Source organism: Kitasatospora sp. NPDC005751, from assembly GCF_040630835.1.
GTDB lineage: Bacteria > Actinomycetota > Actinomycetes > Streptomycetales > Streptomycetaceae > Kitasatospora.
Window position 1 is genome coordinate 569,393 of the sequence record NZ_JBEXYC010000001.1, and the last position, 44,664, is coordinate 614,056.

Consider the following 44,664-nt stretch of genomic DNA (forward strand, 5'->3'; position numbering starts at 1 on the left):
TAGACTGTCACCCATGGACACCCAGCCGACCGGGGCCGCCACGCCGCAGCCCGACGAGATCACCCGTGAGGTCGTCGACCTGATGGCCAATCTGGTCGCGCTCTTCCACCGCGAGTACGAGGAGGCCGCCGCCGCCCGCTCGCTCACCGGCGCCCAGGCCAAGGTCCTCGCCCTGCTGCGGCGCGGACCGATGCCGATGCGCCACATCGCCCAGACGCTCAGCTGCGAGCCCTCCAACATCACCGGCATCGTCGACCGCCTGGAGTCGCGCGGCTTCGTGACCAGGGAGGCCGACCGGCAGGACCGCCGGGTCAAGCTCGTCGCCGCCACCGAGACCGGCTCCGCCGCGTCCGAGGAGCTGCGCGAGTCGCTGAACTTCGCCCGCGAACCGCTGGCCGCGCTCGGCCCGGACGAGCGGACGGCGCTGCGCGACCTGCTCCGCCGGATGCTGGCGGGAGCCTCCGGCCCCGGCGCGTGAGAAGCGGCCGGGTGAGAAGCATCACAGGCCCCGGGGCCGATCCGGCCGAATTGGCCGCCCGTCGGCTGTAACCGAACCCTCCCCCGAAACGTCTAACGTTCGAGATTCGCACGGGCCTGCCCATGGGCCGGTGCGTGCGGGGACGACATCAGGAGACGGGGGGCCCGGGGGATGAGCAGCAGCTCGCGCCGGCGGCGCATCGTGAAGACCGCCGTGGGCCTCGCCGCCGTTCTCGTGCTGTCGGTGGCGGGGGCCGGGGCGTGGTTCTACCACCGGCTGGACAGCAACATCACCACCTTCGACGCGGGCGGCGTCGCGACCGAGCGGCCGCCGGCCCCCGTCCCGGTCACCCCGGGCGCGTCCGTCCCGGTCAACGTCCTGGTGCTCGGCTCGGACACCCGCACTGACGGCAACGCCGACCTCGGCGGCGGCGAGGAGGGCGTCGGCCACTCGGACACCGCGATCCTGCTGCACGTCTACGCGGACCACAAGCACGCCGTCGGCGTCTCGATCCCCCGCGACGCGCTGGTGACCATCCCGGCCTGCAAGCTGCCCAGCGGCCGGTGGACCGAGCCCCGGACCAACCAGATGTTCAACTCGGCGTTCACCATAGGCGAGTTCCCCCAGGGGAACCCCGCCTGCACGCAGAACACCGTCGAGGCGCTCACCGGCCTGCGGGTGGACCACACCATCGTGGTCGACTTCAAGGGCGTCGCCGCGATGACCGAGGCGATCAACGGCGTGGACGTCTGCGTCCCGAACGACGTGAACTCGCACAACATCAAGCTCAGGAAGGGGCTGCAGAAGCTCTCCGGGCAGCCCGCGGTCGACTACCTGCGGGCGCGGTACGGCATCGGCGACAACTCCGACATCGGGCGGATGAAGCGCCAGCAGGCCTTCCTCTCCGCGATGATCAGCAAGATCCAGGGGCTCGGCTTCTCGCTGCCGACCCTGCTCCCGCTGGCCGACGCCGCCACCCGCTCGCTCACCGTGGACGAGGGGCTGGGCACCGCGATGAAGCTGGTGGACTTCGCCCAGTCGCTGCAGGGCATCAAGCTCTCCGACATCACCTTCGTCACCACCCCCTGGCGCTTCTCCGGCGAACGGGTCGCGCTGGTCCACCCCGACGTGGACACCCTCTGGAAGCTGCTGCGCGAGGACCGCACCCTGGACGGGCAGAGCACCGGCCAGGCGGCCGACCCGGCCGCCGCCCCGCCCTCCCCCTCCCCGGACGCCTCGCCCACCGCGCTCTCGCCCGAGCAGTCGGCCGTACCGATCACCGTGGTCAACGGGGTCGGCGCCCCGGGGCTGGCCGGGAAGGGCGCCGAGGCGGTCCGCGCCAAGGGCTTCCAGAACATCACCCTGGACGCCACCGGCGGCAGCCGGCTGCGCACCGAGATCGCGTACGACCCGGCCTTCAAGACCGCCGCCGACCAGTTGGCGCTGGTCTTCCCGCAGGCCCGGTCCGTCGAGGAGCCGGGCGCCGGGGGCATCGTCATCACGCTCGGCCGCGACTACCACCCCACCGCGGCCACCGGGCCCGTCCCCGGCACCCCCGGTGTCGCGGGTGCCCCCGGTGCCCCGGCCGGGCCGGCGGCCGACCGGACGGCCGCACCGGGCGCCGCCGCCACCGGCACCCCGACCGGCGTCCCCACCGGCATCGCCGAGAACGCCCGCGGGGCCGACACCGACCCCTGCGCCAACCTGACCTTCGGCTAGGGAGCGGCGGCGTCGGGGTCCGCGCGGCGCGGGCGGAGGAGATCCGTGCGAGGGCGACACCTCCCGCCGGAAGGCCGGGGACGCGTGGTCGCACCAGCGGGCGTCCCGGGCCCGTCAGGTCGGCGAGGGCCGGCCCTGCTGCGGGTCGGGCAGGCCGGTGACCACCGCGGTCAGCCGGGTGCCGGCCGGGAAGGCACCGGCGGCGGCCAGCTCCGTCAGGGCGGCGAGCAGTTTGGCGACGTAGCGGTGCTCCAGCGCGATCCCGTGGCGCCGCTCGAAGTCCTCGGCGAAGGCGGCGAGCGCGGCCGGCACCTTGCCGTAGCCGCCGCCGTGGTGGTCGTGGTCGATCCGCCAGTTGTCGAACTCGCGGCCGTACGCGGCCCGGTGCAGCCGGGCGACCTCGCCCTCCAGGTAGCCGGCGCCGCCGCGCAGCACCGCCACGCCGAGCGCCCGCGCGCCGGGCGGCAGTCCGGCCGCGATCCCGGCGAGGGTGCCGCCGGTGCCGACCGGGCAGCAGACCACGTCCCGTGCGCCGAGGTCGGGCAGCTCCGCCGGGACGGCCGCCGCGCCGATCGCCGCCAAGGCGTTGGAGCCGCCCTCCGGCAGGACCAGGCACGGGCCCCAGCGCCGCCGCAGAGCGGCCTCGACCCCGGTGTCGGCCGCCCACCGGCCGGCCGCCTCCCGGTAGACCGACCGCGGCAGGAACTCCAGCCGCATGCCCGCCGCCTCGGCCGCCCGCAGCGACCAGTTGCGCGGGGCGCCCGCCAGTTCCTCGCCCCGCACCAGCCCGACGCTCTCCAGCCCGAGTGCGCCGGCCGCCACCGCCACCGCCCGCAGATGGGTCGAGTAGGCGCCGCCGAAGGTCAGCAGCCGGGTGTGCCCCTGCTCCACGGCGGCCGCCAGGTTGGGTGCGAGCTTGCGCCACTTGTTGCCCGGCACCGTGGGGTGCAGCAGGTCGTCGCGCTTGAGCCGGAGCTCCACCCCGGCCCGCGCCAACGCCTCGTCGGTGCAGTCCGTCAGCGGGGTCGGCAGCAGTGCGGGTTCGAGCATCGGGCCAGGATACGGAGCCGACGGCGACGCCCCCGCGGCCGCGGGCCGGACGGGACAGCGGTCCGGCCGGGGCGCGGGGGGCGCCCGCCCGGGTCTCCCCGGTGCGCTGAGCACACGCACCATGGCTCACACTAGTGCTGGCACGGATATTCATACTTACTGCTCAATATTCTCAACATTTCATCATGTCCATGGGGGATAGATGTCGATCGCGACGCCCGTCAGATCTGTGGAGGATCCGGTGACGACGGGACAGGGTTCCGCCGGGGGTGGACGGTTCCGCGTTCCGCGGGACCGCCGCCGCCCGGACTCCCGGCAGCTCTGGTTCGCCGCCGCCCTCCTCGGGCTCCCGCCGGTCCTCCACCTGGCCTCGGCCGACCTCGTGACCTTCGGTCTGCTCTGGTACGCCGCCGCCACGCTGATCCGCTCCCGGGCCTCCGCCTTCGACCGGCTGATGATCTCCGGCGCCGTGCTGATCGGCTGGACCTGCGCGCTCGGCCTGCTGGCCGGCTACTGGCCCTGGGGCCTGCACCCGGTGGCACTGGCGGAGGCCACCGCCGTCCTGCTGGCCGCGCTCCGGCTGGTCCGCCCTCCGGAAGCGCCCACCGGCCCGCAGCCGCTGCGCGCCCGGCTGCGCCGCGTCGTCCCGGTCCGCGACCGCCCGGTGCTCCTCGGCGCCGCGGCGGCCGCCGTGTTCCTCTTCTACCCACTGCTGCGGCGGGACGCCGTCGGCCGCCTCGGTACCGTCCTGGAGGCCGAGGACCTCGGCCGCCACGCGGCCCTCTACGACACCATCCTGCGCCTGGGCGGTCTCGCCTCCCTGCAGCAGGACGCGGCGTTCGACACCGTGACGCTGGGCCTCGGCACCTACCCGCAGGGCAGCCACCTGACGCTGGCGGTGGTGACCAGCTTCCTGCACGGGGGCACCGAGCGGGGGGCGCCGCTCGCCCAGGCGTCGCTGTTCGTCACACTCTTCACCCTGGTCACGGCCGCGCTGGCGGCAGCCGTCCTGTGGGCGGTGCGCCGCGCCGCCGGGCCCGCGCTGCGCGGCTGGCGGGGGCTGGCGCTCGCCGTCCCGGCCACCGCCTACCTGATCGTCGCCGAGCTGCCCCGTCTGCACAGCCGCGGCTTCCTGAGCGAGCTCTTCGCCCTCGGTCTGCTCGCGCTCCTGGTCGGCCTGGCGATCCGCCCGCTCGACCGCACCCGCGAGCAGGTCGCCGTGCTGGCCGCGCTGACGGTCGGCGTCTCCTTCGGCCACTACCTCCTGCTCCCGGCGGCCGCCGCCACGGTGCTCGCCTGGGCCGTGGTGAACCGGCGCGGCTGGCTCCGGCACTGGGCGACCGTGCTGCCGGTCGCCCTGCTCGGCGGCGCGCTCGCGCTGTTCCCGCCGTACGTCAACCACCAGTCGGCCGGCTCCGCGGACGTCCTGACGCTGCCCGGCGGCATCGGCCCGGTCAGCCGGCACCTCCTGCTGCCGCTCGTGGTGGCCGCGTTCGCCGCCCTGCTGACGCGCGGCGCGCGCGCCAACCGGCCGCGCCGGGTGGCCCTGCTCTCGCTCACCGCGGTCTCGCTGCTCTGCTTCGGAGTGATGGAGTACCAGCTGGCCACCGTCGGCGTGACGTCCTACTTCTACGAGAAGATGCTCCACCAGCTGCTGGTGGTCGGGCTGATCTGCTTCGCCGCCGCGCTGCTGCCGATGCTCGGCCGCCGGGCGCTGGCCGGGCAGCACCCCGGTACGACGGGCGGGACGGGCGCCGCCCGGCTCCGCTCGGGCGCGGCCGTGGTGGCCGTGGCGGGCTGCCTGACCTTCACCGTCGTCAGCAACGCCCAGCCGGACGGCGGGCGGACCGGCTGGGCGGGCAGCGCCGGCCGGGACCTGCTGCGCGGCGAGGCGGCCCGCCCCGGCGTGGCCGAGCGGGTCGCCGTGATCGAGGCGAGCGGCGCCGGGGACGGCCGGGTGGCGGTCTCCCTCGCCGGAAGCCGCGCCTGGGGCGAGACGGTGGAGGACTGGGGATCGGCCGAGGACAACCTCTGGCTCGGCGTGCTCAACCGTGACCAGGGCCGCTCCTGGCGGGCCTGGGAGTGGGCGCTGCACCGCCGCAGCGCCCAGGACGTGCTGGACTTCGCGGCCACCTCCCCGGAGCCGCTGAGGTTCTTCGTCGACGACTCCTCCCAGCTGCTCGCCGACCTCCGGGTCCTGACCGCCGGGGGCAAGCACCCGGAGCTGGCCGTCTCCGTGCTCCGCAAGGACAACGACGGCGACCTGGTCGTGGAGCCGGCCCGGCTCGGCTGACGGCGGAGGGGCCGCCACGGCCGACAGCGGAACGCCCCCGGCCGCCCATGGGCCGCCGGGGGCGTCAACGTGGCTTCGAAGCGGCCCTATTCGGGTGATTCCCGGCCTGTCGGTACAGTCGCCGCCGTCGCCGGTCACTAGAGTTCGTGCAGATGACCACACCTGGTCAAGCCCGGTCGTCCGGGCGAAAGGTGGGGCGGGTGGGACTCGAACCCACGACCAAGGGATTATGAGTCCCCTGCTCTAACCGGCTGAGCTACCGCCCCGGTTCGCCGCGCGCGCCGGTGACCCGGTCACGGCAGCAGCAGACGGCCCCGGAAGGCCGTCCCGGGCAGCATAGCCGGTCGATCACCCGTGGTGCGCGCCGGGGGCGCACATGGGTGCGCCCGGCCACTCACGCCTCCCCGGCCGGAGCAGCCCCGCTGGCGGGCCCGTGGCGGCCCCGGGAGCCTGGGCGGATGACGGTACGTGAGCTGGCGGCGGCCGGCGCCGCGCTGGCGGTCCTGGCGGCGGCGGGCTGCACCACGGCGGCGGGCCCCGGCGGCGCCATTCCGACGGTGAGCTCCCACCCGGCCACGGCCCCCGCGGACAGCCACGGCTGGAGCAGCGAGCGGCTGCGCGGCGCGCTCGCCCGGCACACCGGCGTCACCCGCACCGCCAAGCCCACCGTGCTCAACGGCCTGGTCGGCGCCGTTTTCACGCGCAACGCGGACGGCGACCACTTCTGCACCGCCAGCGTGGTCGACAGCGCCGGGCTGAACCTGATCGTCACCGCCGCGCACTGCGTCTGGGACCCGAAGCTCGGTCAGCGCGGCGACCTGGTCTTCGTCCCCGGCTACCGGGACGGCGAGACCCCGAGCGGCGTCTGGCCCCTGCTGGCCGTCACCGTCGACCAGGCCTGGAAGGACGGCGCCGACCCGGACGTGGACGTCGCCTTCGCCGTGGTCCAGCCGCAGGGCGGCCGGCAGGTGCAGCAGGTGCTCGGCGCCAACCGGCTGGGCATCGACCGCGGCCACCGGCTGCCGGTGAAGGTGACCGGCTACCCCGGCACCAGCGACGTCCCGATCACCTGTAGCAACACCACCTCCGAACAGAGCCCCTCCCAGCTGCGGATCGACTGCCCGGACTGGACCGGCGGCACCAGCGGCAGCCCCTGGGTGACGGATTTCGACCCGGACACCCGGACCGGGACCGTGGTCGGCGTGATCGGCGGCTACCAGGAGGGCGGCGACAGCCCCGACACCTCGTACAGCTGCTACTTCGGCGACCGCGTGCGGGCCCTCTACGACCGGGCCACGGGCTGACCGGGCCGGGCTGGCGTCGCCGCGCCCGGCCTGGTAGATCTTCCTCACGAACGGCGGACCGCAGGACCGGCAGGGCCCGCCCCGAGGACGAGACGGAGCCCCGATGGACTCCCGCCCGGTACGGCCCGCGCGCGCGGCCCAGGCGGCCGCCCTGGCGGCCCTGCTGCTGGCCGGCGCCGCCTGCGGCGGGAGCGACCGGGCGCCGACCGCCGAGGTGGCGCCGCGGAGCCCGGTGGGTGACCGGATCGGCACCCTCTCGGTGCGGACCCCGCAGGGCCCGCGGGCCTGTACGGCGAGCGTGGTGCAGAGCCCCGGGCGCAATCTGCTGGTGACCGCCGCGCACTGCGTGCAGAGCCGCCGGATCGGCCTGCTGGACGGCCTGGTGTTCACCCCCGGCTATCGCAACGGGTACTCGCCGTACGGGAGTTGGCCGGTCGAGTCGATCACGGTGGATCCGCGTTGGGCCTCCGACGACGACCCCGAGTACGACGTGGCCTTCGTCACCCTGCGGGCGGCGGGCGGGCGGGACGTCGAGGACGCGGTCGGCGGCAACCCGCTCGGCACCGGCCAGGGCTTCGGCCTCGCCGTCTCGGTGACCGGTTATCCCAATGGAAGCGATGAACCGATCACCTGTTCGGCACATACCCGCTCACAGAGTCCGACCCAGGAGCGCTTCGACTGCGGCGGCTACACCGACGGCACCAGCGGGAGCCCCTGGGTCACCACGACCGGCGCGGTGGTCGGCGTGATCGGCGGCTACCAGGAGGGCGGCGAGACGCCCGGCACCTCGTACAGCGTCACCTTCGACGAGCGGGTCGCCGAGCTGTACCGGCAAGCCACCGCCTGACCCCGACTGCCCCGATCCGGCCCGATCCGGCCCGGTCGGGTCAGGTCGGGTCGCGGAAACACGAAGGCCCCCCGGTGACCGGGGGGCCTTCGCTCTGAGCACTCACCGGGCGGGCCCGGTGAAGCTCCCGCATTTGGACTCGAACCAAAAACCTGCCGGTTAACAGCCGGCTGCTCTGCCAATTGAGCTATGCGGGATCGCGGTGGACCACAGTCGCACCACGGCCAGGACGGCCGACCCGAAGGCCCGCCACCTGAGCTCCCCCAATTGGACTCGAACCAATAACCTGCCGATTAACAGTCGGCTGCTCTGCCAATTGAGCTATGGGGGATCGAGCTTCCGCTTCGGCCCCCGGTTCCCCGGGCTCCTCGGCGCTCGCTGCGGGACATACATTAGCGCACTCGGGGGGGTGGTCCGCCAATCGCTTTCCCCGGCCGCCCCGGCGGACCCCCTGCCCGGCGTGCCCCGCGCGCGCCCGGCGCGGCACCCGGGGATGCTGAGGAGCGCGGACGGTTCGCCGCCCCGCTGAACGGGTAGAGCATTGCGGCAATGGCCGCCAGGAGAGGGTGGAATCCGATCATGTGGAAGCTGTCGTTGACCGTGGGACTCGCGGCGGGCTACATCCTGGGCTCGCGGGCCGGGCGCCAGCGGTACGAACAGATCGCCAAGGCCACCCGGCAGGTGGCCCGCAACCCCAAGGTGCAGGGCGCGGCCGACAAGGCCAAGCAGCAGGCCGGCGCGGTGGCCGGGAAGGCGGCGGGTGCCGTCGCCGACAAGGTCGGCGACAAGCTGCCGAACGCCGTCACCGACCGGGTGTCGTACTTCAACCGCACCCGGGTCGAGGACGACAGCTGGGGTACCTTCCGCCCGTGACCGGGCGGTGACGGGCGGGGCGGCCGGGACGGCTCCGGAGCGGTACCGAACGAGCAACACTTACCGGGCCTGGCAGCGTCCGGACGTGCGCTGAGGCATGATCTCGACATGGCCATCGTCGCGGGGATAGACAGCTCGACCGGTCGCACCCGGATCGTCGCGTGCGACAGCGAGACCGGCGCGGTGCTGCGGTCCGGCAAGGCGCCGCACCCCGTGCCGCAGGCGGCCGACCTGCGGGCCGGCGAGGCCGACCCGCAGGTCTGGCTGCACTCGCTGGGGGACGCCGCCGCCGGTGGTCTGCTGGAGGGCGTCCGGGCGATCGGCGTCAGCGCGCAGCAGCACGGCATGATCGGCCTGGACGCGGGCGGCGTCCTGGTCCGCCCCGCGATCCTCTGGAACGACCCGCGCTCCAGCGGCGCCGCCGCCGCGCTGCTGGACGCGCTCGGCGGCCCAGCGGCCTGGACAGCGGCGATCGGGGCCGTCCCCGGCCCGATGTACACCATCGCCAAGCTGCGCTGGCTGGCCGAGTTCGAACCGGCCAACGCCCGCCGGGTGGCCGAGGTGCTGCTGCCGCACGACTGGCTGGTCTGGCAACTGCTCGGCCACCCCAAGCGGCGCACCACCGACCGGGGCGACGCCTCCGGCACCGGCTACTGGTCGCCGATCACCGGTGAGTACCGGCAGGACCTGGTGGAGCTCGCGCTCGGCCACGAGCTGAGGCTGCCCGACGTGCTCGGCCCCGCCGAACCCGCCGGGCACACCCCCGAGGGCCTGCTGATCTCGGCCGGCACCGGCGACAACATGGCCGCCGCGCTCGGGCTGGGCCTGCGGCCCGGCGACGCGGTGGTCTCGCTGGGCAGCTCCGGGACGATCTTCGCGGTGAACGAGCAGGCCGTGGTGGACGCCACCGGGCTGGTCTCCTCCTTCGCCGACGCCACCGGCCGCCACCTGCCGATGGTCGCCACCCTGAACGCCGCCCAGGTGCTCCGCTCCACGGCGGCGATGCTCGGCTGCGACCTGGACGGCCTCAGCGACCTGGCCCTGCGCTCCTCCCCCGGGGCGTACGGCCTGGTGCTGCTGCCCTACCTGGACGGCGAGCGGACGCCCGCGCTGCCCCACGCGGCCGGCACCCTGACCGGGCTCCGGGCCGAGTCGATGACCCCCGAGCACCTGGCCCGGGCCGCCGTCGAGGGCATGCTCTGCAACATCGCGGACGCGCTGGACGTGCTGCGCGCCCAGGGCGTCGGGGTGAAGCGGGTCTTCCTGCTGGGCGCCACCGGGCGGCTGCCGGCCGTGCGACAGATCGCCCCGCAGCTGTTCGGCATCCCGGTCGTGGTGCCGCCGCCGGGCGCCCACGCGGCGCGCGGCGCGGCCCGGCAGGCCGCCTGGGCGCTGGCCGGCACCCCCGAACCGCCGCGCTGGGAGCTTCCGGAGGCCGTCACCGTCACGCCGGACGCCGAGCAGGACCTGCCGGTCGGCTCGGCGGTCCGTCAGCAGTACCGCGCCGCCCGCGAGCAGATCCACCCGGAGACGGCCGCCTGATCCGCCCGGCGGCCCCCGGGAGCCGGCGTGCCGCGCCGCCGTGGAGATGCGCCTTCCGGTGGCCGGTGGCAGCGTGAGGAGCGACGCGGTCACCGGAGCGAAGGGCGACAGGACCACATGGCGCTGCACAAGGGGACCGGCGACGACCGCCGGCTGTCCGTCAATCCGTTCGTCGGCTCCGCCGATCCGCTGAGCGCGATGGAGCTGGCCCCGCCGCTGCACCGCCTCTCCGACGGCCCGGTGGCAGCCGACACGGCGTACCAGCTGATCCACGACGAGCTGATGCTGGACGGGAACGCCAAGCTCAACCTGGCGACCTTCGTCACCACGTCGATGGAGGTCCAGGCCACCCGGCTGATGACCGAGTGCCTCGACAAGAACATGATCGACAAGGACGAGTACCCGCAGACCGCCGAGCTGGAGCGGCGCTGCGTGGCGATCCTCGCCGACCTCTGGCACGCGCCCGACCCGAGCACCGCGGTCGGCTGCTCCACCACCGGCTCCAGCGAGGCCTGCATGCTGGCCGGCCTCGCCCTCAAGCGGCGCTGGATGAAGCGCAACGCCGACCGGTACGCGGCCGGCGCCCGCCCGAACCTGGTGATGGGCGTCAACGTCCAGGTCTGCTGGGAGAAGTTCTGCACCTTCTGGGAGGTCGAGGCCCGCCTCGTGCCGATGGCCGGCGAGCGCTTCCACCTCGGCACGGAGGAGGCGCTGGCGCTCTGCGACGAGGACACCATCGGGGTGGTGGCCGTGCTCGGCTCGACCTTCGACGGCTCCTACGAGCCGGTGGCGGAGCTCAGCGCCGCCCTCGACGCGCTGCAGCAGCGCACCGGGCTGGACATCCCGGTCCACGTGGACGGCGCCTCCGGCGCCATGGTCGCGCCCTTCCTGGACCCCGAGCTGGTCTGGGACTTCCGGCTGCCGCGGGTCGCCTCGATCAACACCTCCGGCCACAAGTACGGCCTGGTCTACCCCGGGGTCGGCTGGGCGCTCTGGCGGGACCACGACTCGCTGCCCGAGGAGCTGGTGTTCCGGGTCAACTACCTCGGCGGGGAGATGCCGACCTTCGCGCTGAACTTCTCCCGCCCCGGCGCGGAGGTGATCGCGCAGTACTACACCTTCCTGCGGCTGGGCCGCAGCGGCTTCACGGCCGTCCAGGGGGCCTGCCGGGAGGTCGCGGTCTACCTCGCCGGGCAGATCGAGGCGCTCGGCGACTTCCGGCTGCTGACCCGGGGCGACGAACTGCCGGTCTTCGCCTTCACCACCTCCGAGGAGGTGAGCTTCGACGTGTTCGACGTCTCGCGGAGACTGCGCGAGCGCGGCTGGCAGGTACCGGCGTACACCTTCCCCGCCGACCGGGAGGACCTCTCGGTGCTCCGGGTGGTCTGCCGCAACGGCTTCTCCCGGGACCTGGCCGACCTGCTGCTCGCCGACCTCGACCGGCTGCTGCCGGAGCTGCGGAGCCAGCCCCGCCCGCTCAAGGAGTACGGGGTGCCGCCCAGGACGGCCTTCCACCACTGACACCGGCTCGGCCGAGGCGGGCGCCGGCGGGCCCGTGATCACGGCGGGGGAGGGCGCACAGAAGCGCCCTCCCCCGCCGTACGTCCCTCGGACGGGGCAGCCTCCCCCCGCGAGGCTGCCATGTCCGGTGGGGGATCGGGACGTCGGGGACCGGCCTGGAAAGCAGGGTCCGGACGAAACATCCGGACCGCGAAACGCACCGGTGAGAGAACTCTGCATGACGACCAGGCACCTGTTCGAGCGTCAGCCGGGGTTGTGAGACACTTCCGTCCGTCTCAGGGCCAGGACCTGGTGTTTGGGACAACATGCCGATGAGGTTGGAGACACGGGAGCGGCCCCCACGGCCCGGGCCGGAGCCCCTTCAGGCCCTTCCGGCGCCTCCGCCGCCCGCCTCCGATGTTGGGACTGACCGAATGGGCTCCGCCTGGAAGCAACTGCCGGACGACCTCTCCGTGCCCGCGAGGCGCCTGACGGAGGAGCTCCGTGCGGTCAAGGACGCCACCGGGTTCTCGCTCTCCGAGCTCGCCTCCCGGACCCACTACAGCCGGGCCTCCTGGGAACGCTGGCTGAACGGCAAGCGGGTCATCACCGAGCAGGCGCTCGACGCCCTGATCAGGGCGGTCGAGTGCGACGGCCCCGCGCTGCGGGCGCTCTGGGAGCAGACCGCGGCGGGTGCGCGGGACGCGGCCGGCACCGACGGCGTGCCGGCGGACACGGAGGCGCAGGCGTACCCGGACCCGGACGGCCCGGCGGTCCAGGAGCCGGCGGTGGAAGGGGCCGGGGCGGACCCGGAGCCGGAGCCGGAGCCGGAACCCGCGGAGCCCGACGGCGCCGAACCGGTGGTCGAGGACCGGCCGGACCAGGCGCCGTCCGTCCGCTGGTGGCGGCGGCCGGTCGCCCTGGTCGGCTGCGCGGCCGCGGTGGCCGCCCTGATGGTGCTGGCCGGGGTCCACTACACCCGCGGCGACGGCGCCGAACCGGCCGCCGTCGCACAGGTCACCGGGGCCGGGACGGCCACGGCCACCCCGACCGCGCGGACCGCCCCGACCGAGTCGTCCTGCCAGGCGATGGGCTGCTCGCACAAGGATCCCAAGGCGACCGGCTGCGGCGCCGACGCCCGCACCCTGCTGACCGGCAACATCGGCAAGGTGGTGATCTACCTCCGCTACAGCCAGCGCTGCCAGGCCGCCTGGGCCGCCATCACCGAGGGCGCGCCGGACGACTGGGCGACCATCACCAGCAGCGGCGGCGAGACCGAGACGGCGCTGATCCACTGGGGGTACGACAACTACTCGGCGATGGTGAACGCGGCGGACCCGAACGCCACCTTCCGGGTCTGCGGCCACCAGCCGGCCGGGGACGCCTGCACGGCGGGCGTCTCGGGGCTGGCCGAGATGATCGCCTCGACCCCGATCCCGATCGGCCCGGCCTCGCCGCCGGCCACCCCCGCCGCCCCGGTGCCCAGCTCCTAGTCGAGGTAGCCGCGGAGCTGCTCGGCGAAGGCGTGCTCCCGGAGCTTGACCAGGGTCTTGGACTCGATCTGGCGGATCCGCTCCCTGGTCACGCCGAACAGCACGCCGATCTCCTCCAGGGTCCGCGGGCGGCCGTCGTCCAGGCCGTAGCGGAGCTGGACGACCTGGCGCTCGCGGTCCCCCAGCGTGGCCAGTACCGCCTCCAGGTGCTGGCGCAGCAGCAGGAAGGTGGCGGACTCGGCCGGTGAGGCCGCGTCCGCGTCCTCGATCAGGTCGCCGAGCGCGACGTCGTCCTCCTCGCCGACCGGGGTGTGCAGCGAGATCGGCTCCTGGGCCAGCCGGAGCAGCTCGCGCACCCGGGCCTCGGTCAGCTCCAGGGCGACGGCGATCTCGGCCGGGCCCGGCTCGGTCCCGCTCTCCTGGAGCAGCGCGCGCTGCACCCGGATGACCCGGTTGATCAGCTCGACCACGTGCACCGGCACCCGGATCGTCCGCGCCTGGTCGGCCAGCGCCCGGCTCATCGCCTGGCGGATCCACCAGGTCGCGTAGGTCGAGAACTTGTACCCGCGGGCGTAGTCGAACTTCTCCACCGCCCGGATCAGGCCGAGGTTGCCCTCCTGGACCAGGTCCAGCATGGTGAGGCCGCGGCCGATGTACCGCTTGGCGACCGAGACCACCAGACGCAGGTTGGCCTCGATCAGCCGCCGTTTGGCGATCCGCCCGGTCACCACCAGGGTGTCCAGCTCCCCGGCCAGCGGGTCGGGCGGCGGCGGCTCGCGGTTGAGCCGCTCCTCCGCGAACAGGCCGGCCTCGATCCGGCGGGCCAGCTCCACCTCCTCGGCGGCGTTCAGCAGCCGGATCCGGCCGATCTCGCGCAGGTACTGGCGGAAGAGGTCCGCCGCCGGGCCGGTGGCGCCCGCCGGGCCGGGGTCGGGCTCGGCGTCGAGGTCCGGCTCGGCCTCGGACCCCGGCTCCGCCGCCCGACCGGCGGCGGGCACGGGATCGGGATCGGGGTCGGCGGCCCCGGGGTGGCCCTCCGGGCGGCCCTGCACGGGCACCCGGGCACCGTCGGCGGGCGGCGGGCCGGCCCGGCCGTGGTCGTCGTCGTGGGGGGCGAGCGGATCGGTGGTCGGGCGGGGGGTCGCGGCTAGGCCTTGGTCCACGGGCATCCCTCGGGGCGGGCGCGACTCTGGCGGACCCGCGCGCTGGACGGAGGTGGGACGCCCTCCAGTGTGCGGTACGCCACGCTTCGTGGCCGAGACTCGTGCGCGGACTTTCTCCGGCGGGCCGCGAGGGCCGCTCCTCCGGGAGGCGCCCGCGCCGGCGCCGGACCGGACCCGGCGTCAGAGCGCGGCGGCGCCCCGGCTGCGCAGGCTCTGCCCGTACTGCTGGAGCTGCCACAGCTCGGTCTGCACCGCGTGCAGTTCCTCGGCGGAGGCCCGGGTGCCGAGCCGCTGGAGGTGCCCGCGGACCTCCTCGACGCGGCGGTCGACCGCCAGCAGCCGCAGCTTGACCAGGAACTCCCCGGCGTAGATCGCGTCCACCTTGCGGCGCGAGCGCACCGGTTCGACGATCAGCTCGGTGACCAGCGAACGGACCCGGTCGTCCGGGGCCGCCTCGCGGACCGTGCTGGTGAAGTCGGCCAGGGTGGCCCCGTACGCGGCGCCGCCGGCCTGGCCGATGGCGCGGCGCACGGCGGTGTACGGCGGCGTGGGGAACTCGTCCTCGCCGTAGTGGTCGAAGGCCGGGCTGACCAGGTCCGGGTGCTGCAGGGCCAGCTTGAGCAGCTCGCGCTCGACGAACTGGGCCGGGTCCCGCGGGTTGAGCCGGAAGGCCGGCGGGGCGGAGCGGACCGGCTGGGCCTGCTCGGGGCGGCGCTGCTGGCCGTTGGCGCGCGGGTTCTGCTGGCGCTCGCGCTCCCAGCGGGCCAGCTGGGAGATCCGGCGGACCACGAACTGCTCGTCCAGGATGCCGAGCATGCCGGCCAGCCGGACGGCGTACTCGTGCTGGATCGAGCGGTCCTTGATCTTGGCGACGATCGGCGCGGCCTCCTCCAGGGCCGCCGAGCGGCCCTCCGGGTTCTCCACCCGGTGCCGGGCGACGGCCGAGCGCAGCGCGAACTCGAACAGCGGGACGGGGTTGTCGATCAGCTCCCGGACCGCCTCGTCGCCCTTGGCCAGGCGCAGGTCGCACGGGTCCATGCCGCCGGGGCTGACCGCGATGGAGGTCTTGGCGGCGAACTTCTGGTCGTCCTCGAAGGCCCGCAGGGCGGCCTTCTGGCCGGCCGCGTCGCCGTCGAAGGTGAAGACCGTCTCGCCGCGGTACTGGGAGGTGTCCATCAGCAGCCGGCGGATGATCTTGATGTGGTCCTCGGCGAAGGCGGTGCCGCAGGTGGCCACCGCCGTGGTGACCCCGGCCAGGTGGCAGGCCATCACGTCGGTGTAGCCCTCGACCACCACCGCCCGGCCCGACTTGGCGATCTCCTTCTTCGCCAGGTCGATGCCGTACAGCACGTGGGACTTCTTGTAGATCGGCGTCTCGGGCGTGTTGAGGTACTTCGGGCCGTTGTCGTCCTCGCGCAGCCGGCGGGCGCCGAAGCCGACCGTCTCACCGGCGATGTCGCGGATCGGCCAGACCAGCCGGCCCCGGAAGCGGTCGATCAGGCCGCCGCGCTGGCCCTGCGAGGCCAGGCCGCCGAGCAGGATCTCCTTGTCGCTGAAGCCCTTGCCGCGCAGGTAGCGGACCAGGTTCTCCCAGCCGGCCGGGGCATAGCCGACGCCGAAGGTCGCCGCCGCCGCCTCGTCGAAACCGCGCTCGGCGAGGAAGCGCCGCCCGATCTCGGCCTCCGGCGAGCCGAGCTGCTCCCGGAACCAGGCGGCGGCCACCTTGTGCGCCTCGACCAGCCGGGTGCGCTCGCCCTGCTGGTGGCGGGGGCTGTAGCCACCCTCCTCGTAGCGGAGCGTGATGTTGGCCTGGGCGGCCATCCGCTCGACGGCCTCGGCGAAGGTGAAGTGCTCGATCTTCATCAGGAAGGCGATGGTGTCGCCGTTCTCCTGGCAGCCGAAGCAGTGGAAGACGCCCTTGGCGGGGTTCACGTAGAAGGAGGCGGACTTCTCGTCGTGGAACGGGCAGACGCCCTTGTACTCGCCACCGCCACCGTTGGTGAGCTGTACGTAGTCGCCGACCACCACGTCGATCGGCAGTGCGCTCCGCACCGCCTGTACGTCTTCGTCCCTGATCCGCCCGGCCACCCCGGAAGTCTACTGGGGCGGCGCGGGTTACCGACCGCGCCGGGGCGGCCTCCTCACGACCGGGGCGGCCCCACCAGTCGGGCGTGCAGCGCCAGGGCGGAGGCGTCGGTGAGGGTGGCGATCTGGTCGATCACCGCACGGAGGGCCCCGCGGTCGTCCTCCGCCTCGCGGTAGAGGGTGGCGAAGACCGGGTCCAGGCCCTCGGGCGCCCGCTCGGCGAGGACGTGGGCCAGCTCGGCGATCACGATCCGCTGGCGGGCCCGGAGCTGGGCCTGCTCGTCGCGCTGCATCACGAAGCGCACCGCGACGGCCTTGAGCACCGCGCACTCCAGCCGGACGTCCCGCGGCACCACCAGCTCGGCCGCGTACCGGCTGAGCCGGCCGGGGCCGTAGCGGGCCCGGGTGGCCTGCTCGGCGGCCAGGCAGAAGCGGCCGATCAGCTGGCTGGTGAGGTCCTTCAGGCCGGCCCGGGCGCGGGCCGAGCCGTCGTAGGCGCTGGGCCACCACTCCTGGCCGAGCAGCCGGTCCAGCGCGGCGGCCAGCTCCTCGGGCTCGGCGTCCGGCGCGTAGCGCTCGGCCACCTTGAACAGCTCGGCGCGCTCGCTCGGGGCGCGCAGCACGGCCGGCTCGATGTGGCCGGCCTGGAGGCCGTCCTCCACGTCGTGGGTGGAGTACGCGACATCGTCGGACCAGTCCATCACGGTGGCCTCGAAGCACTTGCGCCCGGGCGGGGTGCCGGCCCGCAGCCAGCGGAACACCGGCAGGTCGTCGGCGTAGACGCCGTACTTGGACGAGGCCGGGTCGACCGGGTGCGCGCCGTACGTCCAGGGGTACTTGGTGGCGGCGTCCAGTGCGGCCCGGGTCAGGTTGAGGCCGACGCTGCGGCCGGGCCAAGGGGCGAGCCGGGCGGGCTGCTCGTCCTGCGGGGCGAAGCGCTTGGGCTCCAGGCGGGTCAGGATGCGCAGCGACTGCGCGTTGCCCTCGAAGCCGCCGCAGGCCTCGGCGGCCTGGTCGAGGGCCTCCTCGCCGGTGTGGCCGAACGGCGGGTGGCCGATGTCGTGGGCCAGGCAGGCCGTCTCGACGAGGTCCGGGTCGCAGCCGAGGGCGGCGCCCAACTCCCGCCCGACCTGGGCGCATTCGAGCGAGTGGGTGAGCCTGGTCCGGGGGAAGTCACTGCGCATCGGGGCAACGACCTGGGTGGTGCCGGCGAGTCGGCGCAGGGCCGCGGAGTGCAGCACGCGGGCGCGGTCGCGCTGGAAGGCCGTCCGGCCCGGGCGCTTGTCCGGCTCGGGCACCCAGCGGGCCTCGGCGGCGTGGTCGTACGGGAACGGGGCGTCGGGGAGGCGGTGTGCAGTGTCGTCCATATGCCAATCACCGTACGCCGCCGCTCCGACAGCCGGGATGTGCCGCGCGCGAAGGGGTGCGGGCCGGGACGTGAACCCTGGCCGTCCGCCCGGGGCCGGTCCGGCCGGGTGCCGGACCGGCCCCGGCCGGCGGGGGCTCAGCCCCGGACGGCCTTCAACACGGCTGCCGCCACGCCCTCCTGGCCCCTGGCGTTGGGGTGGATCGCCGCCAGCCCGGGGGCCGGGAACGGCGGCTCCACCCAGCGGGCCGCCTCGCCGGCGCACATGTCGTGACCGGCCGAGGGCGCGGCCGCGTCCACGAAGACGGCGCCCGCCGTCTCCGCGCGCCGCTTGAGCATCGCGTTCAACTGCTGCTCCTTCTCGGCGATGAAGCCGAGGTCGGCCGCGGCCAGGGCCCGGCCGAGCACCGGTACGCAGCTCGCCGGGTCGGCCGGCAGCAGCACCGGGTAGCCGACCACGTAGACGCGGGCCTGCGGGGAGCGGCGCTTGACCTCCTGCAGCACCTGGCCCAGCCGTTCGCCGGCGGTGTCCACCTTGCGCTGCACCTGGTCGGCGGCGCCGCCGGCGGAGGCGTAGTGGTCCTTGCACGGCGCCGGCGCCCGCCCCGAGCCGATCAGGCTCTTCACCACGTCCGCCAGGTTCTCCTTGGCGCACTCGCCGACGACCTCCATGAACCCGGCGTCGTTGCCGCCGATCCCGACCGTGACCAGGCGGGTGGCCGGGGAGAGCGCGTCCAGCTGCGGCGGGTTGACCCCGCCGCCGTCGGTCTCCTGGGGGCCGGTGAGGTCCCCGGTGCGGGCACCGCTGCAGCTGACGTCCTTGAACCGGTCGTCCGCCAGGCCGAGGGCCTTCGCCACCAGGGACGGGTAGTTGACGGCCGAGCGGGCGCAGCCCCTCGGTTCGCCCACCTGCGGGGCGATCTTCAGCCCGGAGGTGTAGGAGTCCCCGAGGGCGACGTAGGGGCCGGTGGGGAGCGGGGTCGGGGTGGGGGTGGCCCGCACCGGCTCGGGGCCGCCCGGTGACCGGGCGGCGGTACCCGCGGCACCGCCGCTGCTGCAGGCTGCCAGCAGCAGCGCGGCCAGCCCGGTGGCCAGAACCGCGGTCGGGCGTGTGGACACGGACATGAAATCCCCCCGGGGGGCCGGAGCCGGCGACGCATCTCTTCACGGCGGCCCGTCCCCCGGGCACCTCACCGCCAACGAACGACGGCGCCCGAACTCTCCCGCCCGGGGCGGAGAGTCCGGCGGACGCCGGCGCGCGGACTACTCGGGGCCGCGCTCGTGCTCGGCCAGGAACTGCTCGAAGCGCCGGCCCAGCTCGTCCGCCGACGGCAGGTCGACCGGCTCGGCCAGCAGGCTCTCCCGGCCCTCCGCCCCCGCGACGGCGTCGTACTGGCCCTCCATGCCGCGGATCGCGGAGCGCAACTCGCCGTCCCCGTGGGCCAGCTGCTCCTCGATGTCGGCGTACACCTCGCCCACCCGCTCGCGCAGCCGGGTGCCCGGCAGCACCAGGCCGGTGGCGGACTGCACGGCCTCCAGGATCAGCACCGCGGCCGCCGGGTAGGCCGAGCGCGCCACGTAGTGCGGCACGTGCACGGCGAAGCCCAGCACGTCGTGCCCGGCCTCGGCCAGCCGGTACTCCAGCAGTGCCTGCGCGCTGCCCGGCACCTGGGCCTGCTCGAACCACTGCGGGTAGCCGGCGGCGAGGTCCAGCCGGGTGCCGTGCGGGGTCAGGCCGACCGGGCGGGTGTGCGGCACGCCCATCGGGATGCCGTGGAAGTCCAGCGTCAGCCGGACCTCGAAGCGCTCGACGAGCCGGCGCACGGCAGCGCCGAAGCGCTCCCACTCGACGTCCGGCTCGGGCCCGGTGAGCAGCAGGAACGGCGAGCCGGCCGCGTCGTGGACCAGCTGGAGGAGGATCTCCGGCGGCTCGTAGGAGGCCCAGTGCTCGCGGTCGAACAGCATCGCGGGGCGGCGGGCCCGGTAGTCCACCAGGCGGTCGTGGTCGAAGCGGGCCACCACCTGCGGCTCGCCCTCCTCCAGCAGGTGGGCGACCACCTGGCCGCCGGCCTCGCCGGCGTCCATGAAGCCCTCGAAGTGGTGGAGCAGCACCAGGCCCGCGCCGGTGTCGGCCAGCGCGGCCTTCGCCGCGGCCACGGCGGCCACGCCCTGCTGATCCAGCTCGTACAGCTCCTGGGGATCACGCACCGCGCACCCACACCCCGTTCTCTACTCGTCGACCGGTACCGGCTTGTCGTCGTCTCCAGCGTGCCGGACGCCGCCGGAATTCCCGCCGGCCGCGGCCGTCGCGCGGCCGCTTCCCCGGGGAACGCCCGGCGACCCGCCGGGGTGCCCCGGCGGCGCGCCGCGATGCCCTCCGGACCATGATCGCACCCGGCGGCAAACCCGCTGGTCACGGGTGCCCGAAGCCCCTCCTGGGCGGGCGTCCGGAAGGCCCGCGCGCCCATTCGTGTGCTGCGAGGTGACGCACCGCCTTCTGGCGGGTATCGTCCTCTCGCTGCCTCGCATCGCCGCGTCGTCGTCACGTCGTCCGTAACGCCGTCGATCACGTCCCGGCCCGGTGCTCGGCCAGTCACCCACGACGCATCTTGCCTTCATCTGGCCGCCTGCTCCCCTTCGCGCTCACGTTTCCTCTTCGGCCATCTCGCGGACGCACACTGTCCCCTCGCTCATCCCGCCGGACCGGTCCGTCGACCCGTGTCCGTTCCGGCACCGCGCTGCCCGCCTCCGGGCCGCCGCCCCCACCCCGTCCGACCGGTCCTCCGGCGTGCGCGGTCCCGGGCGGGCGGATTCCGGGGCCGGGGCGAACGTCCACGCAGCCCGAGCCGCACCCAGGCGCGGGACGCGCCCTCCGACCGATGAAGGACCGATGGTTCCGTGCCCGTACCTGTCATCCTCACCGGCCGCACCGTGCGGCTGGAGCCCCTTGCCGCGCACCATGCCGAGGCCATCGCCGAGGCCGGCGCCGAGGACCGTACGACCTACGCCTTCACCCCCGTCCCGCACGGCCTGGAGGCGGCCCGCGACTACATCGCGCGCGCTCTCGCCGACCGGGCCGCGGGCCGGGCGCTGCCGTTCGCGACGGTGAACCTCGCGGACGGCCGGGTGGTCGGCTCCACCCGGTTCCTCGAACTCGACTACTGGCAGGGCCCGGTCGTCTGGCCGCCGGTGCCCGGCGTGCCGTTCGGCGATCCGGCCACGGCCGTCCCGGACGCCGCCGAGATCGGCAACACCTGGCTCTCCCCGCGTGCCCAGGGCACCGGCGTCAACGCCGAGGCGAAGCTGCTGATGCTGCGGTACGCCTTCGAGGAGTGGCGGGTGCAGCGGATCTCGATGCGCGCGGACGCCCGCAACCTGCGCTCCCGGGCCGCGATCGAGCGCCTCGGCGCGACGTCCGAGGGCGTCCGCCGGGCCCACTCGCGCGGGCTGGACGGGGTGGTGCGCTCCACCGCGTTCTACTCGATCCTCGACTCCGAGTGGCCCGCCGTGCGGGACATCATCGAGCTGCGGATCGCCGCCGCCACCTCGCCGAGCGCCCCGGAACGCGCGATCAACCAGGAGTGCCTTAGACACGGCGGCGGTGCTGGGCAGCTGATCACCGCCTGACCGGCGGCCCGCCGGTCGCGGCGTGCCCCAGCAGCCGGGCCAGCAGCCCGGGGCCGGCGTGGAGGGAAGTCATCGCGGCCAAGCCCACCCGGCCGGCCGGCGCCGCGTCAACCCGATTGGCGGCCCGCTCCCCCGACGGGCGATGTTTCGCATACCCCCGACCCGGGCGGGAAGCACCCCGGCATGACCCGCACGGACCTCCTCGACCCCCTGCTGCTGCTCGGCGCCGACCAGCAGCACATCGTCACCCGGGCACAGCTGCGCCGGCTCGGGGTGCCGTCCGGCACCATCGCGCACCGGCTGCGGCCCGGCGGGCCCTGGCAGCAGGTGCTGCCCCGGGTGATCTGCCTGCAGAGCGGGCGGCTGACCCCGCATCAGCGGTTGCGCGCGGCGCTCGCGTACGCGGCGCCGAAGGGGCGGTCGGCGCGGCCCGGCGAGGTGCTGCTGACCGGGGAGGCGGTCCTGACCTCGGCCGGGCTGCCGTCCGCCGGGCACCCGGCGGACCTCGGGGACGTCGACGTGCTGATCGCGGGCCCGCGCCGGGTCTCGGACCGGGGCTTCGTCCGGATCCACCGGGCCGCCGGGCCGCTGCCGGGCGGGTTCGAGCGGGACGACGGGCTCTGGAGCACGACGGTCGCCCGGGCCCTGGCCGACCTCGTACCGCGGGAGGGCGGTCGGCGCCGGTTCCGGGCGCTCTGCGCGGAGGCGGTCCAGCGGCGGCACTGCGATCTCGGCGAGCTGCTGGACCAGTTGCTCACCCGGCCGGGGGCACTCGCACTGCCGCAGGTCGCCCAGGCGGTGGAGGACCTCACCGCCGGAGTGCGCTCGGTCGTCGAGGGCGAGGCCCGTGAGCTGGTCCGCGGGGCCGGCCTGCCGGAGCCGCTCTGGAACCCGGTGCTGTTCCTGGACGGGCGCTTCCTCGCCGTCCCCGACGCCTACTGGCCGCAGGCCTGCGTGGCACTGGAGATCGACTCCCGGGCCTGGCACCTGCGCCCGGCCGACCACGAGCGCGGGCTGGCGCGGGCCAACCGCCTCACCGCCGCCGGACTCCCGGTCGTCCGCGCCACGCCGGTGCAGCTGCGGCGGGAGCCGGAGCCCGTGCTGCGGGAGCTGCGGACCCTGCTCGCCACCGGCCCGCACGGGCCGCACGCGCGGATCGGCTGGCGGCGGGCCCGGTAGGGCGGCGGGCCTGCGGGGGCGGCGGTGTGCGGGCGTAGCGACTTGCGGGCGTACCGGTGGGCGGGCGCGGTCCGGTCGGCGCGTGGGCTCAGGCCGGGTCGTGGGCGGCGCCGGCGGACTCGGCCGCGGCCACCAGCCGCTGGAGTTCGGCGAGGTGGGCGGCCAGCGCCTTGCGGCCGGCCTTGGTGGCGCCGAGCCAGGTCCGCGGACGCTTGCCGACGTACCCCTTCTTCACCACCACGTATCCGGCCTCCTCCAGGGCGGCCGCCGCCTTGCTGAGCGTCGAGTCGGAGACCTCGCAGTGGTCCCGGACGGTGGCGAACTCGGCCTCGGTGCAGGCGCTCAGGAAGGCCAGCACGATCAGCCGGGTCGGGTGCTGGAGCAGTGGGTCGAGCGCGGCCGGCATCAGCGGGCCGCCGGCATCCGGCGGATCGACGCGGTGAGCCGGTCCGTGGCCACCCAGAAGGCCGCGCCCGCCGCCAAGCCCGCCGCCGCGCCCATCCAGCGCGCACCGCCGCCCGCCAGCCAGGCGAGCAGCAGGGCGGCCAGGCCCACCAGGATCACCGCGAGGACGGCCAGGACCACCGGCCGACCGATGCCGGGCGCCATGCGGTGCACGATGCCGCCCTGGTTCACGGCGACCCGGGCCAGCGCACCCGTCAGGGCGGCGAAGAGCGCCCCGAACAGCCCGCCCAGCCAGCCCATCCCGGCTCCGATCGCCTGTCCGACGCCGGTGCCGTAGACGGTGAACGCCACCGCGAAGGCCGGTCCGTACCAGCCGGGAAGGCGGCCCGGTGCCTGGGCGGCGGCCCTGGCCCGGTCGGCCAGGCGCAACGCCTCGGCGGCGGGCAGGTCGGCGGCGGACGGGTCGGCGGGTTCGGCGGCGTTCATGGATCCCCCTGGAGTGCCCGGGGCCCCCGTGGGCGCCCCGGCGTTACTGGTACTTCCACTATGGCATCTACTTTCCAATGCGGAAAGTACTTTCCAGAGCCGATGACTCAGCAGCGGGCGTCGATCTCCAGGAAGGAGCCGTAGTGGTCGGCCGTCCAGTACTGCTCCCCGGTACCGCCGGTGACGACGCGTCGGGCGCCGCGGTCGCCGGAGCCCGGGGTCACGACGGTGTACTCGTGGTAGTAGCCGGAGGCCTTGCGCGGGAGGCGGTTCTCCCGGTTCTCGAAGACGATGCCGTCCGAGCGGTACGGGTAGGGGCCGCCCTTGGCGATCAGGCCGAGGGTGTCGACGGCCTGGGCGGGCAGCTTGGTGCGGCAGACGTCGGCCAGCGCGGGGTCGGTGGGCACCCAGCCGCCGGCCGGGGCCGGGGTGGTGCCGGCGGGCGGGGAGGACTTCGGAGCGGAGGGCTTCGGGCCGGTGGCGCTCGCTCCGGTGGCGCTTGCTCCGGTGGCGCTTGCTCCGGTGGAGGCGGCGACGGTGGCTTTCGGGCTGTCCGCCCCGTCGTTCGAGAGCTGGCACCCGGCGAGCGCGGCGAGCGCGCAGAGGAGGACGGCCACCAGGACGAACAGGCGGTTCTTGCTGGTCATGCGCTCCAGCTTGGCAGCCGGCCGGGCCGTGGCCGGCCAGCCACACGCGTGGCCGCGGCCACACCCGCGGCCGCTCGTCGGGTGCGACGGGCGGGCGGCGCGGGTGGGCAGAGGAACGGCATGGCGGACCGGACGGGCAGACCCGGGCGGCCGGGCGGGCAGACCTTCGGGCAGAGTCCCCGCGGTTGCCCGCCGTTGCCCGCCGTTCCCCGCGGGTCTTCCGCACAGACAGACGAGCGGGGCGGGAACGGACGCCATTGTCCGTTCCCGCCCCGCTCGCGTTACGTACGCCGGTTCTCCTGCGCCGAGCTCCGGTGTACGCCCTCCCCGGTGGGAGGGGGTGCGGTCAGCGACCGCGTCGGCGGCGCCCCGGCCGATGCCTGGCCGGGGCTCCGCGTCAGCGCGAGTCGCTGCCCGCCGTCTCGATGGCGGCGCGGCCTGCCTCCAGGCGCGCCACCGGGATCCGGAAGGGGGAGCAGGAGACGTAGTCCAGCCCCACCTCGTGGAAGAAGTGCACCGACTCCGGGTCGCCGCCGTGCTCGCCGCAGACGCCCAGCTTGAGGTCGGGGCGGGTGGCCCGGCCGGCCTCGACGGCGTGCTTGACCAGCGCGCCGACACCGTCGCGGTCGATGGTCTCGAACGGGGAGACCCCGAAGATGCCCTTCTCCAGGTAGGCCGTGAAGAACGAGGCCTCCACGTCGTCCCGGGAGAAGCCCCAGACCGTCTGGGTGAGGTCGTTGGTGCCGAAGGAGAAGAACTCGGCGGCCTCGGCGATCTGGCCGGCCGTCAGGGCGGCCCGGGGCAGCTCGATCATGGTGCCGAGCTTGATGTCCAGCTGGACGCCGGTGGACTGGGCGACCTCGGCCAGCACGCGATCGCACTCGTCGCGAACCAGCTCCAGCTCCTGGACGGTGCCGACCAGCGGGATCATCACCTCGGGGCGGGGGTCCCCGCCGGCCAGCTTGCGCTCGGCGGCGGCCTCGGCGATGGCCCGCACCTGCATGCCGAACAGGCCGGGGATGACCAGGCCGAGGCGGACGCCGCGCAGGCCGAGCATCGGGTTCTGCTCGTGCAGCTTGTGCACCGCCTGGAGCAGTCGCAGGTCGTTCTCGTTCGGGTCCTTGCGGGCCTCGGCGAGGGCGACGCGCACCGAGAGCTCGGTGATGTCCGGCAGGAACTCGTGCAGCGGCGGGTCGAGCAGGCGAACGGTGACGGGCAGCCCGTCCATCGCCTGGAAGAGCTCCAGGAAGTCGCCCTTCTGCAGCGGCAGCAGGGTGGAGAGCGCGGTCTCGCGGTCCTTGTCGTTGTCCGCCAGGATCAGGTGCTCGACCTCCTTGCGGCGCTCCTCGCCGAGGAACATGTGCTCGGTGCGGCAGAGGCCGATGCCCTGGGCGCCGTAGCGACGGGCGCGGCCGCCGTCCTCGGAGTTGTCGGCGTTGGCCCGCACGGCCAGCCGGCGGCGGCCGTCGGCGTGCGACATCAGCCGGTGCACGGCCTGGACGAGACCGCCCTGGACGTCGGCGCCGGCGTGCAGGGTGCCCTCGAAGTACTCGACCACCGGGGACGGCAGGACGGGTACCTCGCCGAGGTAGACCTTGCCGCTCGCACCGTCGATGGAGACGATGTCGCCCTCTTCCAGCACCAGGCCGTCGGAGGTGGTCATCCGGCGGCGCTTGGTGTCGACCTCCAGCTCCTCGGCACCGCAGACACAGGTCTTGCCCATGCCGCGGGCGACGACGGCGGCGTGCGAGGTCTTGCCGCCGCGCGAGGTGAGGATGCCCTCGGCGGCGATCATGCCGTCCAGGTCGTCCGGGTTGGTCTCGCGGCGGACCAGGATGACCTTCTCGCCGGACCGGGACCACTTGACGGCGGTGTAGGAGTCGAAGACCACCTTGCCGATCGCGGCGCCGGGCGAGGCGGCCAGGCCCCAGGCGATCTGCTTGGACTCGGCGTTCGGCGCGAAGCGCGGGAACATCAGCTGGGAGAGCTGACCGCCGGTGACCCGCATCAGGGCCTCGTCCAGGTCGATCAGGCCCTGGTCGACCAGCTGGACGGCGATCCGGAAGGCGGCGGCGGCGGTGCGCTTGCCGACCCGGGTCTGGAGCATCCAGAGCTTGCCGCGCTCGATGGTGAACTCGATGTCGCAGAGGTCGCGGTAGTGGTTCTCGAGCTTCTGCATGATCGTCATCAGCTCGTCGTACGACTTCTTGTCGAGCTGTTCGAGATCGGCGAGCGGCAGGGTGTTGCGGATGCCGGCGACGACGTCCTCGCCCTGGGCGTTGGAGAGGTAGTCGCCGTAGACGCCGACGGCGCCCGTGGAGGGGTCGCGGGTGAAGGCGACACCGGTGCCGGAGTCCTCGCCGAGGTTGCCGAACACCATGGAACAGACGTTGACGGCGGTGCCCAGGTCGTTCGGGATGCGCTCCTGGCGGCGGTAGAGCCGCGCGCGGTCGCCGTTCCAGGAGTGGAAGACGGCGTGGATGGCGAGGTCCATCTGCTCGCGCGGGTCCTGCGGGAAGGCCCGGCCGGTCTCGCGCTGGACGATGCCCTTGAACACCTCGACCAGTTCCTGGAGGTCGGAAGCGTCCAGGTCCAGGTCGTTGACAGTGCCCTTGGCGTGCTTGGCCTCGTCCAGGGCCTCCTCGAACAGCTCGCCGTCGACGCCCAGCACGGTCTTGCCGAACATCTGGACCAGGCGGCGGTAGGAGTCCCAGGCGAAACGCTCGTTGCCGGACTGCGCGACCAGACCGACCACCGAGGTGTCGGAGAGGCCGATGTTCAGGACGGTGTCCATCATGCCGGGCATGGAGAACTTGGCCCCGGACCGGACCGAGACCAGCAGCGGGTCGTCGGCCTGACCGAGCTGCTTGCCCATCTCCTGCTCAAGGGCGTCCAGGTGGGCGCTGATCTCCTTGTGGAGGGAGGCGGGCTCGCTGCCGGTCTCCAGGAAGACCTTGCAGGCCTCGGTGGTGATGGTGAACCCCGGAGGGACGGGGAGGCCCAGGTTGGTCATCTCGGCCAGGTTCGCGCCCTTGCCGCCGAGAAGATCCTTGAGGTCCTTGTTTCCTTCGGTGAAGGAGTAAACAAACTTCTGCTGGGACGGCACGGGTCGGTCTCCTCGCACACGGTTGCCCTGACGCCGGAGAACATACCCATTTCGAAGGCGCTTCTGCGCCGCCAATAGGCCGTATGAGGCCGGTACCCAGTGGTAACCCAACAGATCGAATGCACGTAAAGGCGTTCACCTCTGTTGGTGAAATCGTCCGGATGACGCGAGCATTCCTTCAAGTCTTGAACTCAAGGAAACAGGAAGATCACACGAGAGGGACGCAGGGTAGCGGTCGACGGTCCAGCCTGTTGCCCCGGCTTGATTTCCTGCACCCCGAGCACCCGATCCCGCGCCACCCCCTTCGGGAAGCGATTCCCTGCCGACCTGTCCATTTCGCCACCTGAAGGGCCGTCAGTCGCCACCGTATGTGGCAAGCGTCACGGACGCATCTCGCCCGTCGGGCGTAGGTCTCCTCCGCCGATCGTCGCACTGCGTCCGGATTCGTGCTCTTTCCGTGATGCTCGTCCACCAAAAAGGAGCCCTCTTGTCCAGATGGGACAAGAGGGCTGGGACGCGGTGGCGAGGGGTCGCCGAGCGCCATTTTTGCCGAAGCGGCCAGATCAACCGCCAGAGGTGTCCGATTCGGCGTCTGCGCTGGGAAGAGCGCAGTCATACGGATCGTCCAACCAGCCTTCCGGCAGAACCACCCGGTTGTTGCCGCTCGTACGCCCGCGCGGCCCGTCCGCGCCGGCCGGCCAGAGCTGCGACTGCTCCACCATGGACAGGGTTTCGGCCAATTCGGCCAAGGAGGAGGAGTTCGCCAGCTTCACCCGCAGCTCGGAGCCGACCGAGAAGCCCTTGGTGTACCAGGCGACGTGCTTGCGGAAGTCGATCACGCCGCGGGTCTCGTCGCCCAGCCACTCCCCGAGCAGCTGCGCGTGGCGCACCATCGCCCGCGCCACGTCAGCGAAGCTCGGGCGGGCGTAGTCGACCTCGCCCTCGAAGATCGAGACCAGGTCCTTGAACAGCCACGGCCGGCCGAGGCAGCCGCGCCCGACCACCACCCCGTCGCAGCCGGTCTCGCGCATCATCCGCACCGCGTCGTCCGCCGACCAGATGTCGCCGTTGCCGAGCACCGGGATGTGCGCCGGGACGGACTCGCGCAGCCGGGCGATCGCCGACCAGTCCGCCGTGCCCCCGTAGTGCTGGGCGGCGGTGCGCCCGTGCAGGGCGATGGCGGCCACGCCCTCCTCGGCGCCGATCCGGCCCGCGTCCAGGTAGGTGAGGTGGTCGTCGTCGATGCCCTTGCGCATCTTCATGGTGACCGGAAGGTCCCCCGCGTTCGCCACGGCCTCGCGCAACAGCTCGCGGAGCAGGTTGCGCTTGTACGGCAGCGCCGAGCCGCCGCCCTTGCGGGTCACCTTGGGGACGGGGCAGCCGAAGTTGAGGTCGATGTGGTCGGCCAGGCCCTCGTCGGCGATCATCCGGGCGGCCTTGCCGACGGTCACCGGGTCCACTCCGTACAGCTGGATCGAGCGCGGCTTCTCGCTCGCGTCGAACTTGATCAGCTGCATGGTCTTGGCGTTGCGCTCGACCAGGGCCCGGGTGGTGATCATCTCGCTCACGTACAGGCCCTTGCCGCCGCTCTGCTCGCGGCAGAGGGTGCGGAAGGGTGCGTTGGTGATGCCGGCCATGGGTGCCAGGACGACCGGCGGCCACACCCGCATCGGGCCGATCGTCAGCGGCGCGAACTCGGAGCTGGTCGCGGGCGCGGCGGCGGCCGCGTTCGCGGCGGCGGGTGCCGTGGCGGGCGCGGGCGCGGATGCCGTGGCGGACGCGGTGGTGTCGAGCGGGGCTGTCATGCGCGGCTGACCTCGTGGACGGGGGCTCGGGACTCTTCATTGTCCCCCACCGCGCGCCGGGGCCGGTCGGCGCTGCTCACCGGGCCCTTCCGGGGGCCGGGCGGTGGGCCGTTGGCCGTTGGCCTTCGTCCGTCGGCCCGCGTCCGTCGGCCCTTGTCCGTCAGCCCGCCGCGGTGACGATGCGCACCGAACCCGACGTAGTCACCACCCGGACGGTGTCGGAGCTGGTGGAGTCGGCCAGCTCGGGGTCGATGTGGCGGTCGCCCGGACCGGCGGCGCCGCTGAAGTCGAAGGCGTACCGGGAGCCCTTCGGGAGTCCGATCGCCACCGACCCGGAGGTGGCACCGGCGTCCACCAGCTGCGGCGGCCGCACGAAGCCCAGGTCGATCTCCCCGGAGAAGGCCCTCACCTCCACCCGCGGCGACCCGAGGCCGGCGGCCTTCAGCTCCCCGGAGGTGGTGCGTGCGTACAGCTGTCCGGAGAGCCCGGTCAGCCGGATCGCGCCCGAGGTCGCGGTGAGCCGGACGTCCCCGGTGAGGTCCCGGACCTCCAGGGCACCGGACGTCCCCCCGCCGGACACCGAGGCCGCGGCCGGTACCTCCAGATCGATCGAGGCGCCGCAGCCGACGTCCACCGCCGGCAGCAGCTGGTTGCAGCGCATCCGGACGGTGAGGACGTCCCCCTGGAAGATCGCCGAGACCGTGGGCTTGCGGACCGTCCAGTCCAGGTACTGCCTCATCGTCACCCGTCCGGGGACGCCCGGCTTGATCCGGACCTCCGCCGTCCCGGTGTCCAGCTCCACCCTGGTCACCGCGACCTGGTAGGAGTGCTCGGACACCGCCTTCTGCTGCACCACCACCGCCCAGGTCTGGACGGCGCCGAACAGCATGGCGAAGGCCAGCGTGAGCGTCCCGGTGATCTGCCAGGCCCGACGTGCGCCCACGGCTACCCGACCTCCAGGAACCGCAGCACCGCGAGCACCCGGCGGTGGCTGTTGTCGGCCGGCGGCAGTTCGAGCTTGGTGAAGATCGAGTTGATGTGCTTCGCCACGGCGCTGTCGCTGACCACCAGGGCGGCGGCGATCGCCGCGTTGGAGCGGCCCTCCGCCATCAGGCCGAGCACGTCCCGCTCGCGCGGGGTCAGCTTCTCCAGCGGATCGCGGTGGCGGCGGACCAGCAGCTGGGCGACCACCTCCGGGTCCAGCGCGGTGCCGCCCTCGGCCACCCGCTGGAGGGCGTCCACGAAGTCGTCCACATTGGCCACCCGCTGCTTGAGCAGGTAGCCCACCCCACTGGTGTTCGTGGCCAGCAGATCGGCCGCGTACCGCTCCTCGACGTACTGCGAGAGCAGCAGCACCGCGACCTCCGGCCACTGCCGGCGGATCATCAGTGCGGCCCGGACGCCCTCGTCGGTGTAGTCGGGCGGCATCCGGACGTCCGCCACCACCACCGCCGGACGGTGCTCCTCGACCGCGGCGAGCAGCGCCTCGGCGTCCCCGACCGCGGCCGCCACCTCGAAGCCCACGGCCTCCAGGACCTTGACCAGACCGACCCTCAGCAGGACCGAGTCCTCGGCGATCACAGCACGCACGGCAACTCCACGGTGATGGTGGTGGGGCCCCCGAGGGGGCTCAGAACGGACAGCGTGCCGTCGACCGAGGCGGCGCGCTTGCGCAGCCCGGTCAGGCCGGTACCGCGCGCGGCGTCCGCGCCGCCGACACCGTCGTCGCTGACGACCAGGCGCAGCCGGCCGCCCGCCGTGCGCACCGAGAGGTCGACCCGGGAGGCACGGGCGTGCTTGGCGACGTTGGTCAGCGCCTCGGAGACGGTGAAGTAGGCGACCGCCTCGACGGTCGGGGCGACCGGCTCGGTCAGGGCGACGTCGACGCGCACCGGCAGCGGCGAGCGGGCGGCGATGCCGGACAGCGCCGCGTCCAGGCCGCGGTCCTCCAGAACGGCGGGGTGCAGTCCGCGCACGAGGTCCCGCAGTTCGTCGATGGCGGCCTGGGCCTCCTCGTGCGCGTCCACTATCACCTGCATGACGTCGGGCGGGGCGTGTTTGAGGGTGCGCCGGGCCAGGCCCAGGTTCATCGCCAGCGAGGTGAGCCGCTGCTGGGCGCCGTCGTGCAGGTCGCGCTCGATCCGGCGGCGCTCGGCGTCGACGGCGTCGACCAGGCCGGCCCGGCTCTCGGCGATCTCCTCGACCCGGCGCTCCAGGGCCTCCGCCCGGCCGGGGCCGAGCAGCCGCAGGGCCGTCCACTCCTCCAGCCGGGCCAGCAGGACCGTCGCCCACGGCAGGACGAGGAGCAGCAGCACGCCGCCCACGGTGATCGCGACGTCCAGCGTGACCAGCTGCCCGCGGACCGGGCTCGACGACGGCATCAGCCACGTCCAGCCGTAGACGGTGGCCATCACCAGGCCCGCGCCCCAGGCGTAGAGCAGCCCGACGGCGCCGAGCGCGAGCAGCGGGCCCGCGAGCAGGTGGTAGCCGACCTGACGCCAGCTCACCCCCGTGCGCAGCCCGGTCAGCGGACCGGCCGAGGTCCGGACCGGACGGAGCAGCGGCGGCACCTCGACCCCGCGCAGGGCGCGCAACCGGCCGCGCTGGGCCGTCGTCAGCAGGCGCATGCCGGCCAGGCTCAGGCCGAGGACCAGCAGGAACACCTTGAGGTAGAGGACGGCCAGCCAGATCGGCGCGGCCAGTGGGACGCCGGCGGCTATGAACCGGGTGTCGCGCCAGACGGCCGCCCACAGCGGCCGCCCGGCGCTCCTGGCGAGCGCACGGCGCAGCGGGGTGGAGGGCATGACGGACAGCGTAGGGCGCGAAGATCGACGGCCGCCATGAAGGGGAGTGGAGACCTGGGGTGTAGCTGGGTACACCCCTGATTCGGTGTGGTGCACTACCGACAGCGAGCGCCGTCCACGGAAGTCTTGACGGCATGACGAGCACTCCTTCGCACCCCACCACCGCGCCGCACCCGCGGCCCGCCGCCGGTCTCGGCGACGCCGGCGCCGCGTGGGCGCGGCCGGTCGGCCCGCTCGGGTCGGCGGGCCCGCTCGGGCTGCTCGGGCCCTGGTCGGTGCGGGGCGTCCCGGCGTCCCGGGGGCGGGCCGCGCTGGAGGTGTACGAGCACGGCGAGTTGGTCGACGTCGTGGTCGCGGCCCGGCTCGCCCCGGAGCTGCTGCGCGGCGCCCGGCGGTACCCGGCCATCGGCGCGCGGGAGTCGTACGGGCTGGTCTGGGGCCGGCTGCCGCAGGGCGGCCCGGTGCCCGCCGTGGGCTTCACCGCCGGGCGGCTGCGCCGGGCGGTGCGGCGGGCCGGGGTGGTCGAGGCAACCGAGGTGGTCACGGTGGCCGGGGAGTTCTGGCTCGCCTGGGCGCGGGGCCCGTTCGGCGGCGTCCTGGTGGAGCACCCCACCGGCCGGGTGCGGCGGTCGCTGGAGCGGGTCCGCACGCCCGGCCGGAGCGCACGGTGAGCGCCGCCGTCCTGCCGGGAGCCCGGCCGACGTCGTTCACCTGGCCGGCTCTGCGCATCCGGCCGACCCGGCTGAGCCGGCCGACCGCCCCGGCGCTGCCCGGCTGGGCTCCGCAGGTGCCCGCCCTGGCGGCGCTGGCCCTGCTGCCCTGGCTGGCCGTGCTGGTGCTCTGCCACGAGACCGTCTGGGTCGTCCTCGACCTGGGCGAGCTGAGCGCCCTTCTCTGGCTGGACGCGCTGCTGCGCCGCCGCAGTCCGGCCGCGCTCGGGCCCGCCCGCGTGGTGGCGCTGCTGCTCGCGGGCGACGCCCTGGCCGACGTCGGCACCGCCGGACGCGGGCTGCCGCTGCTCGCCGCCCTGGTGATGGCCTGCGGTGTCGAGCTGCCGCTGGCCGTCCTCTGCCTGGCACTCGGTCGGAGCGCGGCAGCTGCCGAGCCGGTGTCGGGGCCGGTACCGGGCGCGACGGGCCGGCTCGGCGGCGGCCGGGCCCGACGGGCGGTACGGCGGGTGGTCCGACGGCCGTCCGGGTCAGAGGCCGTCCGCCATGAGGGCCATCCGTGCCCGGGTCTCCTCGTCCCTGGGGGTGTAGGCGATCAGGCGGGTGCTGGGGCGGGGCCCGAGCCAGAAGCTCGTGTAGTCGCAGTGCAGCAGCCCGACCCCCGGGATGAGGAACTGCTTGAGTCCGTTGCCGGGCCGCTGGACGTCGTGCCGCTGCCAGGCCGCCTCGAAGTCCGGCGAGGCCTTGCGCAGCCGGGCGAGCAGTGCCTTCCAGGCCGGTTCGGCGGTGTGGTCCGCCATGCCCGACCGGAACCGGGCCACCATTCCCTCGCGCTCCTGCTCGTGGTTCACCAGCACGTCCCGGAAGCGCGACGGTGTGAACGCCATCCAGACCAGGTTCCGCTCCTCGAACGGCAACTCGTCGACGTTCCCGACCAGGTGGGTGTAGGAGGGGTTGTGCGCCAGGATGTCGTACCGGGCGTTGATCACCGCCGCCGGCATCGGCGCCATCTGCTCCAGCACCAGCCGCACCGCCGGGGTCACCGTCGGGCACTCCAGCACCGGAGCGGGGTCCTCGGCGGCCGCCAGGGCGAACAGGTGCGACCGCTCGGCCGGATCGAGCCGCAGGGCACGGGCGACGGCGTCCAGTACCTGGGTGGAGACCTGGATGTCCCGGCCCTGCTCCAGCCACGTGTACCAGGTGACCCCCACGGCGGCGAGCTGCGCGAGCTCCTCGCGGCGCAGCCCCGGCGTCCGGCGGCGGCCGGTCGTCGGCAGGCCCACCTGCTCCGGTGCGATCCGCTCGCGGCGGCTGCGCAGGAACGCCGCCAGCTCGTGCCGTCGGGCCTCGGCGGCGAGCGGGGTCGACGGAGCGGCTGCGGGGCTCGCGGTCGCGGTCGCCCCGGCGGACGCGGTGGTGCTTCGGACGGACGCGGTGGTCAGGCTCATGGACTCAGCATGCGCCATGCGGGAGCCGGGTGCCAGGTACTTCTGATACCTGGATAAGCACACTCTGGTACCAGGTTGTCGGACGGAAGATCGTATGACCCGTGACCCAACAACTCGCCGTCGCCACGACCACCACCACTGCCGCGTCAGCCCGCCCCACCGGCTCCACCACGGCCGGTACCACCACCGGTAGCACCACCGCCTCTGCCGCCTCCGGCACCCCCTCGCCGAGCACCGCTTCGATCGGCACCGCCGGGCTGGTCACCGTACTGCTCGGGGCGTTCCTGCCGATGCTCGACTTCTTCATCGTCAACGTCGCCCTGCCCACCATCGACCGCGACCTCGCCGCCGGCCCCGCCGTGCTGGAGCTGGTCGCCGCCGGGTACGGCATCGCGTTCGCCGTCCTGCTCGTCCTCGGCGGCCGGCTCGGCGACATCTTCGGCCGCCGACGGCTCTTCGTGGTCGGCGCCGCCGCGTTCGCCCTCACCTCGCTCGCCTGCGGGCTCGCTCCCGGGGCCTGGTCGCTGGTCGCCGCCCGCGCCGCCCAGGGCGCCTCGGCTGCCCTGATCGTCCCCCAGGTCCTCGGCACCATCACCGCCGCCACCCACGGCGCCCGCCGCGCCCACGCGCTCAGTGTCTACGGCGCGGTCGCCGGGATCTCGGTGGTGGTCGGCCAGGTGCTCGGCGGGATGCTGGTCGCCGCCGACGTCCTCGGCACCGGCTGGCGCTCGGTCTTCCTGCTGAACGTCCCGTTCGCCCTGCTCGCCCTCGTCCTCGCCCTCCGGTACGTGCCGGAGAGCCGCTCCCCGCAGGCCGCCCGGGTGGACGTCCTGGGCACCCTGCTGCTCACCGCGACCATGCTCGCCCTGCTCGTCCCGCTGATGGAGGGCCGCGCCGCCGGCTGGCCGCTCTGGTCCTGGGTGCTGCTCGCGCTCTCCCCGGTGTTCGCGGTCGCCTTCGCCCTGGTCGAGACCCGCGCCGAACGCCGGGGCGCCACCCCGCTGGTGCCGCCCAGCCTGCTGCGGATCCCCGAGATGCGGCGCGGGCTCGGCATCGCCCTCCCCTACTTCGGCGGCTTCGGCGGCTTCATGTTCGTGATCGCGATCGCCCTCCAGCAGGGCCTGCGGCTCGGCCCGGTGGCGGCCGGCTGGGCGCTCGTCCCGATGGCCGTCGGCTACTTCGGGGCCTCGCTCGCCGGCCCCCGGCTGATCGGCCGCTTCGGCAGCCGGGTACTGACCGCCGGCGCCGTCGTCCAGGCGCTCGGCCTGGCCGCCCTGATCCTGACGGTGCTCGCCGACTGGTCGCACTTCTCCCCGCTGCGGATGGCCCCCGGGGTCGCGCTCGCGGGCATCGGGCAGGGCCTGATCGGCACCCCGCTGTTCCGGGTGGTCCTCTCCAAGGTGCCCGCCGACCGCGCGGGCGTCGGCAGCGGCGTCCTCGCCACCAGCCAGCAGTCCAGCCTGGCCCTCGGCGTGGCCACCCTCGGCAGCCTCTACCTGGCCCTCGCCCCGACCGTGGGCATGGACCGCGCGCTGGCCCTCTGCCTCGCCGTCCAACTGCTCGGCTCCTTCAGCATCCTGTACCTGACCACCCGGCTCCCCCGCTCCATCGGGTGACCCCGGACGGCCGGGTCACGACCGGCTCCCGCACAGCCCGCGCGCCCGCCCGCGAAGTCGCGGTCGGGCGCGCTCGGGTGCGCGGGGCGTCGTCAGCCGGACCCGGCGACCCTCAGCCGGCACTGGCCGTCCGCCGTGCAGGAGCGCTCCAGGCGGCCCCGCGAGACGGTCTGGATCAGCCCGATCGTCCAGCACATCGGGCATCCGCGCAGGGCGAGCACGCCGATCGGGAGGAGCAGCAGCGCGGCCGGCCCCACCACCGGGAGCAGCGCGAAGGCGCCGATCAGGCCGCCGAACCCCACCGCGCCGCGCACCAGGTGGCGGGGCAGGGACGCACTCGCGAAGTCGGGTCGATCACTCACCGATGCCTCCAAGGACGGTCTCGGGCGCGGCCCGCAGCTCGCAGCGGACGGCCGATCGCGCCCGGTGCAGTCGTGACTTCATCGCCGCGCCGCTCAGCCCCAGCGCGTCGGCGACCGTCCGCCCGTCGAGGCCCTGGATGTCCCGCATGACCAGCACCCGCCGCTGGTCGGCCGGGAGCGCGGCGATCGCCGCCGCCACCCGCCCGGCCTCCAGGCGTCGCAGCACCTCCTCCTCGGCCGACAGCACGGTGTCGTCCCCCGACGGCGCGGGGTCGCGCCGCAGTACCCGCGCCCGGCGCAGGCACTCGTTGCGCACGATGCGGAACATCCACGACGCCAGCGCACCGGAGGCCCGCAGCATCCCGATCTTGCGGTACAGGATGATCAGCGCCTCCTGCGCCGCGTCCTCGGCATCCTCCGGCGAGGCGCACAACGTCCGGGCGAACCGCCGCACATGCGGGTGCGCCCCCGACACCAGCGCGGCGATCGAGTCGACGTCCCCCCGCTGCGCCGCGTGGACCAGGCGCTCCCCCGGCCAGCCCCCCGCGTCAGCCACGGCCCCGCCCCCGCTTCCTCATCACGACCACGGTGCAGGTGCACAGCAGCAACAGCGCGACAGCCACGGCGATGCCAACGATCACGAGAACCTCCCAGTCCGGTCCGACCCTTTCGTCGGAGACATTCATAAGAGGCACGCCCCCGCGCAAAGGATTCAGCCCCGTTCCCGGAGCCGGTCACGGGCGGACCGCCCCGATCAAATCACTGGCACCACGGGCCCCTTTACGTCAGGATGACGATATGAGCAGCATGGAGCAGGGGAACCCCCTCGACACCCGCAACCGGGCCGAGCTGGTGGCGGCCGTCGCCTCCGGCGCCGAGCCGAAGTGGCTGATGTTCTGGGGGCATCAGCCGCAGCAGGACGGTTCGGTCGGTCAGGGGGCGCTGAGCCAGTGGTGGCCGTCCCCCTTCACCGTGGACGGCGTGACGTACGCGAGCGCCGAGCACTGGATGATGGCCGGGAAGGCCCGGCTGTTCGGCGACGAGGCGATCGTGCCGCGGATCCTCGCCGCCCGGACCCCGGCCGAGGCGAAGAAGCTGGGGCGCCAGGTGCGGGGGTTCGACGAACCCACCTGGGCCGCCGGGCGGTTCGAGCTGGTGGTGACGGGCAATGTCGCCAAGTTCGGGCAGGACGACGCCCTGCGCGACTACCTCCTCGGCACCCGGCAGCGCGTCCTGGTCGAGGCCAGCCCGGTGGACCGGCTCTGGGGCATCGGTCTCGCCGCCGATGACGAACGGGCCGCCCGACCGGCCGACTGGCGCGGGGAGAACCTGCTCGGCTTCGCCCTGATGGAGGCCCGCACCCGGCTGGCCCGGTGAGCATCGCGAGCGCCACGAGCAGGACGGGCATGACGAGCACGACGAGCGCCACGAGCGCCACGAGAACGACGAGCACGACGAGCACGACGAGCCGGAGAAGCGCGACCCGCCGGAGGAGCCGATGAGCACGATCGCCCCGGCCCTGGACGCCACGGCGGTGCTGTCGGTGGGCGCCGCGCTCGCCCTCACCCCGAGGGTGCTGCGGCGGGAGGTCCGGCCCGGGCGCGGGGGAGCGCCCGGGCCGGAGGCGTTGTTCGCCGCCGTCGTGGCGCTGATCCTCCTCAACCAACTGGCCTTCGCCGTCTACGTCCAGCGCGTGCACGACGGCAGCACCGCGTTCGTGGCGCGCTACCTGCCCCCCGGATGGTTCGCCGTGCCCCGCGGCAACCCGTTCGTCGACTGGGTCGCCGCCCACACGCCCGCACCCGAGCTGCTCGCGCCGTCCGTGCTGCGCGTCCAGGCCTTCCTCGAACTCCCGCTCGTCCTGCTGGCCTTCCTCGCCGTGCTGCGCCGGCTCGACCGGCAGCTGTACGTCCGGGTGGCCCGCTCACCGCTGCTCCCGCTCGCCGCCGCCTCGTTCACCGTCGCGTTCTGCGCGGTGGAGTGGGAGCTGCGCAACCCGTACACGGTGGACGACCTGGTCATCCGGGTCGTGTCGGCGCTGGTCACCGCGCCGCTGCTCGCCCGGATCGCGGGGCGGGAGGCGGACACCGCGCCCCGCTCCCCCGGGCCGCTCGTCCTCGCGGTCGAGCTGTGGGCCTTCGGCTCCCTGATGCTGGCCCTCTACGACACCGTGCTGCTCTACAACCTCTCCCGGCTCGGCGAACGGCTCACGGGCATGATCACCGCGGTCGCCGTGCTCGGCGCGACCCGCGTCCTGGCGGCGAAACGGCCCGGCGCCCCGGCCGGTCCCCGCGTGGCCGCGCTCACGGACTCCCTCGGCCGGGGCCTCGCGCTCTTCCTCGTCCCCGCCCTCGCCCTCCGGTACGCCGGGAGCTTCGGCACGCCCCGGCTGGCCGCCGCGGCGGGCGCCGCGGTGCTGATCGCCGCCGTCGGCCGGCGCGCGGGCCGGCTCGTCCTGCCCGCTGCCGTCGGCGCGGGGGCGGGATACCTGGCCGTCCGGTGGTCCACCGACCCGTACTTCGAGGCGGCTCTGCTCCGGGCGGGCGTCGTCGGCTTGCTCACCGCCGGTGCCGTCTGCGCGGTCCTGGACGGCAGTCGCAAACATTTCGACGCACTCCCGTAACTCTGTCGCCGTATACCGACGCCAGGATGACCCGCAGTCAGGGTCGAGATGGACAGGGTGCGGCGATCATGCGGATACGGCACACGGAACAACCCCCGGCTCAGCACAGCGGCGAGAGCGAACAGGACGCGCTCGACCTCCGTGCCGAGCTGGACGAATTACTGCGAGCCCGGCAGTACGCCAACCAGCGCGAACGGCGGCTCGCCGAGGCCGTGCGGGCCGTCCCGGAGCGGCAGCGGCCGGACGCGGAACTGCTGCGGCAGCTGGCCCAGGCGCGGACGCTGCGCGAGGGGCTCGGCACCCGCTGCCTGGAGCTCAGCGAGCAGTTGACCGCGCTGGAGGACCGGCTGCGCCAGCCGCCGGTCCGCAATCCGGTGCCCCGGCAGCCCACCGGCGCCCGCTTCGGGGGCGTGCGGGGGGAGGAGGAAGGAGCGCACGCCCCGTCGGCGCGCCGAGCCGCTCCGCCGCCACCCGCCACCGGGGCCCGGTTCGGCGCCCCGCGGTCCCGCCCCGAGGAGGCCGGCGAACCGACCCCGCCCCGGACGGTCCCGGCGCCCCAGCCACCGCCCGCGCCCGAAGAGCCACCGGAACCGCCCCGGCGCCGCTCCCCCGCCGAACTGACCGCCCTCGCCGAGCGGATCACCGCTCTGCACCGCCAGGGCGCCACCCAGGAGATCACCTCCCTGCTGGGCCAGGCCGCCGCCCTGCTCCTCCCGCTCGACACCGCCCGGCTGGCCGGTCTGCTCGCCCGCGGCGGCCCGCCCGACGCCTCCGTCCAGCTGGCCCGCGGCGCCGCGGCCGGCACTCCGACACAGGCCGCCAGCACCCTCGCCGAACTGCGCTCCGCCGGCCTGGCCCAGGAGGCGACCGAACTGTTCCACGCCCTCTGGGCCTACCCGGCCGACGCGCTGCCGGCCCTGCTGGTGGCCCTGGAACGGGCCGGCCAGCACGCGGACAGCGCCACCCTGCTCTGGGAGTGGGGCTCCGCGCCCACCGCCGAGCTGGCCGCCCTCGCGGCCGGGCTGGAGCGGGCCGGCCGCTCCGAGGACGCCCGGACGCTGCTGCGCCAGGCCGCCGGCCGGCCCGCCGCCGAACTCACCGACCTGGCCGGCACCCTGCCGGAGCCACTGTCCGGCGTCCTGCTGCGCGACCTCGCGGCGCTGCGCCCGCCGGCCGAACTCGTCCGGCTCGCCACCGCGCTCGCCCCGCACCGGCGGCTCTACGACGGCCTGCTGGCCGCCCTCCTGGAGGACGAGGGCCGCCACCGCAGCACCCTCGCCTCGCTGCGCGGCGCCGGCCTGCCGACCGCCCCGGCCGGCCCGCCGCGCTCCCGCTGGGGCCGCCGGTAGGCCGGGGTCGGCGAGCCGGACGCGGGGAGCCCCCGCCCGCCGGAAGGCGGACGGGGGCTCCTTCGGCGCGACGGCCGGGTGTGCTGCGGTCAGCAGCCGATCAGCCGCGCGGCCAGGTACGACTTCACCTGGTCGAGCGAGACGCGCTCCTGCGACATGGTGTCGCGCTCGCGCACGGTCACCGCGTTGTCCTCAAGGGTGTCGAAGTCGACGGTGACGCAGAACGGCGTGCCGATCTCGTCCTGGCGGCGGTAGCGCTTGCCGATCGCGCCCGCGTCGTCGAACTCGACGTTCCACGCGGTGCGCAGGTCGGCGGCCAGGCCGCGGGCCTTCGGCGAGAGGTCGGCGTTGCGCGACAGCGGCAGCACCGCGACCTTGACCGGGGCCAGCCGCGGGTCCAGCCGCATGCCGACGCGCTTCTCCAGGACGCCCTTGGCGTTGGGCGCCTCGTCCTCGAAGTAGGCGTCGATCAGGAAGGCCAGCATGGCGCGGTTGAGGCCCGCCGCCGGCTCGATGACGTACGGGAAGTACCGCTCGCCGGACTCCTGGTCGAAGTACTTGAGGTCCTGGCCGGAGGCCTGGCTGTGCACCGTGAGGTCGTAGTCGGTGCGGTTGGCGACGCCCTCCAGCTCGGAGAACTCCTGGCCGCCGAAGTTGAAGCGGTACTCGATATCCACCGTGCGCTTGGCGTAGTGGGACAGCTTCTCCTTCGGGTGCTCGAAGAAGCGCATGTTCTCGGTCCGCAGGCCGAGGTCGACGTACCAGTCCCAGCGCTGCTGGAGCCAGTAGTCGTGCCACTGCTCGTCCTCGCCCGGCTTGACGAAGAACTCCATCTCCATCTGCTCGAACTCGCGGGTGCGGAAGATGAAGTTGCCGGGGGTGATCTCGTTGCGGAAGCTCTTGCCGGTCTGGGCGATGCCGAACGGCGGCTTCTTGCGCGAGGTCGTCTGGACGGCCTTGAAGTTGGTGAAGATGCCCTGCGCCGTCTCCGGGCGCAGGTAGGCCAGGCCGCCCGCCTCCTCGGTGACGCCGAGGTGCGTCTTCAGCATGCCCGAGAACTCCCGGGGCTCGGTGAAGGAGCCCTTGGTGCCGCAGTCGGGGCAGTTGATGTCCTTGAGGCCGTTCGCCGGCGGGTAGCCGTGCTTGGCCTCGTACTTCTCCTCCAGGTGGTCGGCCCGGTGGCGCTTGTGGCAGGAGAGGCACTCGGTCAGCGGGTCGTTGAAGGTGGCGACGTGACCGGAGGCCTCCCAGACCTCACGGGCCAGGATCACCGACGAATCGAGCCCGACGACGTCCTCACGGGCCTGGACCATCGCGCGCCACCACTGGCGCTTGATGTTCTCCTTCAGCTCGACGCCCAGCGGCCCGTAGTCCCAGGCGGCACGCGTGCCGCCGTAGATCTCGCTGCAGGGGTAGACGAAGCCACGGCGCTTGCTCAGGCTGACGATCGTGTCGATCTTGTCGGCGGCCACAGTGCTCTCTTCAGTACGACGGCACGGTCAGGGCACGGCTGGTTGCGCGTACCCGAATACCTCAGGTTACCGGCCATACGGGTACGGGGTTCAAATCGGTATCGCCCGGCCCAACCCAATCATCACCATCCACCGTTCACCCGTCCGAGTGATTTGACAATCATTTCCATCTAACCTGAGAATGGTTGTCATGATGATCCGACGACCTACCCGCACCGTTCTCGCCCTGACCGCGACCACCCTCGCCGGCACCCTCCTGCTCACCGCCTGCGACGGGGACGGCGGTGCCAAGGGCACGGACGGCAAGCTGGGCGTCGTCGCCTCGTTCTATCCGATGGAGTTCCTCGCCTCGCAGATCGGCGGCGAGCACGTCAAGGTCACCACCCTGACCCCGGCCGGCACCGAGCCGCACGACCTCGACCTCACCGCCAAGCAGGTCGCGAGCGTCAAGAAGGCCGACGCTCTGCTCTACCTCAAGGGCCTCCAGCCGACCGTGGACAAGGCGGTCGCCGACTCCGGCGCCAAGCACGTCGTCGACGCCACCGCCGCCAGCCCGCTGGTCGACCACCACCTCGGCGAGGGCGAGGAGGGCCACGCCGAGGGCGACGGCCACCAGCACGACGGCGCCCCCGGCGACCCGCACATCTGGCTCGACCCGACCCGCTACGCGGCGGTCGCCCAGAGCGTCGGCGCCGAGTTCGCCAAGGCCGACCCGGCGCACGCGGCCGACTACCGGAAGAACACCGACGAACTGGTCGGCAAGCTCACCACCCTGGACCAGCGGTTCCGGGACGGCCTCAAGGACGCGAACACCAGGACCTTCGTCACCAGCCACGCCGCCTTCGGCTACCTCGCCGAGCACTACGGCCTCACCCAGGTCGCCATCAACGGCGTCGACCCGGAGTCCGAGCCCACCCCGGCCCGGCTGGCCGACGTCCAGAAGGCCGCCAAGGACAACGGCGTCACCACGATCTTCTTCGAGACCCTGGTCAGCCCCAAGCTCGCGGAGACCGTCGCCAAGGACCTCGGCCTCCGGACCGCGGTGCTGGACCCGCTGGAGGGCGTCAAGGACCCGGCCAAGGACACCTACCTGACGGTGATGGAGCAGAACCTCGCCAACCTGCGGGCCGCGCTCGGCACGGCCGGCGCCACCACCAGCTGAGGGGACGACAACACGCCATGACCCACCCGATACCCCCGGCCGTCCGCCTGCACGACGCCATCGCCTCGCGCGGCGGCAGGCCGGTGCTGCGCGGCGTCGACCTCACGGTGCAACCCGGCGAGGTGGTCGCCCTGCTCGGCGCCAACGGCTCCGGCAAGTCCACCACCGTCAAGGCCGTCACCGGCGCCGTCCCGCTGGAGCACGGCAGCCTGGACCTGTTCGGCATCCCGTTCGCCAAGTTCCGTGCCTGGCACCGGGTCGGCTACGTGCCGCAGCGCACCACCGCCGCCTCCGGCGTGCCGGCCACCGTGCGCGAGGTGGTCTCCACCGGGCGGCTCCCGCAGCACCGGCTGCTGCCCTTCCGCCGCCGGGACCGGGACGCGGTGGACCGCGCGCTGACCGCCGTCGGCATGCTGGACCGGGCCGGGGACGGCGTCGCCGACCTCTCCGGCGGCCAGCAGCAGCGGGTGCTGATCGCCCGCGCCCTGGTCGGCACCCCCGACCTGCTGATCATGGACGAGCCGATGGCCGGAGTGGACGCCACCAGCCAGCAGGTGCTCGCCGACACCCTGCGCGCCGAGGTCGGACGCGGCGCGGCCGTGCTGCTGGTACTGCACGAACTCGGGCCGCTGGAGCCGCTGATCGACCGCGCCGTGGTGCTGCGCGACGGCTGCGTCGCGCACGACGGCCCGCCCGTCCCCAACACCGGCCTGCACGCCCTGCCCGGCCACGACCACGTCCATCCGCACGCCGACCACACCCCGCCGAGGCTGCTCGCATGACCGAGATGCTCTCCTACGACTTCATGCAGCGCGCCCTGCTCGCCGCCGTCCTGGTCGGCATCACCGCGCCGGCCGTCGGCATCTACCTGGTGCAGCGGCGCCAGGCACTGCTGGGCGACGGCATGGGCCACGTCGCGATGACCGGGGTCGGCCTCGGCTTCATCTTCGACACCAGCCCGGTCTGGATGGCCGTCCTGGTCTGCGTCCTCGGCGCCGTCACCATGGAGCTGGTCCGCTCGCGCGGCAACCAGCGCGGCGACATCGCCCTCGCCATGCTGTTCTACGGCGGCATGGCCTGCGGCAAGCTGCTCGTCTCGAAGTCCGCCCAGGCCGGCGCCGGCAGCCTGGAGAGCTACCTCTGGGGCTCCATCCTGACCGTCGCCCCCGCCGACCTCGTCACCATCGGCATCCTCGGCGCCGTGGTCATCGGCGTCACCGTGGGCCTGCGCCGCCAGCTCTTCGCGATCTGCCAGGACGAGGACTTCGCCCGGGTCACCGGCCTGCCGGTGCGCCTCCTCAACCTGCTGCTCGCGGTGATGGCCGCGATCACCGTCACGGTCGCCATGCGGGTCGTCGGACTGCTGCTGGTCAGCGCGCTGATGGTGGTCCCGGTGGTGGCCGCCCAGCAGCTCACCCGCTCCTTCGCCGCCACCCAGGCCGCCTCGATCGGCCTCGGCGTCCTGGTCTCGCTGGCCGGCGTCACCGGCTCCTACCAGCTCGACGTCCCCTCCGGACCGGCCATCGTGCTGCTCGCCATCGCGGTGTTCGCGGTGTTCAGCGCGATCGCCGCACCGCTGGCCCGCCACCGGCACCGGACGGCGAAGGCCGACCCCGGCCCCGCGGTCTGCGACGTCCAACTGCCCGGGCAGAGCGCGTCCGACGCGACCACTCCGGACCGGAGGGCGGGGCTGGCACAATGAGGTGCGAGATGCCCACACCCCCAGGAGGACCCACGGTGACCACCGCAGGCCCGTCGCCGCGCGCCCGCTCGACCCGGCAGCGAGCCGCCGTCTCGGCGGCCCTGGACGAGATCGAGGACTTCCGCAGCGCGCAGGAGCTCCACGACATGCTCAAGCACCGAGGCGACTCGGTGGGTCTGACCACGGTCTACCGCACCCTGCAGTCGCTCGCCGACGCCGGCGAGGTCGACGTGCTGCGCACCGCCGACGGCGAGGCCGTCTACCGCCGCTGCAGCAGCGGGCACCACCACCACCTGGTCTGCCGGCACTGCGGCGCGACCGTCGAGGTGGAGGGACCGGCCGTCGAACGCTGGGCCAACTCGGTAGCCGCCGAGCACGGGTTCAGCGACATCGCCCACACCCTGGAGATCTTCGGGACCTGTGCGGAGTGCGCCAAGAAGGCCTGATCCGGCCGCGCCGAAGGGCCCGTGGGAGCTGGCTCCCACGGGCC

Annotated in this window: 38 protein-coding genes and 3 tRNA genes; 20 read left to right on the top strand and 21 right to left on the bottom strand. The window is 74.0% G+C overall.

What is annotated here, in order from left to right; translation table 11 throughout:
• Positions 1-13 precede the first annotated feature (13 nt).
• Together ABZ497_RS02570 and ABZ497_RS02575 are read left to right on the top strand one after the other, a co-directional pair.
• Entirely contained in the window at positions 14-478 is a 465-nt protein-coding gene (locus tag ABZ497_RS02570; protein WP_329487507.1) for a MarR family transcriptional regulator, read from the top strand.
• 171 nt (positions 479-649) lie between these two features.
• A complete protein-coding gene (locus ABZ497_RS02575) occupies positions 650-2,197 on the top strand; it encodes an LCP family protein (RefSeq protein WP_359802929.1) in 1,548 nt (515 codons plus the stop codon).
• 114 nt (positions 2,198-2,311) lie between these two features.
• On the opposite strand, the gene ABZ497_RS02580 is transcribed toward ABZ497_RS02575, so the two are convergent.
• Positions 2,312-3,247, bottom strand: coding sequence for a pyridoxal-phosphate dependent enzyme (locus ABZ497_RS02580; RefSeq protein WP_359802931.1), 936 nt, complete (start codon positions 3,245-3,247; stop codon positions 2,312-2,314).
• Between the two features lie 241 nt (positions 3,248-3,488).
• On the opposite strand from ABZ497_RS02580, the gene ABZ497_RS02585 reads away from it, so the two are divergent.
• Positions 3,489-5,540 (top strand): hypothetical protein, encoded by a 2,052-nt coding sequence (locus ABZ497_RS02585; protein WP_359802932.1) that lies wholly within the window; start codon positions 3,489-3,491, stop codon positions 5,538-5,540.
• Positions 5,541-5,732: 192 nt separating this feature from the next.
• On the opposite strand, the gene ABZ497_RS02590 is transcribed toward ABZ497_RS02585, so the two are convergent.
• A tRNA-Ile gene (locus tag ABZ497_RS02590) sits at positions 5,733-5,806 on the bottom strand.
• Positions 5,807-5,998: 192 nt separating this feature from the next.
• Here ABZ497_RS02590 and ABZ497_RS02595 point away from each other — a divergent pair.
• Positions 5,999-6,844, top strand: a complete 846-nt coding sequence (locus ABZ497_RS02595) for a hypothetical protein (RefSeq protein ID WP_359802933.1) — start codon at positions 5,999-6,001, stop codon at positions 6,842-6,844.
• Between the two features lie 103 nt (positions 6,845-6,947).
• Positions 6,948-7,691 carry a trypsin-like peptidase domain-containing protein gene (locus ABZ497_RS02600; RefSeq protein WP_359802934.1) on the top strand — a complete coding sequence of 248 codons (744 nt, stop codon included), beginning with the start codon at positions 6,948-6,950 and terminating at the stop codon, positions 7,689-7,691.
• 124 nt (positions 7,692-7,815) lie between these two features.
• On the opposite strand, the gene ABZ497_RS02605 is transcribed toward ABZ497_RS02600, so the two are convergent.
• Both ABZ497_RS02605 and ABZ497_RS02610 read right to left on the bottom strand, forming a co-directional pair.
• Positions 7,816-7,888: transfer RNA gene (locus tag ABZ497_RS02605), tRNA-Asn, on the bottom strand.
• Positions 7,889-7,949: 61 nt separating this feature from the next.
• Positions 7,950-8,022, bottom strand: a tRNA-Asn gene (locus ABZ497_RS02610).
• A 218-nt stretch (positions 8,023-8,240) separates the two neighbouring features.
• Here ABZ497_RS02610 and ABZ497_RS02615 point away from each other — a divergent pair.
• The 4 genes from ABZ497_RS02615 (at position 8,241) to ABZ497_RS02630 (ending at position 13,099) form a co-directional block, all read left to right on the top strand.
• Positions 8,241-8,564 (top strand): hypothetical protein, encoded by a 324-nt coding sequence (locus ABZ497_RS02615; protein ID WP_329487516.1) that lies wholly within the window; start codon positions 8,241-8,243, stop codon positions 8,562-8,564.
• Between the two features lie 108 nt (positions 8,565-8,672).
• A complete protein-coding gene (locus ABZ497_RS02620) occupies positions 8,673-10,106 on the top strand; it encodes an FGGY family carbohydrate kinase (protein WP_359802936.1) in 1,434 nt (477 codons plus the stop codon).
• Positions 10,107-10,223: 117 nt separating this feature from the next.
• A complete protein-coding gene (locus tag ABZ497_RS02625) occupies positions 10,224-11,627 on the top strand; it encodes a glutamate decarboxylase (RefSeq protein ID WP_359802938.1) in 1,404 nt (467 codons plus the stop codon).
• Between the two features lie 413 nt (positions 11,628-12,040).
• The gene (locus tag ABZ497_RS02630) at positions 12,041-13,099 is read left to right on the top strand and encodes a DUF2690 domain-containing protein (RefSeq protein WP_359802940.1); all 1,059 of its coding nucleotides are present in this window, start codon (positions 12,041-12,043) and stop codon (positions 13,097-13,099) included.
• On the opposite strand, the gene ABZ497_RS02635 is transcribed toward ABZ497_RS02630, so the two are convergent.
• The 5 genes from ABZ497_RS02635 to ABZ497_RS02655 form a co-directional block, all read right to left on the bottom strand.
• The gene (locus ABZ497_RS02635; protein WP_359802942.1) at positions 13,096-14,262 is read right to left on the bottom strand and encodes a sigma-70 family RNA polymerase sigma factor; all 1,167 of its coding nucleotides are present in this window, start codon (positions 14,260-14,262) and stop codon (positions 13,096-13,098) included. The genes ABZ497_RS02630 and ABZ497_RS02635 overlap by 4 nt on opposite strands.
• Positions 14,263-14,442: 180 nt before the next feature.
• Complete coding sequence (gene dnaG / locus ABZ497_RS02640) at positions 14,443-16,350, bottom strand: DNA primase (RefSeq protein WP_352289783.1); 1,908 nt, start codon at positions 16,348-16,350, stop codon at positions 14,443-14,445.
• 53 nt (positions 16,351-16,403) lie between these two features.
• Positions 16,404-17,714, bottom strand: a complete 1,311-nt coding sequence (locus ABZ497_RS02645) for a deoxyguanosinetriphosphate triphosphohydrolase (RefSeq protein WP_329487526.1) — start codon at positions 17,712-17,714, stop codon at positions 16,404-16,406.
• Between the two features lie 137 nt (positions 17,715-17,851).
• Complete coding sequence (locus ABZ497_RS02650; protein ID WP_359802943.1) at positions 17,852-18,832, bottom strand: SGNH/GDSL hydrolase family protein; 981 nt, start codon at positions 18,830-18,832, stop codon at positions 17,852-17,854.
• Between the two features lie 144 nt (positions 18,833-18,976).
• Positions 18,977-19,921, bottom strand: coding sequence for a PAC2 family protein (locus ABZ497_RS02655; RefSeq protein ID WP_352289789.1), 945 nt, complete (start codon positions 19,919-19,921; stop codon positions 18,977-18,979).
• A gap of 690 nt (positions 19,922-20,611) precedes the next feature.
• Between ABZ497_RS02655 and ABZ497_RS02660 the strand changes: the two genes are divergently transcribed.
• Both ABZ497_RS02660 and ABZ497_RS02665 read left to right on the top strand, forming a co-directional pair.
• On the top strand, positions 20,612-21,340 hold the full coding sequence (locus ABZ497_RS02660; RefSeq protein ID WP_329487531.1) for a GNAT family protein: 729 nt from the start codon (positions 20,612-20,614) through the stop codon (positions 21,338-21,340).
• A 183-nt stretch (positions 21,341-21,523) separates the two neighbouring features.
• Positions 21,524-22,519, top strand: coding sequence for a hypothetical protein (locus tag ABZ497_RS02665; protein WP_359802944.1), 996 nt, complete (start codon positions 21,524-21,526; stop codon positions 22,517-22,519).
• A gap of 88 nt (positions 22,520-22,607) precedes the next feature.
• Here ABZ497_RS02665 and ABZ497_RS02670 read toward each other — a convergent pair whose 3' ends face one another.
• From ABZ497_RS02670 to ABZ497_RS02705, 8 genes are all read right to left on the bottom strand, one after another.
• A complete protein-coding gene (locus ABZ497_RS02670; protein WP_359802945.1) occupies positions 22,608-22,925 on the bottom strand; it encodes a transcriptional regulator in 318 nt (105 codons plus the stop codon).
• Positions 22,925-23,410 carry a hypothetical protein gene (locus ABZ497_RS02675; RefSeq protein ID WP_359802947.1) on the bottom strand — a complete coding sequence of 162 codons (486 nt, stop codon included), beginning with the start codon at positions 23,408-23,410 and terminating at the stop codon, positions 22,925-22,927. The genes ABZ497_RS02670 and ABZ497_RS02675 overlap by 1 nt, the downstream gene beginning before the upstream one ends.
• Before the next feature lie 107 nt (positions 23,411-23,517).
• Positions 23,518-24,057: a ribonuclease domain-containing protein gene (locus tag ABZ497_RS02680; RefSeq protein WP_359802949.1), complete on the bottom strand. Its 540-nt coding sequence runs from the start codon at positions 24,055-24,057 to the stop codon at positions 23,518-23,520.
• A gap of 397 nt (positions 24,058-24,454) precedes the next feature.
• Complete coding sequence (gene ppdK, locus ABZ497_RS02685; protein ID WP_359802950.1) at positions 24,455-27,163, bottom strand: pyruvate, phosphate dikinase; 2,709 nt, start codon at positions 27,161-27,163, stop codon at positions 24,455-24,457.
• 563 nt (positions 27,164-27,726) lie between these two features.
• The gene (gene dusB, locus ABZ497_RS02690) at positions 27,727-28,833 is read right to left on the bottom strand and encodes a tRNA dihydrouridine synthase DusB (protein WP_329492091.1); all 1,107 of its coding nucleotides are present in this window, start codon (positions 28,831-28,833) and stop codon (positions 27,727-27,729) included.
• A gap of 295 nt (positions 28,834-29,128) precedes the next feature.
• Positions 29,129-29,911 (bottom strand): DUF4097 family beta strand repeat-containing protein, encoded by a 783-nt coding sequence (locus ABZ497_RS02695; RefSeq protein WP_359802952.1) that lies wholly within the window; start codon positions 29,909-29,911, stop codon positions 29,129-29,131.
• A gap of 2 nt (positions 29,912-29,913) precedes the next feature.
• Entirely contained in the window at positions 29,914-30,558 is a 645-nt protein-coding gene (locus ABZ497_RS02700; protein WP_352289806.1) for a response regulator transcription factor, read from the bottom strand.
• Positions 30,546-31,772: a histidine kinase gene (locus tag ABZ497_RS02705; RefSeq protein ID WP_359802954.1), complete on the bottom strand. Its 1,227-nt coding sequence runs from the start codon at positions 31,770-31,772 to the stop codon at positions 30,546-30,548. Before ABZ497_RS02705 ends, ABZ497_RS02700 begins: the two co-directional genes overlap by 13 nt.
• 134 nt (positions 31,773-31,906) lie before the next feature.
• On the opposite strand from ABZ497_RS02705, the gene ABZ497_RS02710 reads away from it, so the two are divergent.
• A complete protein-coding gene (locus ABZ497_RS02710) occupies positions 31,907-32,443 on the top strand; it encodes a hypothetical protein (RefSeq protein ID WP_359802956.1) in 537 nt (178 codons plus the stop codon).
• 527 nt (positions 32,444-32,970) lie between these two features.
• Here the strand turns inward: ABZ497_RS02710 and ABZ497_RS02715 are convergent.
• A complete protein-coding gene (locus ABZ497_RS02715; protein WP_359802957.1) occupies positions 32,971-33,888 on the bottom strand; it encodes a helix-turn-helix transcriptional regulator in 918 nt (305 codons plus the stop codon).
• A gap of 242 nt (positions 33,889-34,130) precedes the next feature.
• Here ABZ497_RS02715 and ABZ497_RS02720 point away from each other — a divergent pair, with 242 nt between their 5' ends.
• Positions 34,131-35,504, top strand: coding sequence for an MFS transporter (locus ABZ497_RS02720; RefSeq protein ID WP_359803006.1), 1,374 nt, complete (start codon positions 34,131-34,133; stop codon positions 35,502-35,504).
• 92 nt (positions 35,505-35,596) lie between these two features.
• Here the strand turns inward: ABZ497_RS02720 and ABZ497_RS02725 are convergent, their stop codons facing one another.
• The gene (locus tag ABZ497_RS02725) at positions 35,597-35,878 is read right to left on the bottom strand and encodes a hypothetical protein (RefSeq protein WP_359802959.1); all 282 of its coding nucleotides are present in this window, start codon (positions 35,876-35,878) and stop codon (positions 35,597-35,599) included.
• Positions 35,859-36,422 carry a sigma-70 family RNA polymerase sigma factor gene (locus tag ABZ497_RS02730; RefSeq protein ID WP_359802961.1) on the bottom strand — a complete coding sequence of 188 codons (564 nt, stop codon included), beginning with the start codon at positions 36,420-36,422 and terminating at the stop codon, positions 35,859-35,861. Before ABZ497_RS02730 ends, ABZ497_RS02725 begins: the two co-directional genes overlap by 20 nt.
• A 335-nt stretch (positions 36,423-36,757) precedes the next feature.
• Between ABZ497_RS02730 and ABZ497_RS02735 the strand changes: the two genes are divergently transcribed.
• From ABZ497_RS02735 to ABZ497_RS02745, 3 genes are all read left to right on the top strand, one after another.
• Positions 36,758-37,243 (top strand): NADAR family protein, encoded by a 486-nt coding sequence (locus ABZ497_RS02735; RefSeq protein ID WP_359803008.1) that lies wholly within the window; start codon positions 36,758-36,760, stop codon positions 37,241-37,243.
• 121 nt (positions 37,244-37,364) lie between these two features.
• Positions 37,365-38,489: a hypothetical protein gene (locus ABZ497_RS02740; RefSeq protein ID WP_359802962.1), complete on the top strand. Its 1,125-nt coding sequence runs from the start codon at positions 37,365-37,367 to the stop codon at positions 38,487-38,489.
• Positions 38,490-38,557: 68 nt separating this feature from the next.
• Positions 38,558-39,838 (top strand): hypothetical protein, encoded by a 1,281-nt coding sequence (locus ABZ497_RS02745; RefSeq protein WP_359802964.1) that lies wholly within the window; start codon positions 38,558-38,560, stop codon positions 39,836-39,838.
• 89 nt (positions 39,839-39,927) lie between these two features.
• On the opposite strand, the gene ABZ497_RS02750 is transcribed toward ABZ497_RS02745, so the two are convergent.
• Positions 39,928-41,310 carry a glycine--tRNA ligase gene (locus tag ABZ497_RS02750; protein WP_359802965.1) on the bottom strand — a complete coding sequence of 461 codons (1,383 nt, stop codon included), beginning with the start codon at positions 41,308-41,310 and terminating at the stop codon, positions 39,928-39,930.
• Positions 41,311-41,500: 190 nt separating this feature from the next.
• On the opposite strand from ABZ497_RS02750, the gene ABZ497_RS02755 reads away from it, so the two are divergent.
• The 4 genes from ABZ497_RS02755 to ABZ497_RS02770 are packed head-to-tail and all read left to right on the top strand — an operon-like array spanning position 41,501 to position 44,620.
• Positions 41,501-42,472, top strand: coding sequence for a metal ABC transporter substrate-binding protein (locus ABZ497_RS02755; protein ID WP_359802967.1), 972 nt, complete (start codon positions 41,501-41,503; stop codon positions 42,470-42,472).
• Positions 42,473-42,489: 17 nt separating this feature from the next.
• Entirely contained in the window at positions 42,490-43,254 is a 765-nt protein-coding gene (locus tag ABZ497_RS02760) for a metal ABC transporter ATP-binding protein (protein ID WP_359802968.1), read from the top strand.
• Complete coding sequence (locus tag ABZ497_RS02765) at positions 43,251-44,174, top strand: metal ABC transporter permease (protein ID WP_359802970.1); 924 nt, start codon at positions 43,251-43,253, stop codon at positions 44,172-44,174. Before ABZ497_RS02760 ends, ABZ497_RS02765 begins: the two co-directional genes overlap by 4 nt.
• A gap of 35 nt (positions 44,175-44,209) precedes the next feature.
• Positions 44,210-44,620, top strand: a complete 411-nt coding sequence (locus ABZ497_RS02770; protein ID WP_329487566.1) for a Fur family transcriptional regulator — start codon at positions 44,210-44,212, stop codon at positions 44,618-44,620.
• The last annotated feature ends 44 nt before the right edge of the window (positions 44,621-44,664 follow it).

Bases quoted from the DNA above. Each gene is read 5' to 3' on its own strand.
- ABZ497_RS02570 (WP_329487507.1), top strand. From the start codon at position 14: ATGGACACCCAGCCGACCGGGGCCGCCACGCCGCAGCCCGACGAGATC.
- ABZ497_RS02575 (WP_359802929.1), top strand. From the start codon at position 650: ATGAGCAGCAGCTCGCGCCGGCGGCGCATCGTGAAGACCGCCGTGGGC.
- ABZ497_RS02580 (WP_359802931.1), bottom strand. From the start codon at position 3,247: ATGCTCGAACCCGCACTGCTGCCGACCCCGCTGACGGACTGCACCGAC.
- ABZ497_RS02595 (WP_359802933.1), top strand. From the start codon at position 5,999: ATGACGGTACGTGAGCTGGCGGCGGCCGGCGCCGCGCTGGCGGTCCTG.
- ABZ497_RS02600 (WP_359802934.1), top strand. From the start codon at position 6,948: ATGGACTCCCGCCCGGTACGGCCCGCGCGCGCGGCCCAGGCGGCCGCC.
- ABZ497_RS02615 (WP_329487516.1), top strand. From the start codon at position 8,241: ATGGCCGCCAGGAGAGGGTGGAATCCGATCATGTGGAAGCTGTCGTTG.
- ABZ497_RS02620 (WP_359802936.1), top strand. From the start codon at position 8,673: ATGGCCATCGTCGCGGGGATAGACAGCTCGACCGGTCGCACCCGGATC.
- ABZ497_RS02625 (WP_359802938.1), top strand. From the start codon at position 10,224: ATGGCGCTGCACAAGGGGACCGGCGACGACCGCCGGCTGTCCGTCAAT.
- ABZ497_RS02630 (WP_359802940.1), top strand. From the start codon at position 12,041: ATGGGCTCCGCCTGGAAGCAACTGCCGGACGACCTCTCCGTGCCCGCG.
- ABZ497_RS02645 (WP_329487526.1), bottom strand. From the start codon at position 17,714: ATGGACGACACTGCACACCGCCTCCCCGACGCCCCGTTCCCGTACGAC.
- ABZ497_RS02665 (WP_359802944.1), top strand. From the start codon at position 21,524: ATGACCCGCACGGACCTCCTCGACCCCCTGCTGCTGCTCGGCGCCGAC.
- ABZ497_RS02670 (WP_359802945.1), bottom strand. From the start codon at position 22,925: ATGCCGGCCGCGCTCGACCCACTGCTCCAGCACCCGACCCGGCTGATC.
- ABZ497_RS02675 (WP_359802947.1), bottom strand. From the start codon at position 23,410: ATGAACGCCGCCGAACCCGCCGACCCGTCCGCCGCCGACCTGCCCGCC.
- ABZ497_RS02680 (WP_359802949.1), bottom strand. From the start codon at position 24,057: ATGACCAGCAAGAACCGCCTGTTCGTCCTGGTGGCCGTCCTCCTCTGC.
- dusB (WP_329492091.1), bottom strand. From the start codon at position 28,833: ATGCGGGTGTGGCCGCCGGTCGTCCTGGCACCCATGGCCGGCATCACC.
- ABZ497_RS02705 (WP_359802954.1), bottom strand. From the start codon at position 31,772: ATGCCCTCCACCCCGCTGCGCCGTGCGCTCGCCAGGAGCGCCGGGCGG.
- ABZ497_RS02710 (WP_359802956.1), top strand. From the start codon at position 31,907: ATGACGAGCACTCCTTCGCACCCCACCACCGCGCCGCACCCGCGGCCC.
- ABZ497_RS02715 (WP_359802957.1), bottom strand. From the start codon at position 33,888: ATGAGCCTGACCACCGCGTCCGTCCGAAGCACCACCGCGTCCGCCGGG.
- ABZ497_RS02735 (WP_359803008.1), top strand. From the start codon at position 36,758: ATGTTCTGGGGGCATCAGCCGCAGCAGGACGGTTCGGTCGGTCAGGGG.
- ABZ497_RS02740 (WP_359802962.1), top strand. From the start codon at position 37,365: ATGAGCACGATCGCCCCGGCCCTGGACGCCACGGCGGTGCTGTCGGTG.
- ABZ497_RS02745 (WP_359802964.1), top strand. From the start codon at position 38,558: ATGCGGATACGGCACACGGAACAACCCCCGGCTCAGCACAGCGGCGAG.
- ABZ497_RS02755 (WP_359802967.1), top strand. From the start codon at position 41,501: ATGATGATCCGACGACCTACCCGCACCGTTCTCGCCCTGACCGCGACC.
- ABZ497_RS02760 (WP_359802968.1), top strand. From the start codon at position 42,490: ATGACCCACCCGATACCCCCGGCCGTCCGCCTGCACGACGCCATCGCC.
- ABZ497_RS02765 (WP_359802970.1), top strand. From the start codon at position 43,251: ATGACCGAGATGCTCTCCTACGACTTCATGCAGCGCGCCCTGCTCGCC.